A 57,671-nucleotide genomic window follows, 5' to 3' on the forward strand; every position below is an offset into this window, starting at 1 on the left:
TCAGAGGCTCCCTTCACCTGCCCCTTGAGATAGGTATCTACCACTTCGCGTTTGAAGGCCGCACTGTACTTGGCCATGAAAAACCCCCGGAGATTGGATGGGTGTCCAACTTCCGGGGGGCAGTTCACCCGGGCGCCGTTTTCATTTCCGTCATACACCTGCCAACAAGACGAGCAGTCGGCATAATCGCGGGATGGCGCATACTTCGACTCACAATCCGGCCTGGACACTGGTCGCCCCCGCGATCGGCACCCTCTCCCTGCTCCTGGCCCTGACCGTCCCCACGCTTCCCGGCATCGATCTGCTGCTGGTGGTCGGGCTGTTCGGCAGCGTGGTCGCCGCCGTGCATCATGCCGAGGTCATCGCGCACAAGGTCGGGGAACCCTTCGGCACGCTGGTGCTGGCGTTGGCGGTGACGGCGATCGAAGTGGCGTTGATCGTGACGATGATGCTGGCCGGCGGCGAATCCACCTCGGGGCTGGCGCGCGACACCGTGTTCGCCGCGGTGATGCTGATCCTGAACGGCATCATCGGCCTCAGCCTGCTGGCCGGCAGCCGCCGCCACATCATCCAACACTACCGGGTGGATGGCGTGACCGCGGCATTGACCACGCTGAGCGCCATCGTGGTGCTGACCCTGGTGCTGCCCAACTTCACCACCAGCGTGCGCGGCCCACGCTACGACGCTTCGCAACTGGTCTTCATTTCCGTGGTGACTTTGGTGCTGTTCAGCGCCTTCACACTGTTCCAGACCCGGGGACATCGCGACTACTTCCTGCCGGTGGACGATGGCAACCCGGCCACCGAGGACCAGGTGGAGAAACCGGACAACCTCACCGCCCTCATCAGCCTGGCCTTGCTGCTGCTGAGCCTGAGCGTGGTGGTGCTCTCGGCCAAGAAACTGGCGCCGGCCATGGAAACCGTCCTCGCCGCCATGGGCGCGCCGCATGCGGTGGTGGGTATCGTGATCGCCGCCATCGTCCTATTGCCCGAAGGCGTGGCGGCGGTGCGCGCGGCCATCAACAACCGCATACAGACCAGCCTCAATCTGGCCGTGGGCTCGGCCATCGCCAGCATCGGGCTTACCATTCCGACGGTCGCCATCGTCGCCCTCGTGATGGACTGGCCGCTGACGTTGGGGCTGGACGCGAAATCCAGCATCCTGCTATTCCTTACCCTCTTCATCACCTCGATCTCTCTGCGTACCGGCAAGACCAACACGCAGATCGCGATCGTCCATGTGGTGCTGCTCGGTACCTATCTTTTCCTGAGTTTCGTCCCCTGATGGCATTCGAAATCAAAACCGTCTGCGTCTATTGCGGCTCCAACACCGGCGCCCGGCCCGCATACGCCGAAGCCGCCCGCATACTCGGCACCCGCCTCGCCCGCGAGGGGAAGGCGCTGGTCTACGGGGGCGGCAACATCGGATTGATGGGCGTCGTGGCCGATGCCGCGCTCGCCGCCGGCGGCGAGGTCATCGGCATCATCCCCCGGCAATTGCTCGACATGGAGGTCGCACACCTTGGGCTCACCCGCCTCGACGTGGTCGATTCGATGCATACACGAAAAATGCGGATGTTCGAAGCCTCCGATGCCTTCATCGCCCTGCCTGGCGGTTTCGGCACACTCGACGAAATGTTCGAAATGCTGACCTGGCGGCAGCTCGGCCTGGGCCGCAAGCCCTGCGCATTCCTCGATGTCGAGGACTTCTGGCGCCCCTTGCTGGCGATGATGGACACGATGGTGGCCGAGCGTTTCCTGCATCCCGAACAACGCGACGATCTTTGGCACGGCGAGGAGATCGACACGCTGTTCGCCTGGCTGCGCGCCTACCAACCGGCCAATGCCCGGAAATGGCTCGACGAGAAGCGCCGCAGCCAACTTGCAACCCAGGAGGCAACATGACGATCCCCGCCCGCTTCGACACCTTCCGCATCCATAACGACGACGCCGGTTATCGCAGCGGCATCGAGCCGCTTGGCGTGGACGACCTCAGCCCCGGTGAAATCGTCATCAAGACCGCGTATTCATCGGTCAATTACAAGGACGCATTGGCCGGCACCGGCGAGGGCAGGATTCTGCGCCGCTTTCCGCTGGTCGGCGGCATCGACGTCGCCGGCCACGTGGTGCGCTCGCGCGATCCGGCATTCAAGGAAGGCGACGCGGTGCTCGTCACCGGCTGCGGCCAGTCCGAAACCCGTGACGGCGGCTATGGCGAATATGCACGGCTGGAATCGCGATGGGCAATCGCCCTTCCCCACGGACTGAGCCTGCGCGAATCGATGATCCTCGGCACCGCCGGCTTCACCGCCGCGCTGGCGCTGTTGCGCATGCGCGAGAACCGGCAAGTGCCGGAACTCGGCCCGATAGCGATCACCGGGGCCAGCGGCGGCGTGGGCTCGCTCGGCATCGCCATCTTCTCGCGCGCCGGTTTCGAAGTACACGCGATCAGCGGCAAAAGCGAGCAGCATGATTACCTTGAATCCCTCGGCGCGCGGGAAGTGCTGGGCCGCGATGCCCTGACCGCCGCCCGGCCGATGGAGTCGGTCCGCTTCGGCGGCGCGCTCGACAACGTGGGTGGACCGATGCTGGCCAGCCTGCTGGCGCAGACCGCCCCCTACGGCAACGTCGCCAGCGCCGGGCTGGCCGCCAGCGCCGAACTGCCGACCAGCGTCATGCCCTTCATCATCCGTGGCGTCTCGCTGCTCGGCGTAGCCTCGGCCGGTACCGCCCGCAACATCCGCGAGCAGGTCTGGACGCATCTGGCCAACGACTGGAAGCCGGCCTGCCTCGACGCCATCTGCACCGATGAAGTGACCCTCGACGGGCTGCCGGCGGTGTTCCGAAAGATGCTGGCCGGCCATTCACTGGGCCGGACGTTGGTATGCTTCTGAATACGCCGCCCCCTGTTCCCGGCGCGCCGCTCAACCGGTAAAATTCTCCCGAATCAAGGGGAGCAACACATGGCACGCATCCTGGTCGTCGACGACTCGCCATCACAATTGATGGGTATCCGCCGCATCGTGGAAAAACTCGGGCACGAATGCCTCACCGCCGAAGACGGCGCGCAAGGGCTGGAAATGGCCAGAGCCGAGCTCCCCGACCTGATCCTGATGGACGTGGTGATGCCGAACCTCAACGGTTTCCAGGCCACCCGCTCGATCGTCCGCGATGAGGCCATCAAGCACATTCCGGTGGTACTGGTGACGACCAAGGATCAGGAAACCGACAAGGTCTGGGGGATGCGTCAGGGCGCCAAGGCTTACTTGACCAAGCCCTTCACCGACGCCCAGTTGACCGAGGTGATCGCCGAAGTGATGACACCCCCCTGATTTCCCCGCCGAAGCGGGCGCGGGAATTGAAACAAGTCGCTGTTGGCGTAGACCCTGACCAGGATGGATCACGGCCTCGCAGGCATGGGAATTGAAACCCGGATGGGAAGGCGATGGACATTGGTACGATGCCGTCCCGCCTACATGGGCGTGGGAATTGAAACCGGCTGGCCCAGCAACACGATGCTCAGCAGCTTGTCGCGCCTACGCGGGCGCGGGAATCGAAACCGCGAAAAGATTCGCGAGTGGCTGAAAGTGCTGCGGGTCATGCCCTCACGAGCGTGGCAATTGAAACCGCCTACATAGGTTGCCGATAACGGCAACCCTCTACACACACTCTCGCGGCGAGACGAAAATGCCGGGCCTGGCCCGGCATTCGCATGTGCGCCCGGGTAGCTCAATCGCGGGCGAAGGCTTCGCGCAAATCCTCGTAGGCGGCCTTCTGGCGCTCGTTCTTCGGTACCGGCGCCAACACTTCCAGCTCGACGATCTGATCGCCCGCGGCCTCGCCCGGCAGGCCGCGGCCGCGCAGGCGAAGCTTGCGCCCGGCCTCGGAGCCAGCGGGAATTTTCAGATCGACCGGCCCGCCCAGGGTCGGCACGGTCACGACATCGCCAAGCGCCGCCTGCCACGGCGCGACCTCCAGAACGTGGATCAGGTTGCGGCCATCGACATCGAACTGCGGATGCGCGGCATATTCGATCTCCAGCAGCAAGTCGCCATGCGTCCCCTGCCCCTTGAGCCGGATCTTCTGCCCCGGCTTGATGCCCCTGGGGATCTTCACATCCAACGATTTGCCGTTCAGCCCGATCCGTACCGAATCCCCCTTGTACACGGCCTCCAGCGGCACCGAGAGCCTGGCCCGCGAATCACCGCGCGGCGGCGCCTGGGTGTGCGGGCCACCAAAACCGCCGCCGCGCCGGCCACGCCCGAGCACTTGTTCGAAAAAATCGCTGAAACCGCCGCCCGCGCCACCGCCGGCGAAGATTTCGTCGAAGTCGAAATCGCCCGCGCCGGATTGTCCGTAAGCGCCCTGGCCGCCGTAATGGCCGCCACCCGGCGGTATTTCGTCGCCGGGCCGAAATCCGCGCGCGCGCAATTGATCGTAGGCGGTGCGCTTCTCCGGGTCGCGCAGGGCCTCGTAGGCCTCGTTGACGGCCTTGAATTTTTCCTCGGCACCGGCTTCCTTGCTGACATCGGGGTGGTATTTGCGCGCCAGCCGCCGGTAAGCGGTCTTGATCTCGGCCTCGCCGGCGCCGGGTTCGACGCCCAGCGTGTCGTAGTAATCCTTGAACTCCATCGTCTGCCCCGCGGCTCGTTCGCATGCTCAATGCACCAACCTGGAAGATGGGCCTTCAGCACCGCGCGTTCAAGCTCGGACACGAAATATTGACACTACCTTCCAGGCCGCCACCTAGACTGGACGCTTCCCCCAGGAGTCAAGCACATGAGCATCCAACCCGGCCAACAAATACCCGAAGCCGTCCTGCAAACCCTGCGCGATGGCATGCAGAAGATCGACACCCGCCACCTGTTCGAAGGCAAGCGGGCGGTGCTCTTCGCCGTGCCCGGCGCCTTCACCCCGACTTGCTCGGAACGCCATCTGCCCGGTTACGTCGAACATGTCGATGAATTCACCCGCCGCGGTATCGAACTCATGTGTCTCTCGGTCAACGACCCGTTCGTGATGCAGGCCTGGGGCGAGGCGCAGAAGGTGCCGCCAAGCTTGTGGATGCTGGCCGACGGCAACGGCGACTTCACCCGTGCGCTCGGCCTGGAAATGGATGCCAGCGCCTATGGCATGGGCCTGCGCAGCAAGCGCTTCGCGTTGTATGTCGAGGACGGCGTGGTGCGCGACGTGCAGGTGGAGGCGCCAGGCGAATTCAAGGTCTCCGGCGCCGAACACATGCTTTCGCGGCTCCCCGACTGATCGCATTCCCTCCCCCCCCCCACGGAGTTCAAGCCATGAGCAAGAAAAGCCAGAAGTCCGCCAAGAAGCCCGCCAAGCCATCGGCCGATGCCGGCTTCACTTCCACCAAGGCGTTGCGCGAGCGCGCCCGAAAGAACATCGAACAGGGTGCGGTGACACCCAGTTACAGCGCCGAGCGCGAGGTGGTGATCGAGAAACTCAACGAATCGCTGGCCACCGAGTGGATCTGCGTGCTGCGCTACATGCGCCACTACTTCATGGCCCAGGGCATGCTGGCCGATGCGGTCAAAGCCGAGTTCCTGGAACACGCCAAGCAGGAACAGGCGCATGCCGACCTGATCGCCGAGCGCATCGTCCAACTGGGCGGCGAACCCGACCTCGACCCAGCCACCTTGGCCGGGCGCTCGCACGCCGAGTACGTGGAAGGCAAGAACCTGCGCGACATGGTGCGCGAGAATCTGATCGCCGAACGTATCGCCATCGATGCCTACCGCGAGCTGATTGATTTCGTCGGCGACAAGGACACCACCACCAAGCGGATGCTGATGCATATCCTGGCGCAGGAAGAGGAGCATGCCGACGAATTCGCCGACCTGCTGAACGGCTGGATTGGCGACTGAACTCGGCCACGCCTCAGCGCGCGGCCACCACGATCCGTTCGAACTCCAGGCGCGCCCAGGCGCCGTTCTCGGCCATCGCGGTCAGGCTGTGGCGTCCAGCCGGCATGTCCAGCGGCAGGCGGAATTCGCCGCCATCGCGGCTGCTGCCGACCCAGCGCCCATCGAGCAACCATTGCACTTGGCCGCGCGCCTCCGGTGCGCTGACCCCGATGTGACCGGGCTCGCCCGGCGGCGCGGCGAGCCGGCTGCCATCAACGATGCCGTCGATGCGCAGGCCCAGCGCGCGCTCGCGTCCGTCATCGACACAATCGGCGGCGAGCGGCGGCAGGCGCGCCGCCCGCCGTGTGGCCACGTCCAGCCAGGGCGCGGCGAGCGCCGGCCAGCGGGCGACATCGACGATGCGCGCTTCGTGCGGCAGGCGGCAATCGGCACTCAGGCGCTGGCCGCTGACCGCATCCACCCGCAGCCGTTCGCGCAGGGAATTCCAGCCGCGCGATTCGCGTTCGGGAAACGTGGGGGGAATGCCGCCGTTCAATATCCACGCTTGGCGGCGTTGCCGGCACAGTGCAGGCGCAGCCGGTTCCGGCGCGGTACCGAGCGGCCAGCAGATGGTGGCCGCTTCGACATCGATGGGCCGCACCGTGGACGGCGGGGACCGGCGCGGCCGCGGCAGGGTATCGATCACCTCGAACATCAAGGGCAGCGCGGTCACCGCGCCGTACTGGCCGGGCAGCGGCGTTCCGTCGGGCCGGCCGACCCAGAGGCCAACGCTGTAATCCGGCGTCGAGCCGAGCGCCCAGGCATCGCGGTAGCCGTAGCTGGTGCCGGTCTTCCACGCCACCGGATGGCGGCTGGCGGAAACGCCCATCACCGCGCCGGGACGCGGGTTGGCCTGCAACATCTCACGCACGATCCAGGCCGCGCCGGGCGAAAGCAGGCGGCGCTCCCGCCTCCGGTCGCCGGCGACATAGCGCACCCGGCCGGCGACGCCGCCGCGTTGCAGGGCGGCGTAGGCTCCGAGCAGGTCGTCCAGCCGCGTGCCGACACCGCCAAGGATCATCGCCAGGTTGGGCTTCGCCCCGGCCGGCAGGCGTAATGCCAGCCCTGCATTGTCCAGCCGCGCGGCGAAGCGTGCCGGCCCGACCTGCTCCAGCAGCGCCACCGCCGGCACGTTGAGCGACATCCGCAGGGCATCGGCGGCCGAGACCGGGCCGTGGAAGTCCTCGCCGAAATTGCCCGGCCGGTAGCCACCGAACGCCTGCGGCGCGTCGACGAACAGGCTTTCGGAATGGATCAGGCCATCGTCCAGCGCCAACCCGTACAGAAAAGGCTTGAGGGTGGAACCGGGCGAGCGCACCGCCCGCACCATGTCGATGTGGCCCAGCCGCGCCTTGTCGCCATAGGCCACCGAACCGACATAGGCGCGCGCCTCCATCGTACGGTTGTCGATGACCAACAACGCGGCCGAGGTGCGCGGCGGCAGGCGGGCGAAGTAGCCCCGCACGCGTGCCTCCAGCGCACGTTGCAGATCGATGTCGAGGGTGCTGACGATGCGCGCCTCGCCCGGATGCTCGCGGCGCAGACGCTCGGCCAGCAGCGCGGCCACGAGCGGCGGTTGCAGGCTGCGCGCTACGACCGGCTCGATTCGGGCGTCTTCGACCTCGGCCTCCGTCCACAGACCGAGCGCGGCCATTCGCGCCAGCAGCTTGTCGCGAGCACGACGCGCGGCCTCCGGCGCGCGGTCGGGCCTCAGGCGGCTGGGCGATTGTGGCAGCACCGCCAGCAGCGCGGCCTCGGCATGGCTGAGTTCGCTGGCCGGCTTGCCGAGATAGGCCCAACTGGCGGTGTCCACACCCTCGATCACCCCACCGTAGGGCGCACGCTCCAGATACAGGGTGAGAATCTCGCGCTTGGATAGGTGCGCCTCCAACTGCAACGCACGCAGCATCTGCTTAAACTTGCCGCCCAGGCTGCGCGAATGCGGGTCGATCAACCGCGCCACCTGCATGGTCAAGGTCGATCCCCCTGAGACGATTCGACCCGCGCGCAGCACTTGCCAGCCGGCACGTCCGAGCGCGAACGGATTGATACCGGGATGCCGCCAGAACCAACGATCCTCGTAACCCAGCAGCGCTTCCAGATACAGCGGCGATACCGTATCCGGCGTGGCCGGATGCCGCCACACTCCACCCGCATCGGCGAACGCGCGCAACGGCCGGCCATCGCGGGCAGTGACCAGCACGCTCATGTCGCCGCGTCGTGGCAGCGGCAATGGGAACAGGCGATCAAGTGTCAGAACGACAAGAACGAGCAGGCACAACGCGATGGCCAAGGCTCGCAGCACGCGGTGACGCGGCAGCACCACCCCTGCCGGCGAATCACTGTCGCCCTTCATATTGCCACCGTGCCCCGTGGCCCGCCTGTCGTCTCTCGCCCGTGCATGTACTCAGGACAGCCGAAAGAAAATACCTATGCCCGCCATCCCGCCCACCGCAAACCAGATGGCGATGCCGGTCACCGCGCAAAGAAAAGCCGAGCCGATACGGCGGCCCAGCAACCAATGCTTCCCGATGAGAAATGGAAGGATCACCAACACCACCAACAGGACGAAACCGGACAGCCCATAAGCTTCAATGCCTCTCCGACACGCGTTTATCGCCATCCACCCGCACGGCTACGCGCAGGCGACGGAAACAGAAAACGTACGCCCTTTGCAGGATGGTTCTAGTGTCCCGTTCATCATGCGCTAACCGAGCGACAGCGTCCTGGCCTGCGTCTGTTGCTGCGCCTGCTGCTGGTTCTGCGCCGCCAGTTGCTCCTCGCGTTGCTGGTTGGCTTGCAGTGTCTGTTGGATGCTCTCCCGCAGCGGCGGCGCTTCGGCGGTCACCTCCAGCCAGACGCGTTGGCCTGGCGTCGTGCCGATCACGTGTAATTGGTTGCCCAGCATCGTCACACCGGCCACTTGTTCCGTCTCGTGGATGCCATTGCGCTTGGCTTCCAGCAGCGCCTGCGCGACCACTGCGTCGCCAACGTGGGCGGGCGTTTGGCCGCGCAGTGCGCTGAACATCGCCCGATCGTCGGGGGGCAGCATCCGCAGGCTGTATTCATGGGCTTCGCTGCGTTCAGTTGCTGGTTGCGTCGAGACGTAGTGCGCCGACTTCGCCGCCAGCCAGCGCGCCCCCGAGGTTTCCACCGGGATCGATGTGGCCTCGGCCGCGGGCAGGCCAAAGCGCCTGCCTTCGTCCTCGGCGTAGTGGCGCTCGATGGCGTGAATCCAGCCATCCTTGTCCATCTCCACCCGGGTGATGCCCTGCTTGCGCTCGGCGGCTTCCGCGGCGAGGCGGGCGGCCAGCCATTCGGTATGCGGGCCGGGGGCGATGCCTTGTTCGGCCTCCATGCGTCGCACGGCTTTCAGGGTGTGGGTGTAGGCGTCGTGGCCGGGGTGGTCGGGTTGGCGGATGTCCGGGCCATGCTTCAGCGCCGGGGCGAAGCCGGGCGGCAGCGGTGAATGGGCGGGGGCGGATTCGGCTTGCTGGATAGCTTGCCGAGCATCCGGCGGCTGGGCGTCCGGTTGGGCATCCGGCGGCGGCTCGCCCTGCGCCAAGGTCTTGGGGCTGGGCAGCAACTGGCGGTGCGGGTCGTCGGCGTGGAACTGATTCGACTTCTGCTGGCGTTCAAGGCGGAGTTGGCGGGTGTCGTTCAACGCCTCCAATTGCTTGGCATCGCTGACCTCCTGGAACAGCGGCGCCGCACCCGCGCCATTGTTCGAAACCACCGACCAGGTGTCGTCCCGGGTGTCATAGCGATAGTAGAAATTATTCGCGCCGATGGTGTCGGGGTCGACGTCGTCGCGGGCATTGGCGGCCAACGCCGAGGCCAGGCCCAGATGGCCGAGATAGCGTGTGCCCTCGCCCCATGGCAGGTAGCGGCGGATGTCACTCAGCGTGCTATTGGCCCGGTGCAGGCCCAGGGCCGAGTTGTCCAGCATGTTCGACCAGATGCGCTCGGCGGCTCGCTCGCCGTCCTGGCGGCGGGCGGCTTCGAGTAGTTGGCGTGGGGTCCAGGCGTTGGGGTCGAGGCGGTGGTCGTCGAAGGTAATGTCGTGAGCGCGTTGTACGTCCCAAACCGGCAGGTTGAGTGCGCTTTGGGGATCACGGTTTTCTTGAAACTGTACCCGACGCCGTTCGTAATCCTCCTGGATCAGTTGCTGGCCGAAGGCTTCCCACTCGCGTTCGGTGAGCGCGCGGCCACCATGTTGTTGAGCATAGGTATTGGCCACCTTACCGGGCATGTTGTCGTTGCGCACCACGCCCAGCGCCAGCAGGCCGTAGCCGTCGTTGCCGGGCAAATGCGCAAGATAGTTCCAGTAAAGCTCGCGGTTTCTCTCCTTCGCATAGTGCTCGAGGATGTTCAGGTCTTGCCGGGTCAAGCCACTCATCACTGTTTCCCTTCTTCAATGCCGATGTGGAACTTTGCCATCAGTTCACGGTAGCGTGCTTCGATCCGCGCCCAATCGCGCATCAGCACCCGCGGGTAATTCGCGCCCACCTTGATCCCATACTCCGGTATCGCGAAGCTGTGCGAGCACTGGGCGACGCGCGGGTTGTCGTCCTCGATCACCGTGTCGCCCTGGATGATCAAGCCATCCGGCTTACTGGGCGGATCACAGCGGATGAAGGTCAGGTTATGTCCTTGCGCGTCCCGGCGCACGAACCAATCCTTGATATCCCAGGGATTCACTGGCCAGGCATAGCGATCGCGCTGCCCTTCGATCAGCTTGAGATAGCGCGCCTTGTCCGCTTCGCTCACGTACCAGCGCTCCAGGCCTCGCACGTCCTCGCCACGGGTGCGATGGGAAATATTGTCGGTTGGATCCTGCCGCTGGATCGGGTCATCCGAGAAAGTGCTGCCCATGCTGTCCATCGCCTCCTGCAACGGCCACTTGTCGATATAGGTGAAACCCGCGCGAATCTGCCGGTTGAACTCGTTCATACTCATCTCGCGCCGCCGGCCGGGAGGGAGTGGCTCCAGTTTCGGCCAGACGAGTTCCATACTCACGCTGCCCTGGAAATCCGGGCCGATCTGGTCGGTGAAGTAATTGGCCGGGATCATGAAACGATGCGGCCCGAGCCGGGCCAGTTTCGGGGCGTTGGTATAAGTGTAGTCACCCACCGTGGGGCCGATGACCAAGGGTTCCTTCAGCGTGGACATGTCGATCTTCCTCTCGGTTTTCTTGTCGGCCGGCGGGGTGGCGGGTTCGGCGGCGCAGGCGGCGCCGAGCAGGCCGGCCAGCGCCAAGGCGAGCAGGCCGGGTATGGCCCGGAGGCGGCCTGGCGATATCGGGCGGGCGGGAGGGCTTCTCGTCATGCGGGTACCCGGTGCGCGGATGGGGGGACATCGGGATCAGGCCACGGGTCTCGAACAAGGTCAAATCCGCCCCCGCCCGCCCCGGTGGTGTGGATCACGCGCGGGCCGTCGCGCGGCGGCCTGTCTTCAGCACGGCCGGCCTGCCCAACCGGGCCGAGGGTGGAAAACACGGCCAGTTCAAGGTGGTGGCATGGCGGCGAGTCGTTGGTGGCGATGGCCCGCTTGAGGAATCAACGAAACAACCGATGGTCCCGTTTCAAACGTGCCTGAAAACTCCACCGACGGGGGCTGCTGCGCAGCCCGTGGCAGTCCCTGGAACAATCCCCGTGCCGCATCCACCAGCGGACACCGGCATCGAAAACAAACACAACGCTGGCGAATGGCTTGAACGGCCCAGAACGTCGGGCAGGAAGCCCCACCCACGGCCATCCCGAACGCACATTACGTTGTGATCGCTCCATCGGCTTGTTGCTGATACGGCTTGCAAATTGATATCAATTTGATATCTTTCAATCCAACATCACGGAACCCTCGCCATGAAAGAGAAATCCATTCATTCCCTGCCCGGCGTACCGATGCTGCTGGGCCTGTCGCTGGCCATCCTGGCTTCCGGCGTCCTGCTTCTGCCGGGCTTCGGCGGCGGCGTCGTCGCGGTTGTGGCGGGTGTGCTTGGCCTGCTGCTGTCGATACTGCTGATGGCCGGTCTGTACATGGTCGAACCCAACCAGGCGGCGGTGCTGAATTTCTTCGGCAAGTACATCGGCACGGTCAAGGACAACGGCCTGCGCTGGAACAATCCCCTCTACGGCAAGCGCAAGGTATCGATGCGGGTGCGCAATTTCGAGAGCGGCAAGCTGAAGGTCAACGAGTTGGAAGGCTCACCGATCGAGATCGCCGCGGTGATCGTCTGGCAGGTGGTCGATGCCTCGGAGGCGGTCTACAACGTCGACGATTACGAGAGCTTCGTCCACATTCAGTCCGAAGCCGCACTGCGTTCGATGGCCACCAGCTACCCCTACGACCCGCACGAAGATGACCAGTTGTCGCTGCGCAGCCACGCCGCCGAGATTTCCGAACACCTGCGGAAAGAATTGGCCGAGCGCCTGGCAGATGCCGGCGTGCGGGTACGCGATGCGCGCATCAGCCACCTGGCCTACGCGCCCGAAATCGCCCAGGCGATGCTGCAACGCCAACAGGCCAGCGCAATCATCGCCGCGCGCACGCGGATCGTCGCCGGCGCGGTCGGCATGGTGCAGATGGCGTTGGAGGAATTGCACAAGACCGGCACGGTGACGCTGGACGAGGAACGCAAGGCGGCCATGGTCAGCAACCTGCTGGTGGTGCTGTGCGGCGAACGCGCCACCCAGCCGATCGTCAACGCCGGGACGCTGTACTGATGGCGGCACTGGTTCCTTTGCTGCTGGCGCTGGCGGGCCTGGGCGCGGTGGCGGTCGCGGCCTGGCTGTCGAAGGACGGCCGGCCCGCCTCGCCCGGCCTGGCGCTGCGGATGGCGCTGACCGGCATCGCCATCCTGCTCGGCGCCATCGCCCTCTACCTGACCGGCAACGACGCCAATGCCGCCACCTGGATCACCCTGTCCATGGCCCTGACCGTCAACCTGCTGGCGGTTTCGATGTGGCTGCACCTGCGCCGCCCGAACCCAGCGGAACCGCCCTGCCCGTGAGCGGGAAAAAAGCCTACCCGCTGCGCATCAATGCCGCCATCCTGCAAGAAATGCAGCGCTGGGCGGACGACGAACTACGCAGCGTCAACGCCCAGATCGAATACGTTCTGCGCGACGCCCTGCGCCGCGCCGGGCGATTACCGAAACCGAACCACGACACCCCCGAGGAAGACACGCCATGAACGAACGCTGGGAATACAAGGTGATCGACGTCTCCGCCAACCTCTCCGGCCGCCCCGGCGAGAAGGTCGAACGAACCCTCAACGAATTGGGCGAAGACGGCTGGGAACTGGTCTCCGCCCTGCGCGGCAGCCTGATGGAACCCACGCGGCTGTACCTGAAACGCCGCCTGGGCTGAACCGGCGTACCCGCCGATGCGCGGACCCCGCCCATACGAAACCGTCGGGATCAAGCCCGGCCCGCCGGGCGGCTCCGGCCATGGCCGGATACCGCAAGCATTCGACCGCATCGGCCGGCAAGACCGAGCACTGGCCGGTTCCGTCATCGGCCAGCGTGAAACATCCCTCCCGTCATCACCATGTTCTAGAAAAAGGAGACCTCAAGATGCGCCGCGCCCTGCTCGCCCTGCTGTTTGCCTCCACCGCCATGAGCGCCCCGGCCCAAGTCGCGCCCGACACCGCGCGCGCCACCACGACCCGGCTACTCGACCACCTCGACCGCGGCGAGTTTGCCGCCGCCGAGGCGATGTTCGATGACGCGATGCGCCAGGCCGTCCCGCAAGCGATGCTGGCGCAAATATGGAAAGCGTTGCCGAAGGCCAGTGCCCGCGGCGACGTGCGGCTCAAGACCGATGGCGCCACGCGGATCACCCTGACACCGTTGAAGCGGGGCGAAGCCCACTTCGATGCCACCATCAGCATTGCCGCCGACGGCCGTGTTTCCGGGCTGCTGGTGCGCCCGGCACAACCAGCCACACCGGCACCGCCCGTCCCCGCCGACGCCACCTACACGGAACGGGAAACCAAGGTTGGAAGCGGCGAGCGCGCCCTGCCCGCCACGCTCGCCATGCCCCAAGGCGCCGGCCCCTTCCCCGCCGTCGTACTGGTGCACGGTTCCGGCCCGCAGGACCGCGACGAAACCATCGGGCCGAACAAGCCCTTCCTCGACATCGCCCGTGGCCTTGCCGCGCAAGGCATCGCGGTACTGCGCTACGACAAACGCACCCTGGCCCGGCCGCGCGATTACGCCGATGGCCGCATCGACATCGATGGCGAAACCACCGATGACGCCCTGGCCGCCGTCGCCACGCTGCGCGCCACGCCCGGCATCGACCCCGGGCGCGTGTTCGTGCTCGGCCACAGCCAGGGCGGCATGATGGCGCCACGGATCGGCATACGCGAACCGCGAATCGCCGGGCTGATCCTCCTCGCCGCCCCGGCGCGCAACCTGCTCGACATCCTGCTCGAACAAAACGACCGCCTGCTGAAAATGCGGGGCGCGCGCGAAAGCGAAGCCGGCATCGCCCACATGCGCAGGCTGGAATCCCAGATCGCCGCGATTCGCGCCGGCGGCGCGGCCGAGGAAACCGGCACGCCCCTCGACCAGCCCGCCGGCTACTGGCGCAGCGTGGAGAAGGTCGATCCCGTCGCCGAAGCGCGCAAGGCCCGGCAACCGATGCTGCTCTTGCACGGCGGCCGCGACATCCAGGTGGTGGAAGCCGACTGGCGGCGCTGGCAAGCGGCCTTCGGCAAAGACGGCCGCGCCACGCTCAAGCATTACCCCACACTCAACCACCTGGGCATGGAAAGTACGGAGAACGCCGGGCTTGAGCGCTATCGACAGCCGGGCCACGTCGACCGGCGGCTGATCGATGACGTGGCGCAATGGATCAAGGCCCGCCGATGAACGCTCCCCGCCGATTCGAAGTAACCCCGCCGGATGCGCGCATGCCGACGCTCGTGATCGGCCTCACCCTACTGGCCTGCGCCGGCGCGCTGGCCCTGGCCTGGCGCGAGGCGCAGGGCGCGATGGCCTGGCTACTGCCGCCACTGGCCGCGCTCGTTCCGGCGCTCACCGCCCTCGCGCTGCGCCGCCGCCAGGTGGTGCTCGATGACGGCATCCTGACCATCGTCGCCGGGCTGAACCGGCGGCGGGTGACGGCATCGGCCTTGCGGCTGGAGGAAGCCCGGGTGATCGACATCGAGACGAATCCCGAATACCGCGTCGGCATCAAGACCTTCGGCACGGCCATACCCGGGTATTACGCCGGCCACTTCCGCCAAATCGGCGGCCGCCGGATATTCGCGCTCATTACCGACACCCGCCGCGTGCTGGCGATCCCCGAAAACGACGGCCGCCTGCTGATGCTGAGCCTGCAACGCCCGCAATCGCTGCTCGACGCCCTGCGGCGCGGCTGAGCCACATCACTTACCCTGTGCCGATGCGACCACGTCCCGAACTACTGCTCAACAGCCCGGAGATCGAAATCTGGCCGGCGTGGCTGCTGCGCGCACGCGGCAACGCCGACGCGCGAGAGCTGGCGCAGGCGCGCTGGGTGATGCGGCGCAAACGCGACGGCCGCCATCTCGCCGTGGTGGATGCCGAAGGCGGCTGGCGGCCGTTGCTGCCACAGCCCGAACACCAAGCCGGATTCACCGAAGCCGTGCGCTGGTTCACGCGGCGCACTTTCCGCCGCGCGCAAGCCACGCACCCGGCGCGCGCACTGCCGATGCACGCGCTGGAGCGGCATCTCGCGGCATTGGGCCTGGATGCCGAAGCCTATGCCGCGCATACCGGCCTGGCGCGGGTGGCGGAGCCGGATTGGCTAGCCTTCGCCGGCCTCGACCGCTACCGCCGCACGCTCTGGCTGACGGCTCCCGCCGCCCGCGCCTGGCGGCGCATGCAGGCGGCCGCGCTGACCGACGGCATCGTGCTGGAAGCGGTTTCCGGCTTTCGCAGCCATGCCTACCAATTGGGCATCTTCGAGCGCAAACGCGCGCGCGGCCTGGGCGTGGAGGCCATTCTCGCGGTCAACGCCGCGCCGGGCTTCTCCGAGCACCATTCCGGCCAAGCGCTGGATATCGCTACGCCCGGCGAGCCCCCGGCCGAGGAAACCTTCGAAGCCACGCCCGCCTTCGGCTGGCTCGCCCGGCATGCGGCGGATTCCGGCTTCCACCTGAGCTATCCGCGCGGCAATCCCCACGGCATCGTCTACGAACCGTGGCACTGGCGTCACACCGGCTGAGCCGCGCCATCGCCTAGAATGCGCGCTGGTTCACACGCCATCGCCATGCAGACGATCTTTCCCACCGAGCCAAGCGCCGCCGAGGCGCAGGCCACCATCGCCGAGGAGTTCGCGCTGTTTGGCGACTGGTCGGAACGCTACCAGTACCTGATCGATCTCGGCCGCAAGCTGCCCGAGCTGCCGGCGGAATGGAAGACCGAGCGACATCGCCTGCACGGCTGCCAGTCGAACGTCTGGATCGTCGCCGAGGGCGATGCCTCGAAACTGGATTTCCACGCCATCAGCGATTCGGCCATCGTCTCCGGGCTGATCTACCTGGCGCTGCGGACGTACTCGGGCCGACCGGCCGCCGAGATCCTGGCCACCACGCCGGACTATATCGCCGCGATCGGGCTGGCCAGACATCTCTCGCCCACCCGCAGTAACGGCCTGGCGGCACTGCTCGCCTTCATCCGCGAACGCGCCGCCAGCGCCGCCTGAGCGATGGGCGAAGCCCCGGACACCGCCACGCCGCCCTCGCCACTCGCGGTCGGCGGGTTCCGCTGGCTGCTGGCTTATCGCGTCGGCACGATGCTGTGCTACCAGATCGTCGCGGTGACGGTCGGCTGGCACGTCTACCAGCTCACCCGCGACCCGTGGGCGTTGGGCCTCATCGGGCTGGCCGAAGTGCTGCCGTTCTTCTGCGTGGCGCCGTTCGCCGGTTATCTGGTCGATACCTTGCCGCGACGCAAACTGGGCATGGCCGCCTGCGCCGGGCTCGTGATGACCGCACTGCTGCTGTCGTGGATCGTCAGCGGCCATTTCCCGATGGGCGGCACCTGGCCGATCTACGCCGCGGTGGCGCTGGGCGGCGCGGTGCGGGCGTTCCTCGGCCCGGTCTACAACGCATTGTTCGCGCGCGTACTGGAACGCGCGCAATACGTACGCGGGGCCAGTTTCGGCAGCGTGATCTTCCAGGCCGGGCTGGTGCTCGGGCCGGCGCTGGGCGGCGTGCTGGTCGGCTGGGGCGGCACCGGGCTGGCCTACGGCGTGGCGGCGACGGCCGGCGCGCTGGCGATCTTCGCCCTGGCAATGCTCGAAGTCGGCGAGCCGCCGGTCGCGCAGCGGCGCGGCCCGGTGTTCCGCAGCATCGGCGAGGGGCTCGGCTTCGTCTTCGGCCACCAGATCCTGCTCGGCGCGCTGGCGCTGGACATGTTCGCGGTGCTGCTGGGTGGGGCGATTTCACTGGCGCCGGCCTTCATCAAGGACGTGCTGCACACCGGCCCCGAGGCGTTGGGCGTGCTGCGCGGCGCGCCCGCGCTGGGGTCGATGACGGTGGCGCTGTGGCTGGCGCGGCGGCCGCTGAGCCGGCATGCCGGGCGCATCATGCTGGGGTCGGTGGCCGGGTTCGGGCTGTGCATGATCGGCTTCGGCCTCAGCACTTCGTTATGGCTGTCGGCGGCGATCCTGCTGCTATCCGGCGCGTTCGACGGCATATCGGTCGTATTGCGCTCCACCGTGCTGCAACTGGCGACGCCCGACGAGATGCGCGGCCGGGTGTCCTCGGTCAACAGCCTCTTCATCAGCTCTTCCAACGAACTGGGCGCGTTCTACGCCGGGTCGATGGCGCGCCTGCTGGGGCTGGTTCCGGCGGTGGTGCTGGGCGGCTTCATGACGCTGGGCGTGGTGGCGGTGACGGCCAAGCTCGCGCCCAGGCTGCGCCGGCTCGACCTGCGCGAGCTGCAATAGCCAGCCCGGCCATCACATGAAAACGCCGGGACGTGCCCGGCGCTTTCTCGCTGAACGATACGGGCGCATCACGCCGCCGTTTTCAATCGCCCTGCTGCTTCTGGCGGATTTCCCAACGCTCCTGCGCATCGATGGTGCGTTCGGCTTGCGGGCGCGCCTCCAGACGGTCGATACCGATCTCCTCGCCGGTATCGACGCAATAGCCGTAATCGCCCTCGTCGACGCGGCGGATCATGCTCTCGATCTTGCCGATCAGCTTGCGGTAACGGTCGCGGGTACGCAGCTCCAGGGCGTTCTCGGTCTCGCGGCTGGCGCGCTCGGCCTCGTCGCCGATGTCGCGCACTTCGTCCTTGAGGTTCTCGATGGTCTGCTTGGACTCCTCGATCAGCTCCTCGCGGCGGGTCAACAGTTTCTGGCGGAAATACTCCAGATGCAGTGGATTCATGTAGTCCTCGTCCGCCGAGGGCTTGTAGCCGGCGGGCAGAATCGGCCGGCCGCTGGCTTCATCGGTCTTGAACTTCAATGCCTTGGCCTTGGGCCTGGGCGCATCGGCCCTGGTCGTGGAAACGACCGCGCGCGCGACCTTGCCGATGGGCTTGACCGCCTTCGGCGCGGGCTTGGCCGGCGCTTTCACCACCGCCTTCTTGGCCGCCGCCGGCTTGGCATCGGACTTCTTCGCCTCGGTCTTGGCGCTGGCCACCGTCTTCTTGGGTGCCGGCGCTTTCTTGGCCGCCGCCGGCTTGGCCTTGGCAACCTGGGCCGTTGGCTTCTTCACGGCGGGCGAGGTGGCCTTGGCCTCGGGTTTGGCGGCCTTGGCCGGCGTCTTTGGGGCGGGTTTCTTGACTGCCACGTAACGGTTCCTTAGGAAGTTCCCTTGAGCCGGGGAAGCGGGCTGTTATAGCCTAGGCGTCCTCCTACGGCAAGCGCGCCATTGTCGCGCATTTGGGCATGCAAGTCCCGTGATTTCGCGCTTTCTCATCGCCTGCCTGCGCGGCTACAAGCGTTTTATCAGCCCACTGCTCGGCCAACGCTGTCGATTCACCCCCAGTTGCTCGGAGTATGCGATGACCGCGATCGAACGCTTCGGGCCGCTGCGGGGCGGCTGGATGGCGACGCGACGGATCGGTCGCTGCCAACCCTTTCACCCCGGCGGACACGACCCCGTGCCTTGCACCGACCACAAGGATCGATCATGACTTCCACCCTCATCGTCAACGCCCGGCTGATCAACGAAGGCCGGGAATACGAAGCCGACCTGCGCATCGAAGGGGAACGCATCGCCCTGATCGGCGACGCCCTGGCCGCCAGGCCCGACGAGACCGTGATCGATGCCGAAGGGCGCTGGCTGATGCCGGGGATGATCGACGACCAAGTGCATTTCCGCGAACCCGGCCTGACCCACAAGGGCGATATCGAAAGCGAATCGGCCGCGGCGGTGGCCGGCGGCATCACCAGCTTCATGGATATGCCCAATACCAACCCGCCCACGCTCGATAGCGCCGCGCTGGAAGCGAAGTACGCACTGGCCGCCGGGCGCGCCTGGGGCAACCACGGCTTCTACCTCGGCGCCAGCAACGACAATATCGACGCCATCCGCGCGCTCGACCCCAAGGCCGCACCGGGACTCAAGGTGTTCATGGGCGCTTCCACCGGCAACATGCTGGTCGATGATCCCGACATCCTCGACGCGATCTTCCGCGACGCCCCGGTGCCGATCATCACCCACTGCGAAGACACGCCGATGATCGACGCCAACCTCGCCGAACACCTAGCGAAACATGGCGATGCCTTGTCCGCCGGACATCATCCGGATATCCGCAGCCGCGAAGCCTGCCTGAAGTCCAGCGCCCTGGCGGTGGAACTGGCGCACCGCCACGGTGCCCGCCTGCACGTGTTGCACGTCTCCACCGCCGACGAACTGGCGCTGTTCGAGCCCGGCCCGCTGATCCGCGCCGACGGCCAGCGCAAGCGCATCACCGCCGAGACCTGCGTGCATTTCCTGCACTTCGCCCGCGCCGATTACGAGCACCTCGGCAACCGGATCAAATGCAACCCGGCGATCAAGGAGGAAAGCGACCGCGCCGCGCTGGTGGCCGCGCTGGCCGGCGACGTGATCGACGTGCTCGCCACCGACCACGCCCCGCACGCCTGGGAAGAAAAACAGCAGCCCTACGCCCGGGCGCCAAGCGGCCTGCCGCTGGTGCAATACGCCCTGTTGACCGCGCTGGAACATGTCCATGAAGCGCGCCTGAGCCGCGCCCAGGTGGTGCGGAAATTCGCCCACGCCCCGGCGCAGTTGTTCGACGTGGCCGGACGCGGCTTCCTGCGCGAGGGCTTCTTCGCCGACCTGGTGATGGTCGAGGACCGGCCGCTCACGGTGAAGCGCGAGGACGTGCTGTCGAAATGCGGCTGGTCGCCGTTCGAAGGCCACACGTTCAAATCGCGCATCGCCGGTACCTGGGTCAACGGCACGCAAGTATGGGACGGCACCCGACTGCTCGGACAAGCGGCCGGAAAACGCCTGGAATTCGCCCGGTGAACAAGCGCGCGGCCGCCCGCTGGAGCGCCATCGCCTCCCTGGCGGTCGCCGGCTGCGCATCGCCGGAACGGAGCGCCCCCCCGGAACCACCAGCGTATTCCCCGCCCCAGGCGGGCGCATCGCCTTCCGCCCCGGCGCTTTCCTCCCCCCTGCCGGGCACCTCCACGGCCACTGACGCCAGCGCCCATCCGATGCCCATCTCCAAACCGCCACCGCGCACGCCCGCCCCAGACGACCCGGCCATTCCGCCCGGAGAAAACATCCCCGGCAGCACGATTTCCATTCCCCGCGAAATACCCCCGGGCCAGACCCTGCGAGGCCGGGTGCCGGTCGGCAGTCTGGTGGAAATCGATGGCGGGCCCGTTCCCGTCGATGGCGGCGGCCACTTCGGCTATCCCGTGGCAAAGTCCGCCACCGGGCAGTTGACCGTGCGCATCAAGCGCCCCGCGCCGGATCAACGCCCGGCGATGACGCTCAAAGTCGACATCCGCCGCTGATCCGGCCTTCGATCAGACGATCCATTCGGGCCACGTCCAGCCCGCCACACTCCCACGCCCTCGCCTGCCCGCCGCCCCATGCCCGTCCGATCCCGCGGGCGGCGGATGGCCACCACGCCGGAATCGACCCGCCATCCGCTCGGCGACATGAACATTGGAATGTCATAAATTCGCGCATTCCCCCTATTCATAAACCCGTATTTCCACCGAATCCGGCCAGGCCACGATCGATCAGCGCCACCCAATTCCCTTGCCAATCAAGGGCCAGCGCCGATCCCCACCCCATCTATGACTTTAGTCATGTTCCTTTCCACGTACATGCTCGTGTTAAAAACAAATTATCGCGCCGTTTAGGGAAGATTAACGGACCAGGAGCCGTCAACGGATGCGATGCCCGCACGCCATTTACGAGGAACGATTCATGCCCCCCATCCCCCTATCTCGCTCGCGTCTTTTCCAGGCCATCGCCTACAGCATGCTGGCCGCCGCTCCCGCCATGGCCCAGTCGCCTCTGCCCTCTCTCGCACCAACGTCGGGAAATGAATGCAGCGGCCCAAGCGCCGCCGGACGGCTGGAATGCCAAAACCGCTTGATGAACCAGCTGCAATTCAAATCCGTCCCGGCACAGCCCTTTGCCGGCACCGCTTCGCCCGCCCTGAACGCCACTGCCAACATCAACGGCGAACTCGGCAACCCCGATAGCTGGCGTACCGATGAGTTCGAGCAGGACTGGGGCCTCGGGGCGATCAATGCGCAATATGCTTATGCGCGTGGTTTGACTGGCGAGGGTATTCGCGTCGGTCTATTCGATTCCGGCGTTGGATTGCAACACCCGGAATTCGCCGGCAAAGACAATCGCGGGCTCAAGATCGGCGATCTGCTTCCCGATGGCACTCGATGCGCGCCCGACAAATATCTTGGCGGGGACACCGCCTGCTTCGGTACCGATGGCGGCCGTCCCTCCATCGACGCACTGTACATCGATCCAAGCATCGCATCTGATCTACGCGAACCTTACGCTTCGAACGGCGGCAAGATCGTATTGGAATACGGCTCGCACGGCACGCACGTCGCCGGCACCATGGCCGCCAACCGCGATGGACAGGGCATGCACGGCGTAGCCTTCAACGCCACGTTCAATTCGGCGCGCCTGTTTGCCGACTCCCTGACCCAGGTCGATTTGCTCTGCCTCTATCTAGGCCTATGCAAAAGCACAGCGATCGGCCCGGACAACAGTGCCATCGTCGACATGTACCAGCAGATGAATGCCGACAACGTACGTGCTATTAACCATAGCTGGGGGCTCTCCCGCGAACCGACCAGCGCAGCCGGACAAGACGCGCTATACAAGAACCCCGCCAACGCCAGCCGCTGGGAAACCATCCGTGACGGCTCCCTGGCCAACGGCATGATCCAGGTCTGGGCCGCCGGCAACAGCAGGACCAACAAGACGCCGGAAAGCAGCCCGATCGCCGGTGCCTACGCCAGCCTGCCGCGCCACATGCCGGAACTGGAGCAGTACTGGGTCAGCGTGGTCAACGTGAACAAAACCGGCGACGACGCCAACCCATATGTCCTGAGCGACCGTTCGATGAAATGCGGCCTGAGCATGAATTGGTGCTTGGCCGCCCCGGGCACCACCATTACCTCCAGCGTCTATGGCGGCTATGCCGTAATCGACGACACCAAGGACCTCCCGGACGGCAATGTCGCCCTGCCCGGCATCGACAAACTGGTTCCAGAATTCGACTATGACGACTACAGCGGCACCTCGATGGCGGCCCCGCACGTCACCGGCGCCCTGGCCCTGCTGTTCCAGCGTTATCCCTACCTGACCAACCCGCAGGTGCGCGATGTCATGCTCACCACCGCCACCGACATGGGTGCGCCCGGCGTGGACGAGGTCTACGGCTGGGGCATGCTCAACCTGAAGAAAGCCATCGAGGGCTACGGCCAGTTCCGTGTCGATACCGACGTGGTCATGAACCAGAAGGCGGGCGGCACCCACATCTGGAACGATGCCCGCGTCTGGGACGACTGGAGCAACGACATCGGCGGCCCCGGGCGGTTGAGCTTCGACAGCCAGGCCGGCGGATGGCTGCGTCTGTCCGGCAGCAACGACTTCAACGGCCTCACCGTCAAGGGCGGCGTGCTGGAACTCACCGGCAACAACACCCTGGCCGGCGACGTGCAGGTCAACGGCGGGCTGCTGCTGGTCAACGGCGATGGTCAGTTGCACAACTCGGTCAACGTCAATGCCGGCGGCGCGCTCGGCGGCAGTGGCGTCATCAAGGGCGATGTCGACGTTGCCGGCACCATCGCCCCCGGCAACTCCATCGGCACCTTGACCATCGATGGCAACCATGTGCAGAAGGCCGATTCCTTCTTCAACGTCGAGATGCGTCCGCCGAGCGAGACCGACATGCTCAAGGTCACCGGCACCACCACCCTCGAAGGCGGTACCGTGCGCGCCATCCGCATGCCGGGCGTGTTCATGCTGGGTCAGACCTATCACTTCCTGAACGCACAGGGCGGCATCACCGGCACCTTCGCCGGCGTGGACGTCTCCGGGCTCAGTCCATTCCTTGGCATGAATCTGCGCTACTCCGCCAACGACGTCTTCGCCGACATGGTGCGTGCCGCGAGGCTTGCCTCGGTCGCCACCACCTGGAACCAGAAGCAGACCGCCGGCGCGCTCGACGCCCTGGCCGATGGCAATACCCTGTTCCAGGCCATGGTGCTGCTGCCCGATGCCGCTTCGGCCAACGCCGCCTTCGACCAGCTCTCCGGCGAGGCCCATCCCACCACCCGCGCCATCCTGGCCGATGACAGCCGCCACCTCCGTGGCGCCGCGCTTTCGCGCGCCCGTACCGGCCACGACGCCTTCACCGGCCAGTCGGCCGGCCCGGGCTTCTCGGTCTGGGCGAACATGCTCTCCAACGGCGGTTCGCTCGCCGGCGACGGCAACAGCGCCTACGCCCGCTACTCCGGCTACCAGATGCTGGTCGGCGGCGACTATCAGCTGGATGCCGGTTGGCGCTTCGGCGTGCTCGGCGGCATGGGCCGCACCAATGCCGGCATTGGCGCGCGCGACAGCAAGGTGGAGGTCAGAAGCCGCGTGATCGGCCTCTACGGCGGTCAGCGCTGGGGCGGGTTCGGCCTACAGGCCGGCTACACCCATAGCTGGCACGACCTCGACAGCCAGCGCAACGTCCGCTTCGCCAACTTCAGCGATAGCCTGAAGGGCAATTACGACGCCACCACCAGCCAGGCGTTCGTGGAAGCCGGTTATCTGTTCGGCAACGATGCCTGGCAGGCCGAGCCTTACCTGCAATACGCCAACGTGCGGGTCAAGAGCGATGGCTTCGCCGAGACGGGCGGCCTGGCCGCGTTGAGCGCGACCAATGCCACCAGCAAGCTGAACCTGACCACCGGCGGCGTGCGCTTCAGCGCCAACCTGAAGAGCGCGCAGCAAGCGCAGAGCTGGCTCAGTCTGCGCGCCGGGCTGGCCTACCGCCAGGCCAGCGGCGATCTGACGCCAGCCAGCGGGATGCGACTGGCCGGCGGCAACGGCTTCAGCGTGCATGGCACGCCGATCGCCAAGAAGGCGACCATCGGCGAGCTGGGAATCGGCGCCCGCCTTGGCGAACGCAGCTTGCTGGAGCTGGGCTACAGCGGCCAGTTTGCCGACGAGGGCAGCGACCACGGCGCCAATGCCCGCCTGACGATCAAGTTCTGATCCCCCGCCGTCGCAACACCACGGGGGCGGCCTGGAGCCGCCCCCGTGCCGTCCGGACGGAGCGGCTGCATCCCACCGCCCGCTCTGGCAAACTGACGGCCACGCTATATCCCGGGCGACGCCGCGAGGCGCCGCCTTTTCGTTTCTGGAGATGACGAATATGAATGCCGCCCGCCCGCCATTGACTCTTTCCCGCCTCGACGTGGAGCGGATCGAAACCCTGCTGGAGAAGGTCAAGCCCGGCCAACACGACGTTTCCAGCCTGCAAGCCGAGCTGGAACGGGCAAACATCGTCGAGCCGCGGCAGATGCCGGCCGACGTGGTGACGATGAATTCCACCGTCGTCCTACGCAACGAAACCAGCGGCGACGAGCGCGAGATCACCCTGGTCTATCCGCACGAAGCCGACGGCGGCGGACAGAAGGTCTCGATCCTCGCGCCGGTCGGCAGCGCGCTACTGGGGCTGCGCGTCGGCGACCGCATCGATTGGCCGATGCCCGGCGGGCAGAGCGCCAGCCTGCGCGTACTGTCGATCCGCTTCCAACCGGAAGCGGCCGGCCAGTTCCACCGCTGATTCCCGCATACCCCGCGCCCGATACCGATGACGAACGATCCCACCCGCCCCGCCTTCCACGGTTTCGAGCAGATTCCGCTGCGCGAATACGCCGAACGCGCCTATCTCGACTATTCGATGTACGTGGTGCTCGACCGCGCCCTGCCCTTCATCGGCGACGGCCTCAAGCCGGTGCAGCGGCGCATCGTCTACGCAATGAGCGAGCTTGGCCTCAACGCCGGCGCCAAGCCGAAGAAATCGGCGCGCACGGTGGGCGATGTCATCGGTAAATACCATCCGCATGGCGACAGCGCCTGCTACGAGGCGCTGGTGCTGATGGCGCAGCCGTTCTCGTACCGCTATCCACTGATCGACGGCCAGGGCAACTTCGGCTCCAGCGACGACCCCAAATCGTTCGCCGCGATGCGCTACACCGAATCCAAGCTCACCCCCATCGCCGAAGTGCTGCTGGGCGAAATCGGCCAGGGCACGGTGGACTGGGACGCGAATTTCGACGGCACGTTGGAAGAGCCGAGATGGCTGCCGGCGCGCCTGCCGCATCTACTGCTCAACGGCACCACCGGCATCGCCGTCGGCATGGCGACCGACGTGCCGCCGCACAACCTCAACGAGGTGGTGAGCGCCTGCATCCGCCTGCTCGACGACCCGGAGGCAAGCATCACCGACCTGTGCGAGCACATCCTCGGCCCCGATTACCCGACCACGGCCGAAATCATCACCCCACCCGGAGATTTGCGCGCCATCTACGAGACCGGCAACGGCGGCGTGCGCGCCCGCGCCACCTACACCCGGGAAAACGGCAACATCATCGTCACCGCGCTGCCCTACCAGGTCTCGCCCTCGAAGGTGATCGAGCAGATCGCGGCGCAGATGCGCGCCAAGAAACTGCCCTGGCTGGAAGACATCCGCGACGAATCCGACCACGCCACGCCGGTGCGCATCGCCCTCATCCCACGCAGCAACCGCGTCGATGTCGAACAGTTGATGGGCCACCTGTTCGCCACCACCGATCTGGAAAAGAGCTTCCGCGTCAACCTCAACGTGATCGGCCTCGACGGCCGCCCGCAGGTGAAGAACCTCAAGGCGCTGCTGTCGGAATGGCTGGCCTTCCGCCAGGACACGGTGACGCGCCGCCTGCGCCACCGGCTGGAGAAGGTCGAACGCCGCCTGCACCTCCTGGAAGGTCTGTTGATCGCCTTCCTCAATCTCGACGAAGTCATCCGCATCATCCGCGCCGAGGACGAACCCAAGCCGATATTGATGGCGCGCTTCCAGCTCAGCGAGGAACAGGCCGACTACATCCTCGACACCAAGTTGCGCCAACTGGCCCGGCTGGAGGAAATGAAGATCCGCGGTGAGCAGGACGCCCTGGCGAAAGAGCGCGAACAACTCATCGCCACCCTCGACAGCAAGGCCAGGCTGAAGAAACTGATCAAGGACGAACTGCTGGCCGACGCGAAGAAATTCGGCGACGCCCGCCGCTCGCCGCTGGTCGCGCGCGAAGCCGCGCAGGCGCTGGACGAAACCGACCTGGTCGCCAGCGAGCCGGTCACGATCGTCTTAAGCGAAAAAGGCTGGGTGCGCGCCGCCAAAGGGCACGATGTCGATGCGGCCGCACTCTCCTACCGCGAGGGCGACGGCCTGCTGGCGGCCGTGCGCGGCCGCAGCAACCAGCAGGTGGCCTTCCTCGATTCCAACGGCCGCAGCTACTCCACGACCGCCCACACCCTGCCCAGTGCGCGCGGCAACGGCGAGCCGCTGACCGGGCGCTTCTCGCCCGCCGCCGGCGCCAACTTCCGCGCGCTGGCCAGCGGCGAGAACGATGCCCGCTTCGTGCTAGCGTCGAGCGAGGGCTACGGCTTCGTCACCCGCTTCGAAAACCTGACCGGACGCCAGAAAGCCGGCAAGGCCATGCTGACGCTCGGTAACGCGGCAAACGTGCTGCAACCGGCCACCGTGACGAACGCACAGAGCGATCGCATCGTCATCGCCACCAGCGCCGGGCACGTACTGGCCTTCGCCCTCTCGGAGCTGCCGGAGCTGGACAAAGGCAAGGGCAACAAGCTGATCGAAATCCCCAAGGCCAAGCGCGGCACCGAAAAAGTCATCGCGGTGGCGGTGGTGCCCGAAGGCGGCAAACTGCTGGTGAAATCCGGCGCCCGCCAGATGACGCTGACATGGCGGGAACTGGAACCCTATCTCGGCGCGCGCGCCTCGCGCGGCAGCCTGTTGCCGCGCGGCTGGCAGAAAGTGGACAACCTGGTGGTGGAATGATGGAAGCCGATTACTGGCAAGGCCGCTGGCGGCGCGGTGAAACCGGCTGGCATCGCGATGAAGTGATGCCGCTGCTGCAAAAGCACTGGCCCGCATTACGCGCAGAAAAAGGCGCCAGCGTGCTGGTACCGCTCTGCGGCAAGACGCTCGACATGCCGTGGCTGGCATCGGCGGGCCACAAGGTGCTCGGCATCGAACTGGCGGCGCAAGCGGTCGGCGAATTCTTCGCCGCGCAAGGCATGCAGGCGACCCCCCGCGCCACGGCCGATGGACTGCTGCATACCGCCGGCGATATCGCCATCCTCGAAGCCGATGCGTTTGAAGTGGACGAAGCCACATACGCCCACTGCCGCCATGTCTACGACCGCGCCGCGCTGATTGCCCTGCCACCCGAACTGCGCCGGCGCTATGCCGAGACGCTTTACGCTCGCCTGCCCACCGGCTGCCAGGCATTGCTGATTACTTTGGAATATCCGCAGGCGCAAAAATCCGGGCCGCCGTTTTCAGTGACGGAGGGAGAAGTCCGCGCACTGTTCTCGCCGCACTGGGAGGTGGAATTGCTGGAGCGCCGCGACATCCTCGACCAGCAACCATCATTCGCCGCTCAGGGCGTCACCACGCTACATACCGCCGTGTACCGGATGCGCAAGCAGCGTTGATTTTCGGCGCGCAGGCCCAGCGCCCGGCGCGCAAGGAGGCCGCCAGCATGACGGCCCCCGGCCTGCCTTGCTGGCCAATCCGTACGACACGACGGCGCAGCGCGCGGCTACCACGCCGCGCCCTTGCTCAGGCGCATCCAGCACGGTGCCACAGGCGGAGATGGCGCGCGATGCAGCCTTCCAGCCCCCCACCGGCGTCACCGCGGCCGGTACGCCAGCGCGACATCCAGCGGCAACCGCCGCCAAACATGTTCGAAATGGTCGAAGCCGGCGGTGCTCATGGCGCGGCCACCGTCGAATGCCCTTCAGTAAGCGGAATACGGCCGCCACGCCCCGACCAGCGAAAGGAAGAGAGTGGATTCAGCATCGGATGCGAAGCGGCGCGAACAGCGGTAAGCGCGCCGACCCTTCCCTTCACGACGAACGCCCCCACACACACGCTCAGAGCGAGTGTGACGTCGGGCCTCGTATCTGCTGTTGGGCCTGCTGCTGAGCGCGTTGCTCGTCCAGTTGCCCGATCACTTCCGTCATCTGCGGCGACTGCGCGGGGTCCAGCCCCACGCGATAACCGGGCACCGTGCCGAACACCCATACGTTACCGTTGACGTAGCTGATGCGATTGGCATCGACCTTGGACGGGTCGGTCATGCCATCCGCCTTGGCCAGGTACATGGCATATGCCACGGCATTGTCCGGCACGCTGTCGGGCAGGCGTTCGCGCAACATTCGATAGTAGTCATGGTCGGGATGACCAGGACTGTCCGGCGCCCGCGTTCCCTGCCCCTGCACAACGGACGCCTGCTCCAACCTCGGCTTACTCGCATTGGTAAAACCGAGCGGCAACGGCAACGTATCGCTCACGCCCAATGCCTTCAGGTCGACGTGGATCTCCGGCGCGCCATGCAATGGGTCATTGGCGAGCGCCGCGGCCCGCGCCTGGCTCTCCACGTACGTGATTATGTCGATCGCGCCGCTGACCTCCTGCTCAGGGTAACCATTGGCGTCGTAGAAGAGCTGGCCGACCGCCTCGACGTTTTCCTCCCTCGACGAATCGATCTTCAGATCATCGCCGATGATCAAACCCGGCCTGGGCGTATAAACCACCGGCGATTTGCTCATGTCGACATTGATGTACATCGCCATGTCATATGGCGCGGCGTCGTAGAGATCCTTGAGCATGGCACCGGGATTGTCACGACGCACGCTGTCGGCCAGGGTGTTGATACCGGCGATTTCCGCCATGCTTTCCAACTCGCGCGACTTTACGTTGTAGTCTCGCAATATCGCCGTGTAATCATGTGGAGAGGGTCCTCTGGCGATCACGGCCGCCTCGTCGCGCAGCTTCATATCCTGGTCGATGATGTCCTGGCGGTTGACGCCATGCTGCAACTCGTGCCCAAGCGTCATGCGCAAGGTGTTGGCGGCCTGGACGTTCTTATCGGCGATCTTCAACTGTTCGAGGGAAACGGCCAACGCCCTGGCCGCCGCACTGTAGCTGCCCACCGCACCCGAATCATCAAGACTCTCGAACTGCTCCAGGTTGCCGCGCCTGATCGACTCCAGGATGTCGGCTTTCGCCTCCGGTGTCTTTTCGATCAGCTCGCGAAGGTTTCGGCCGGGATGCCCGGCAGACGAGTCGTAATTGCTCTCGAACTCCAAGAGCATCTCGTCAAGTTTTCTTTCTTCCGGATTAGGCATGTTCTTGGCTCCCGAATCAGGCGTAGGCGTTGATAATCAACATAGATACGCAGGTCTGCGCATCGCCCGGCGCGCGCTTGCCACGCGGGTATACCGTCACGCCGACATCACCGCGGGTGAATTCCCAGTAGTCCCGCGTATCGACGCGGTTGCGCAGCCGCGTGGCGGAGAAGCCCGCCGCCACCAGCGCCTGGTGGTATTCGTCGAAACTCACGCATACCGGCGTCATGTCGGCCCCGGCATGGGTCTGGTCGTTGAACTCGAACAACAGGCGGTTGGGCTTCTGCCCGGGCACGCTCGACATCGAACGCAGGCCGTAGTACCAGACATCGCTCAACTTGCCGGTGACGCCATACTCATTGGCATTGCCGGGACTGAGCCGCATGCGCAGGCCGGTGCGCTTTTCGACGTTCTCGGGGGCGAGGTCGTCGATGCCGCGGGCGCTCTCGATCAACGCAAGCACGCGCTTGCCAAGCGCTTTCGCATCCTGCAAGGCGGATTCGGTGGGAACGGTTGTCGTCATGGCGATGGGCTCCTTGGCCGTGTAAGGCATAACGGGCGCGAGAACGCAGGCCGATATGCAGAGCATGCAAAACAAGGCCGGTAAACGCGGCTTGAAGGCGGCAGTGGCTGGCAAGACATCCTCCCGTCAACCGGGGCATCGATGGCTCGATTTTTCAATCTACTCCAGGCCCGGGCACCGGACAACCGCCGGCCCCGCCGGGCCGGCGATACGGTGCGCCCTCACCCGGCGATGGCCGCCGCATGTACCCCGGCCACCGAGCGGCCGGAGGGGTCGGCGGTAGCGACGAACGCCGCGTCCCAGGCGATCGCCGCCGGCGAGGAGCAGGCGATCGACTTGCCACCCGGCACGGTGCGCGCGCAAGCCTCGTCCGGGAATGCCTGCTCGAACAGACGGCGGTAGAAATATGCCTCCTTGCTCTGCGGCGGGTTGTGCGGGAAGCGCTCGGCGGCGGCGGCGAATTCGGCATCGCCAACGTGCTTTTCCGCGTGCGCCTTCAGCCCGTCGATCCAGCCGTAACCGACGCCATCGGAAAACTGCTCCTTCTGCCGCCAGAGGATTTCATCCGGCAACGCGCCTTCGAAAGCTTCGCGCAATACGTGTTTCTCGATGCGCCCATCTTTCACCATCTTCGCCTCGGCATCCATCGCCATCGCCACCTCGATGAACTCGCGGTCGAGAAACGGCACTCGCGGCTCGACGCCCCAGGCCATCATCGATTTGTTGGCGCGCAGGCAATCGTAGTTGTGCAGGGCGTCCAGCTTGCGCACCAGTTCCTCGTGGAATTCACGCGCATTCGGCGCCTTGTGGAAGTACAGGTAGCCGCCGAAAAGCTCGTCGCTGCCCTCGCCCGAGAGCACCATCTTCACCCCCATCGCCTTGATCCGCCGCGCCAGCAGGAACATCGGCGTGGACGCGCGAATGGTGGTGACATCGTAAGTCTCGATGTGGCGAATCACGTCGGGCAACGCATCCAACCCTTCCTCGAAGGTGTAGGTGAAGCCGTGGTGGACGGTACCGAGCGCGTCGGCGGCGATCCGCGCGGCCTTGAGATCGGGCGAGCCTTCCAGACCGATGGCGAACGAATGCAGGCGCGGCCACCAGGCTTCCGAGGCGTCATCGTCCTCGACCCGCTGCCGCGCGAACTTGGCGGCGCAAGCGGCCACCAACGAGGAATCCAGCCCGCCCGAGAGCAAAACGCCATAGGGCACGTCGCTCATCAACTGCCGGTGCACGGCCGCCTCGAACGCCTCGCGCAGCGCCTGCTTCGAGACCGCCACACCCTCGGTCGCCGAGACTTCGCGCCAGGGGCGCTCGTAATACCTGCGCAAGGTCTGGGTACGGGTGTCGAACCAGTGGCCGGGGGGGAACTGCGCCACGTCCTCGCACAGGCGCGAGAGCGCCTTCATTTCCGATGCCACCCACAGCCGACCCTCGGCATCGTGGCCCCAGTACAGCGGCACGATGCCGATGTGATCGCGGGCGATGATCGCGCGCTCGCGCTCGGCATCCCACAACACGAAAGCGAACATACCGTTCAGCCGCATCAGCCACTCGCCGATGTCGCCCTCCGGGTCGGCGGCGTAGAGCGCGTTGATGACTTCGCAATCGGACCCGCTCTGGAAGGCGTAACCAGCCGAAAGCGCGTCGCGCAGCGAACGATGGTTGTAAATCTCACCGTTGACCGCCAGCGCCAGCCGGCCGTCGCCCGAGAGCAACGGTTGCGAGCCGCCGCTGGGATCGACGATCGCCAGCCGCTCGTGCACCAGCAACGCATGCGGGTGCTGGTGCACGCCGCTCCAGTCCGGCCCGCGATGGCGCAAGCGCGCGGAGAGCGAAAGCGCCAACGGACGCAACACGGACAGGTCACTGCCCGCTCGGAGATCGATGACGGAAAGGATGGAACACATGGCTGGACTCCTGGTTTTGGATGGACGAAAACGAAGAAGCCCGCCTTGGGAGGCGGGCTTCAGGAAGGTTTGGCGTGGAAATCGCGCGCTAACCGCTGGCCCGCTGGCGGCAGGAATTATTGTTGCGGTTATTGACGTTGACCGGGACGCACGCGCCGCCCGCCGGGAAAGCGGAAGCGCGACGGACAAGGGCGCATAACAGGGTCATGGGCCGAGTGTGCGCCGGGCGGGCGGCACTTGGCAAGCCCTTCGACCACCACATACGCGGATGCCGGTCTAGCCATCGCATCCACCAGACGGCCGCCTTGGAGATATTTTTCGCGGCACCGCGACAGCGCGCTCAACGAGACGAGTGTGGCGATCAAACCCACTTCGTTTCAGCAAGACTTTCGCGGCCATCGCCCGGGAAATGGCCGTGGTTCGCCGGTGACAAGATCGCCGCCTGGACCGACGACCACCGCATCTACCGCCAGGACGACCGGCAGGGCAACACCTGGACCTACGATCCGGACCAACCCGCCCTCGGCTGGCAGCGCGAGGCCCCGATCGACGCCAGCAACGATCACATCGACAACCCGACCCGCGGCAGGCTGCGCGCCTCACCCGCGCTGGCCAATGAACTGAACCACCAGGCGACCCGCACGTCGGTGGAACGGGTGCTCGGCAGCCCCCCCTCGCAGCGCGACCCCTTTACCCAGCCCGCCCTCGCCAACGACGCGCCCAGCATCACCCCCGCGAACTGGGTCCGCGATGCCGACGGCGACACCTGGCGGCGCGAGGTCGTGGTCGCATACCTGGAACACGGTCTGCGCCAGACGCGTATCGACGCGGCCGGCCCGGAACATGCGGCGGAACTGGATCGCGCAGCGGCGCAGACCGTACTCCCCAGCACCGGCTCACTCGGATTGGCGCTGGATAGCCAAAAAGAAACCCCATTGAGGCAGGTATGCAATGCATTCCATCGAATCACCGCGCCGGATCGCGGCGCGGGTTGGCCCGTACCATACGTTGGACGCCACTGCACCGACCTCGAACGACTTTAGCTGGCCCGTATCACTTAGCAGGCGACGTCTTCGCCAACAGCAGCCGCTCCAACAGCCGCCGATACAGCGCCGGTAGCGCCTCCAGATCGGCGATGCGGACATGTTCGTCCACTTGGTGGATGCTGGCGTTCACCGGCCCGATCTCGATGCACTCGGCCCCCAGCGGCGCGATGAAGCGCGCATCCGACGTGCCGCCGCCGGTGCTTTCCTCCGGGGCGAATCCGGCGGCTTCCGCCAGCACTTCGCGGGCGACGACGCGCAGCCGGCCTTCCGGGGTGTAGAACGGCTCGCCGCTGCGATGCCAGTCGATCGCGCATTCGACGCCGTGCCGGCGCAGGATCGCCTCGCACTCGGCCTCCAGCCGTGGCGCATCCCAGTGCGGGTTGTAGCGCAGGTTGAACAGTGCTTCGAGCTGACCGGGGATCACGTTGCCGGCGTGGTGGCCGGCATGGACATCGGTGATTTGCAGGCTGGTCGGCGGGAACGATTCGTAACCTTCGTCCCAGTGCCGCGTGGCGAGTTCGACCAAGGCCGGCAAAGCGGCGTGGATCGGGTTCTTCGCCTTCTCCGGGTAGGCCACATGCCCCTGCACGCCCCGCGCGACGAGCCGCGCCGACAGCGACCCTCGACGCCCCACGCGCAGCAGGTCGCCCAATACCGCCTTCGAGGACGGCTCGCCGGTGATGCACCAATCGATGCGCTGAGCGCGCGCGCGAAACAGCTCGGCCACCTTGCGCACGCCGTCGATCGCCGCCCCCTCCTCGTCGGAGGTGAGCAGGAGGGCGACGGTACCGGGGTGATCCGGGTGCGCGGCGACGAACCGCTCCAGCGCCACCACGAAGGCGGCCACGCTGCCTTTCATGTCCGCCGCACCGCGCCCGTACAGCGCGCCATCACGGATTTCCGGCGCGAACGGATCACTCCGCCACGCCTCCCGCGGCCCCGGCGGCACCACGTCGGTATGGCCGAGCAGCGCCAGCACCGGGCCGCCTTCGCCATGCGTGGCCCAGAGGTTGTCCACCGCGCCGAAGCGCAATTGTTCGATGCGAAACCCGATGCGCCGCAGACGCTCGGCGATGAGCCGCTGGCAACCGGCATCCTCCGGCGTCACCGAGGGTCGCGCGATCAACTCGCGGGCAAGATCGAGCACTTCGCTCATCACCCGCTCAATCGACGCCGAACAGCTTCTTGAAGCCGTTGTCGGAAAACCCCTGCGCGATACGGCCATCGTCCATCGCCACCAGCGGCCGCTTCACCAACGCCGGATGTTCGCGCAACAACAGCTTCCACTCGGCATCGCTTCCGGGCGATTTGCGGTTTTCCGGCAACTGCCGCCAAGTGGTGGAGGATTTGTTGATGAGCGCCGCCCAGCCGCCGACCGCCGCCTGCCAGGCCGCGAAGGTTTCCGGCGCGGGCAGCGCGTCGCGGACATCGACGAACGTGTACCCGATGCCGAAACGATCCAGCCATTTGCGCGCCTTGCGGCAGGTATCGCAGTTCTTCAATCCGTACAAGGTCGTCATGCAAGGCTCTCCGGTGTCGGGGGCCATTGTCGCCACTCGCCACGACCGGCGCCAGCCATGTGGCCGCCGCGCCGCCACTTCGTCGTTCGAGGCCACGGCAGCGCGATCGCGCCCATCGCCGCGCGGGCCGAGGTGATCGCTCAAGCCCCGGAGGGGCCGCCGTGCAACGCCAGGGTATTCCAGTGCGCGCGGAGGTCGAGCCTGGCGGCGCGGCCTGGCCATCGTGGCGCCACCGGCGGCCACGGCGCGCTTTTTCAGCCGGCGGGCAGCACGCCCACCTCGATCGCGCTCGGATGCCGCGCATCGTGATAGACGCGATGGGTGGCCTTGATGAAGTCGCCATCCTTCGCCTGGTAGATGTTGGGCACGTATTTCTGCGGGTTGCGGTCGATGAAGGGGAACCAGCTCGATTGCACCTGCACCATGATCCGGTGGCCCTTCTTGAAGGTGTGCAACACGTCGTTGAGGGTGTAGTCGACCTCGGTCGGCTTGCCGGGCACGAATGGTTCCGGCTTTTCGAAACTGTTGCGGAAGCGCCCGCGCATCGGCTCGCCGCGCACCATCTGCTGCAACCCGCCACGCGGATTCCCGCCGGCCACGCGCCCAGCCGGGGAAGACGGCGGCGGAGCATCGGGATGGACATCGATCAGTTTGACGATGAAGTCGGCATCGGTACCGGTGATCGACACCCACAGCCTGACCTTGATCGGCCCGGCGAGGGTCACGTCCTCCCGCAGCGGCGCGCTCCGGTAGACCAGCACGTCCGGGCGCCACGCGGCGAAACGCTGATCGGCGGCGATGTAGTCGCGGCTCCAGCCGGTCATGATCTCGGTGGTGTAGGGCACGGGCTTTGCCGGGTCGCTGACGTATTCGCCAAAGCCGCGAGCGGCCGTGGGCCTGACATCGAACGCCAGCCCGCCGTCCGGCTGAAAGTAGAGCGTGCGTGGTATCAGGTTCTTCGGCGGCCAGCTGGCGAAACGCTCCCATTGGTTGGCGCCGGTGCGGAACATCCACGCCTCCGGCAGACCGGCATCGCCCTCGCCTTTCAGGTGTTGCTTGAAGAAGGCGTATTCGACCGGTTGGTAATCGAGCGCGGTATCGCGGCCGAATTCGGCATCGCCCACCTTCTCGCCCTTGCCGCGCAGCCAGCCGCCGTGCGTCCACGGCCCCATCACCAGGGTGTTGCGGATACCGGGGTTGTTCCGTTCGATGGCCTGATAAATGTGCAGCGGACCGTACAGGTCTTCGGTGTCGTACCAGCCGCCGACCGTCAACACCGCCGCGCGCACGTTCTTCATTTTCGAAGGCAAATCGCGCGCTTTCCAGAAATCGTCGTAATTGGGATGCCTGACCAGGTCGTCCCAGAAGGCGATCGGCTCACGGAATCGCTTCGGCGCGTTCGAGAGCGCGCCCAGCCGCAGGTAGTAGTCGTAGCCGTCGGGTGTGCCGAAATCGTAGCGCTTGGGCGAATCGGCGCTTGGCGCGGGACGCGGATGGCCGAACCCCATCCCATGAAAGAAGCCGTAGGCCATGTTGAGGGTGAACGCGCCGTTGCGATGCATGTCGTCGCCCAGAAACCAGTTGGCGATCGGCGCCTGCGGCGAGACGGCCACCAGCGCCGGGTGGCCGTCGATCGCCGCGACCGCGCTGTAGTAACCGGGATAGGACACCCCGTGCTGCCCGACCTTGCCGTTGTTGCCGGGCAGATGCTTCAGCATCCACTCCACCGTGTCCCAGGTGTCGGTGTTGTCGTTGACCGCGCCTTCGACCGGGCGCATGTTCACGAACGTTCCTTCGGACAGGTATTTTCCGCGCACGTCCTGGCAGACGAAGATGAAACCGTCGCGTTCATAATCCTCGATGGGGTTGAGGGTTTCCTTGTATTTGTCGCCGCCGTAGGGGCCACAGGAATACGGCGTGCGCTGCATCAGGATCGGATAGCGACGCGCCGGGCCGGCATCCTTCGGCGTGTAGACCACGGTATGCAGCCTGATGCCGTCGCGCATCGGGATGGCGTGCTCGGTCTTGAGGTAGTTCGTCTTGACGTAAGCGCCGCGGCGGGGCGCCCGTTCCATCGATTCGGCCTGTTCAGCGGCCATGCCCGCCGATACGGCCGGCGACGGAATCTTGACCGGCTCTCGCGCGCAGGCGGCGATGACGAACATGCCCCCCAATAGCGGTAGAACACGATGGAGCGGCTGGGCGACGGGCATGGCGGGGCTTCCTTTCGGGCAACCCCGCATTGTTCACGGGCGGGGGAAGCGTCCTCCCCTGCCGGAAGTCATGCCCGGATCAGCCGGCCAGGCCGCGCAGTAGGTCGTTGACCGAGGTCTTGGCGCGGGTCTTTTCGTCCACCTGCTTGACGATCACCGCGCAATACAACGAATGCGAGCCATCGGCGGCCGGCAGCGAGCCGGACACCACCACGCTACCCGGCGGAATCACGCCATAGCTGATCTCCCCCGTCTCGCGGTGGTAGATGCGGGTGGACTGGCCGATGAACACGCCCATGCCGATCACGCTGTGATGGCCGACGACCACCCCCTCCACCACTTCCGAGCGCGCGCCGATGAAGCAGTGGTCCTCGATGATGGTGGGCGATGCCTGCAACGGCTCCAGCACGCCGCCAATGCCGGCGCCGCCCGAGATATGACAATGCTGGCCGACCTGCGCGCAACTGCCGACCGTGGCCCAGGTATCGACCATCGTGCCCTCGCCCACGTAGGCGCCGATATTGACGAAGCTGGGCATCAGCACCACGTCGCGGCCGAGGTGGCAGCCGCGCCGCGCCACGGTGCCCGGCACCACGCGCACGCCCTCGCGTCTGAAGGCGGCGGCATCGTAGCCATCGAAACGCAGCGGCACCTTGTCCCAGTACGGCGCCGGCGCGCCTTCCATCACCCGCATGTCGTGGGTGCGGAAATACAGCAGCACGGCTTTCTTCAGCCATTCGTTGACCCTCCAGCCGCCCTCGTTCGGCTCGGCCACGCGCATCGCGCCGGATTCCAGCCCAGCCATGCAGGCTTCGATATCGGGATGCAGGGCGGCGAGTTCATCCGCGCCCAGTTCGGCGCGGTGCTCGAAAGCCGCTTCGATGCGGCTACGCAGCGCGGGGTCGGAATCGGTCATCGGTTTTCTCCTGTATTGCTGGCGGCGAGCGCTTCGCGCAACGCCTGTTGGCGGGATTCGTCGAGCGGCTGGTCGCGCTCGTCGGTGAGCTGGAACACGTCCTCGGCACGCTCGCCGAAAGTGGCGATGCGCGCATCGTGCACGCGCAGCCGGTGCGCGCGCAAAGTCTGCGCCACTTCGGCCAGCAAGCCGGGGCGGTCGGTACAGACCAGGCTCATCACCGTGCGACGGCCATTGGCGCCGGCGCTGAACTCGATACGCGGCACGATGCGGAAATGCTGGAGGTGGCGCGGCGCGGCGCGGCGCGGCGGGCGGATGGTGGAGAGATTCTCGCGCGCAAGCACCTCTTGCAGTCGCTGCACTATCGCTTCGGCCGCGACCGGGCGGCGCGGGTCGATCGGCAACACCTGGAAAGTATCGAACACGCGGCCGTCCGGGCCGTTCAACAGCCGTGCCTGCTGGATGGCGAGACCGGCGCGATCGAACGTGGCAGCGGTCGCCGCGAACAGGCCATCGCGGTCGGGCGAATGCACGAACACTTCCAGCACACCGCTGCCGTCTTCGCCGATGGCGCGCGCGGCAACGCTCCGGGCGAGCCTCGCATTGCGCGCCAGCACGCCAGCCTGCCAGGCTACCTGGTCGGGGTGGCCCCGCAGGAAACTTTCTTCCGGCATGGTCTGGAACAGGGCGTCGGCGGCTTCCTCGCTGACGCCGTGGGCGCGCAGGATCTCGCGGGTCGCCGCGCGGGTTTCGGCGATGCGCTCGATCGCGGCCACCGGGTTTTCCAGCCCCCGCCGCAACGCCAATCGGGTAGTCATGTAAAGATCGGCCAGCAAGCGGTCCTTCCAGGCGTTCCACAGCTTGGGCGAGGTGGCGGCGATGTCGGCGCAGGTGAGCAGGTAGAGATAATCGAGCCGTTCGCGGTCGGCCACCCGCTCGGCGAAACGCTGCACGACCTCGGGGTCGGAAATATCCTGTTTCTGCGCGGTCATCGACATCAGCAGATGCTGCCGCACCAGCCAGGCGACCAGTTCGGTATCGGCGGTGGAAAGCCCCATCGCCGTGCAGAACTCGCGCGCATCGACCGCGCCCAGTTCGGAATGGTCGCCGCCACGGCCCTTGGCGATGTCGTGGAACAATCCGGCCAGGATCAGCAACCCGGGTTTGCGCAGGCGCGGCCAGACCTCGTGCGCAAGCGAGAAACGCTCGCGGCCGCCCTCGTGACGGAATAGGGCGAAATTGCCGAGCAAGGCCAGCGTGTGCTGGTCGACGGTATAGACGTGGAACAAGTCGAACTGCATGCGCCCGGTGACGCGGGCGAAAGCCGGAATCCAGCGCGAAAGCACGCCCATCTGCGACATCCGCCGGAGCGTCGTCACCACCGCGGGCTGTTGCAGCAGTTGCAGGAACTGTGCGCGCAACGCCGGCGTGGCGTGGGCATAGTCGGGCAGGCAGGGCAGGCTCTCGGCCAGCGCGCGGGCGGTTTCCGAGTGCAGGCCGGTGTCCTCCGGCAGGCCGGCCCAGACCGAGAACAGCGCCAGCACCTGGGCCGGGTCGCAATGCGGCCAATCCGGGTGGCGCGCGGCCAGCCAACGCCCGCGCAGTTCGAAGCCGGCATCCAGCGGCCTCGGGGGGGTCTCGCCTTCCAACCGTTCCTCGAAACGCTGCAACAGGCGTTCGCCGATCCGCAGCACCAGCGCGGCGCTGCGGTAGAAGCCTTGCATCATCCGCTCGACGTCGGCATTGCCGGCTTCCTCCAGCCCGTACAGACGGGCCGCCAAAAGGCGCTGGCAATCGAAACGCAGCCGCTCCTCGGGCTTGCCGGCGACCAGATGAAGGCCCCAGCGCAGCCGCTGCAACTGGCTGGCGGCGCGCAGCAGGGTTTCGCGTTCGTCCGGCCCGATCCGGCCCATCGCCTGCAAGGCTTCCAATCCACCGATGCCGTACACCCGCATCGCCATCCAGCGCAAGGTCTGCAAATCGCGCAGGCCGCCCGGCCCTTCCTTGATGTTGGGCTCCAGGTTGTCGGCGGTATCGCCGAAGCGGGCGTGGCGGCTGCGCAGTTCCTCGCGCTTGGCCAGGAAATATTCGCGCGGCGGCCAGACCACGTCGGTACCGATGGCGGCGGCCAAACGGCCTTCGTCGCCCTCGGCCCCGATCAGCGGACGCGCGTCCATCAAGGCGGTCTGGGTGCTGAGGTCGGCGGCCGCGGCTTCACCGGTGGCGGCCAGCGAACGCACCGCGTGCGAGACCGCCACGCCGGCATCCCACAATTCGGCGATGAAACTGGCGATGGCCTCGCGCGCCGCCTGTTGCGCGGCCTCTTCGCCGACGATCAGCAGATCGACGTCCGACTGCGGGTACAGACTACGCCGCCCATAGCCGCCGACGGCGAACAGTGACAAAGCGGCATTCGCGGGCAGGCAACGCGCCCAGGCTTCGCCAATCAGCGCATCCATACCATCGGCGCGGGAACGCGCCAGTCGATGCGCCGGCTCGCCGGCATCGAAGCGCACGGCGAGCCGCTCGTCCAGCGCGACCAAACGCGCCCGCGCGGCGTCGGCGTGCGGGCGGCTCACGCCGGCGGTGGCGAACCGGCGGAAAGAGTGAGCACGTCGAAGCCATCCTCGGTGACGGCGATCATGTGTTCCCACTGCGCCGAGAGCTTGCGATCCTTGGTGACGACGGTCCAGCCATCGGGCAGAAGCTTGGAGTGGCGACCGCCTTCGTTGATCATCGGCTCGATGGTGAAGGTCATGCCGGGCTTGAGCACGGTGCCCTCGCCGGGCCGACCGTAGTGCAGTACCTGCGGGTCTTCGTGGTACACGCGGCCAATGCCGTGTCCGCAGTATTCGCGCACCACGCTGAAACGCTCGCCTTCCGCGAAGCTCTGGATGGCATGGCCGATGTCGCCCAGGGTCGCGCCCGGACGCACCTGGCGGATGCCGCGCCACATCGCCTCGTAAGTCGCCTCGACCAGCCGCCGCGCCATCACCGAGGGCGTGCCGGCGTGGTACATGCGGCTGGTGTCGCCATGCCAGCCATCCTTGATGACGGTGACGTCGATGTTGACGATGTCGCCATCCTTCAGCACCTTCGCTTCGCTCGGGATGCCGTGGCAGATCACGTTGTTGACCGAGGTGCACAAGGTCTTCGGGAAACCGCGATAGCCGACGTTCGCCGGTGTCGCCTTCTGCACCTTGACGATGTGCTCATAGGCGATGCGGTCGAGCTCCTCGGTGCTGACGCCCGGGCGGACGTGCTCGCTCATCAGGTCCAGCACCTCGGCGGCCAATCGGCCGGCCTGGCGCATCTTCTCGATTTCTTCGGGCGTTTTGAAAGTGATACTCATCTCGTCATTATCCCCTACCCGCCCCGGGGATGCAGAATCAAGGATGGCCGGGCGCGCGCCCGGCCATCGGATCGGTGCGATGCGGCGGGGCGCTTACTGAATCGCGTAACCGGCCACACGCCAGGTGGCGTTTTCGTCGAGATGGAAACTGACCAGTTCCGCCACCGTCTTGCCGCCCGAGAAGCGGGTAGCGAAACGCACGCTGACGTACATGCCGGGCGGCGGCGCCTGCCTGCCACCGGCCGCATCGACCTGCTGGCGGATGACCGACAGCCACACCCGCGATTGCGGCTGACCCAGCGCGGCGCGCGAAGCCGCGACCTGGCGGATGAAGGCATCCTTGCCCATCGCCTTCTTGGCAACGCTGGAGCCGCCCTCCCACACGTCTCCGGCACGGTTGGCATCCACCAGTTGGGCGGCTTGCAAGGCCGCCATCACCATGCTGTTGGGATCGACCTCCCCAGGCGCCGGGCGCTGGACTTGCGGCCGCTGCTGCTGCGCCTGCGCGGCCGGCGGTGGCTGCCGCGCCATCGCCAGCGGGCCGAGCGAAAGCAGAAGCACGAGGGGGACAAGGATTCTTTTCATGGTTTCTCCCGGGAGTTAAGGGATGGGGTCAACCACCTTGATGCTGGCGCGCACTTCGACTCGCCGGTCCGGCGCAAGGCACTTGACCTTTGCCGGGCGCGGCAGATTATCGCTGCAACTGGCCACCGGATTACCCGCACCGATACCGATGGCGCGAATCCGCACCGACGGCACGCCTTCCGAAATCAACAGGCTTCGCACCGACTCCGCGCGCGCCTGGGCAAGCGCCAGGTTCGATGCCGAGCTGCCGATGCGATCGGCATAGGCCAGCACCTCCACGCTCTCGGTATCCGGCCCCGCCAGGCGGCGGGCCAGTTCCACCAGGCGACGACGCCCCTCCGGGTTGATGTCCTCCACCGCCGAACGACCGAAGCCGAATAAAGCGTCGTCCTCCAGCATCTTGCGTCCGCCTGCCGCCACGGCACCGGCCAGTGCGGGTGCGACCGCCAGCATTTCGGCGCAACCGGCGGGTTGCCAGTGGAAACTGCGCCCCCGGTACTGGCTGTCGAAGATCACTTTGTATTGGCAGGTGCGCACCTGCCCGCCATCGCGGAAGTTGAACAGATAGTCCCACTCGCGCACCTTGCCAAAGCCTTCGCGGAAATGCGGCCGCCCCAGCAGGTCGTAGAGCTGATCCTTGGTAACGCCGGATTCCACCAGCCGCAGGTTGTCCAGGTTGGGAAAGGTGCCGCCCGCCAGGGTGGCCCTGGCCGGATCGGGGAAACGCACCTCCCCGGCCACGCCTTCGGGTGAGATGTCGCGGCTGACGTGGGTCGTGCAACCGGCCATGACGGCTGCGGCGATGGCGGCCAACGGGATATTGATTTTCGTCTTCATGTCTCTGCTCCTGTTTCCACGGCTCACCACTGCACGCCCATGCCAGCGGAGAAGCCCCAATCTTTCGCGGTATTGCCGCTGGCCTGCGCCTTGTAGACCCAGGTGCCGTTCTCACTGATGCCGGAGAGGCCAACGGCGATACCGTACTGGCCCTGATAGCCGCCAACGCCCGCCGAAAGCATGCTCTTGCCCGGCAGATACGCCTGCGGAAGACCCGCCATCGCCATCGCCGAGGCGGTGGCGCCACGGAAATCGCGCCGCAATGTCCATACGTCGTTGCTCAGGTCGTTGAAGCGCTGGTCGGTATACGCATTGGCCTTGTTCAGGGTGTCGCTCAAGCCGGCTTTCAACTGGCCGACATTGACCGCATCGGTGGGGGCTACGCCGGCGGCGACATTGCGCACTAGGGTGGGCCCGGTACCGCCCGGGTTCAACGTCATGCTGTTGTAGTTCACGCTGCCATCGGGGTTCTTGTCGTACTGCACGCCACCGGCGGCATAACCCTTCAACTGGTTGAGGTTGACCGCATCGGTACCGTTGACGCCCGGCGCCACGTTGGTGATACGACGCTCCGCACCGATGCCGCCGACCGACACCACGTTGTCCTCGACCGCGGTGGAGCCGGCGCCGATCGCGATACTGCTGCTGCCGGTGGCCCGCGCGCCCTGGCCGATGGCCGTGCTGTTGGCGCCATCGGCCACCGACTGATTACCGACCGCGGTGCTGTTATTGCCGCTGGCCACCGCGTCGCTGCCGCCCGCCGCCGAGTTGGCGCCCGTCGGGGCCGGCGCCTTGCCGCCGGGCTGGTTCACTTGGAACATGCCGGCCGCGCCGTTCTGGATGGCCGCGATGTTGACCTCACTGGCATCCACGCGGTTGGCGAGATTGTTGATGTTGGACGTCACGCCATCCACGCGCCCGGAAAGATCGGTGACACGGCCGTCCACCGCTTCCACCGCCCGATGGGCGGCATGCAGCTGGCTGCCGTTGACCGCATCGGTGCTGTCGGCGCTGATGCGACCGGCCGCCACGTTGACCAGGACACGCTCCATCCCCACCGCGCCGATGCTGAGCACCGCATGTGGATTGGCGCCGGCATAGCGGTAGTCCACCCCGGCAATGGTGCCGCTCGGTGTGGCGACGGCATCGGTGGTGCGCGCGCCGTTGCCCAGCGCGATCGAGCCATCATGTGAAGCCAACGCATCCTTGCCGATGGCGATCGCATCGGTTCCGGTCGCGCCATCATTGTCATAATTGCCGCCGCCAATGGAGTTGACGCCGTAGTAATGCGTCTTGACCTCCATCGAGGCGGCGTTGAGCTGGGCCAGGTTCACCGCATCGGTCGGATTGATGCCCGTGCCGACATGGGTGATCGGCTGGCCGCCGGCATCGATCCCAGCCACGGTGAGGCTCGGGCCACCGGCGATGGTCAGGCCGTTGGCATTCAACAGCGTCCCGCCCGTGGTCAGGCTGTCGACGCTCAGATTGCGATTGAGCGCGACCTCCACCTTGCCCTCCTGATCCGCGCCCGTCTGGCGGATGGTCACGTTCTCGTCCCCGGTGAACGTGACCCGGCCATCCGGCGTGATGCGCGCTTGATTGCCGTTGGCATCCAGCACCGTCCAACCGGCATTGACCAGGTTGCCGACGGCGTTCAACTGGCTCATGTTGACCGCGTCGGTGGGGTTCACGCCGGCGCCGACATTGGCAATCGGCATGCCGCCGGCATCGATACCGGACACGGTGATGCTCGGCCCACCGGCCACGGCAAGGCCGTTGGCATCCAGCGTGGTGCTGTTGGCGCCATCGCTCATCTCCACGCGCGCCGCGCCATAGCGGGCCACTTTGCCAGCACCGTCATCAACGCTCAGGCCGTTGGTATCCATCACGGTGTTGCCAGTGGTGATGCTGGTCAGCGTCAGGTCGGAGTTGAGACCGAAGGTCACGTTGTTGTCAGCCGCCGACTTCGTCACCTTGAGATTGCCATCGGTGCTCGACAGATCCACCGTCGCACCCGGCGCCACGTTGCTGCCGTCGGCTCCCTGCGCCGTCAGGCGCCAGCCCGCGGAGGCCGTCGCGCTCACCGCGCCGATCGCTTCGCTCACGTTGTCGTAGGTCTTGCCGCCAACGTTCAATACCGCCGTCACCGTGCCGGTGGCCGGGTCGTAAGTGGAGCCGCCGCCCAGCGCCGTGGCCGTCGTGTCACCCAGCTTCTGTACGGTCTGGTTGGTTTGGTAAAGCTGGCTACCGTTGACCGCATCGGTACTCGCGCTCGACAGCGCGCCCGCCGTCACCCCGGTGATCTTGCCGCCGCCATCGACGTTGATGGTGACGCCGCCGAACTTCGGCGCATCCGCCATCTGGAGGTTGATCGCACCCGTCGTCGGATCGGTCACTGTCTTGAGGTTGCCGCCGCTGTAGCTCCCCGCCGTCGCCGCTTCTCCCTTGATCGCCAGCGTCTGTCCAAGGTCGCGATGCACTTCACCGGCACCGTTGTCGTTGCCGGTGAACTTCATGCCCTTGCTGGTCATGTCGCTCTTGGCCGTCTCCAACTGCGACAGGTTCACCGCGTCGTTGGCCGAGGTGCCGTTGGCCACGTTGTGGATTTGTGTCGCCGTGCCTCCTTTGTTCAGCGTGACGCTGTTGGAGTTGACCGTGCCATCCGCATTGAGGTCGTACTGCACCGCGCGATTGCCCAGCGCGCTCACCGCCTGGTTCGTCGCATGCAACTGGCTGCCGTTGACCGCCTGATTGCTGGTCGCGCTCACCTCGCCCGCCGCCACGTTGTGAATCGTCGTCGCCGCCGCCCCTGGATTCATCGTGACGCGGGCATAGTCCACCTCGCCCGGGTCCACCTCGCCATTGCCGTTGGTGTCGGTCCAGTCGTACTTCACCGCACGCTCGTTCGCCGCGCTGGCCGTAGCCGCCACGGTATTGAGCTGCGACAAGTTCACCGCATCGGTGGCGGAAACGCCGTTGGCCACGTTGCCGATGATTTTGTTGCCGGCGTCGATGCCGGCCGTGGTCACACTGGGGCCACCGGCAATGGTCAATCCATTGCTGTTGACGGTAGTGCCTCCATTGGTCAAGCCATTGGTATCGATCCGCGTGTTGCCGGCGGTCACACTGGTGATAGTCAGGTCGGGGTTCAGGCCGAAGGTCACGTTGTTGTCAGTCGCCGACTTCGTCACCTTGAGATTGCCATCGGTGCTCGACAGATCCACCGTCGCGCCCGGGGCCACGTTGCTGCCGTTGGCCCCCTGCGCGGTCAGGTTCCAGCCCGCGGAGGCCGTCGCGTTCACCGCGCCAATCGCGTCGTTCACGCTGTTGTAGGTCTTACCACCCACGTTCAGCACCGTGGTCACCGTGCCGTCGGCATTCGCGGTCGAGTTGCCGCCCATGCCACTGGCCAGACTGCTAGCTACGTTGTTCACCGATTGGTTGGTCGTATACAACTGACTGCCGTTGACCGCATCGGTGCTGGCAGCCGACAGCGTGCCCGCCGCCACGCCGGTGATGGTATTGCCGCCGTTGTCGAGACCCACGTTCGTCAAACTCACCGGGCCCTTCGGGCCACCACTGACCGTTACGCCGCCGTTGTTCAGCACCGTGTTGCCGGCGGTCACACTGGTGATAGTCAGGTCGGACGTGGTTGCGATCGTCAGTTTGTTCGGGTCGGTGCCGTCGCGCGTCACGGCAATGTTGTTGCCTTGCTGCACAGTCACCGTGCCACCCGAAGCGACATTGCTCGCCGCATCGCCGTTGGCACTGAGATTCCAGCCTGCGGAGGCCGTCGCGTTCACCGCATCGACCGCCTCGTTCACGCTGTTGTAAGTCTTGCCGCCAACGTTCAATATCGCCGTCACCGCGCCGGTGGCGGGATCATAAGTGGAACCGCCACCCAACGCCTTGACCGTTGTATTGCCCAGGTTTTGCACCGTTTGGTTGGTCTGGTACAACTGGCTGCCGTTGACCGCATCGGTACTCGCGCTCGACAGCGTGCCCGCCGTCACGCCGGTGATCTTGCCGCCGCCATCGACGTTGATGGTGACGCCGCCGAACTTCGGCGCATCCGCCATCTGGAGGTTGATCGCACCCGTCGTCGGATCGGTCACTGTCTTGAGGTTGCCGCCGCTGTAATTGCCGGCCGAGCTCGCCCCGCCCTGGATCGCCAGCGTCTCGCCCAGGTTGCGGTGCACGTCGCCGGCGGTCTTGTCGTTGCCGGTGAACTTCATACCCTTGCTGGTCATGTCGCTCTTGGCCGTCTCCAACTGCGACAGATTCACCGCGTCGTTGGCCGAGGTGCCGTTGGCCACGTTGCCTATCCGCGTACCCGTTCCTGCCGAACCAAGCGTGATGCTGCCGCGGTTGACCGTTCCGTCCGTATTGACGTCGTACTGCACCGCGCGATTGCCCAGCGCGCTCACCGCCTGGTTCGTCGCAAACAGCTGGCTGCCGTTCACCGCATCCGTGCTGCTGGCGCTCACCTGCCCCGCCGCCACGTTGACGATCTGTCGCTCCTTGCCCGCCGCGCCCACGCTCACCACGCCATTGGCCGCCGAACCGACGCCGGCGTAGTTGTAGGTCACGCCATTGATGCTGGTGCTACTCACCGCCGTGGCCGCGCGGTCGGCGCTAGCATTACCCAATACCACGCTGTTGGCCTGCGTGGCGGTTACGCCATTGCCCACCACGAAGGTGTTGTCCTGCGCGATGGTGTTGTTGTTGCCAAGTGCATAACTTCCGCTGCCCTTGACGGTATTCGGGTCACCAATAGCGCCGGAGTTAGCGCCACTAACCTGATTGCCAGTACCGATAGCGATAGTGTTCCCGGCAATGGCTTGCGCACCCTTACCGATGGCAATAGCGTTGGCCCCGGTGGTTACGCTGGAATCACCAATGGCCACACCGCTGGTAGCTCCCGCATTGACCCGAGAAGACACACCCAACGCAACGGAATTATTGGCTGCCGCATAAGCACCCCGATTCGCCGAGGTGGATGTCCCCGCCTGCGGGGTATTCGCCGCCCCTCCCATGGCAATGGCATTGATAACGTTGGGCGCAACGACAGCGCGGGCACCTACCGCGGTACTGTAATTACCCCCCTGCAACACCTGCGCATTGGCGCCGATGGCGGTACCAGAATCCACGGAACCATAACTTATCGCACCCAATGCCGTTCGGCCGACAGCGCTACTAAAACCAACGGCCGATGAATTTTTCGACCCGACACCAATCACTATACCGGCCCCCACCCCCATGCTTTGCGTACCTTGAACATTTGCCAGATCACCAATCGCGATCGTCCTGAAATCAGCCTCACTCGGCACTACGACACCTGATTTTCCTGACACAGATCCCGACCCAATGGCTATGCCATTGATAGCATATACGCGAGCCCCTGAGTTCATATCATTCAGCAATTCATCCCCACCTTCATTATTTACATGACGACGCGAGCCAATGGCAATACCGCCAGCCGCACTCGCACTTGCGTTTGCGCCCGAACCCAGCGCAATACTATTTCCAGCCTCCGCCTTAGCATTAATACCCGAATTGTCTCGCGCACCAATCGCAATGGATTTTTCGCCTCCTGCACTGGCCCCGTAACCCATCGAAATAGATCGAGCACCGGAACTCCCTGCGCTCGAACCAACCGCAATGGCATCAACACCAGACGCACCATCGTTATCGTAGTTGCTACCCACTCCGGTTACGGAAGAGCGAACACTGTAGTAGTGCATCTGCCCAGACCCAAGTGTGTTGGCAACGGCATATAGTTGAGAACCATTGACGGCATCGGTACTGGCGGCGGTGAGCGCGCCGGCGGCCACGTTCTTCACCTGACGCTCGTAACCGGCAGCGCCCACCGAAACCTGCATGCCGGAATCACCCACGGTACCCGCGAAACCAGTGAAAGTACGCCCACCAATGACCGCGGTATCGATATCGGCGGCATCGGTACCGGTGGTGGCGCCGGTACCCAGCGCCACCGAACCGGTCTTGCTGGCAATGGCCGAGCCGCCCAACGCCAGCGCCCCGGTACCGGTGGCGAAGGAATTGAACCCGAGCACGGTGGAAAAATCCCCCTGCGCCTGGGATTGCGCGCCAACCGCGAGCGATGCCTGGCCGGTGGCGCTGGTGCCGTAATAAATACCGTTCTTATCCGCCGCCATGAGGTTGCGGTAGGTGTCGTTGGCCCGAGCACCGGTCAAGCCGAAATAAGGCTCCAGTGTGCTATTGGTGATCTCCGCGATCTTGCGCGCATCGACCGTATCGTCGCTACCGATGGCAATACCGGAGTTGCCGGTGACAACGACATTGTTGCCCACGGCCACCGATTGGGAAACGGTAACGTAGTTTACCGAACCGATCACGGTGACTTGTTCAAGCGGGTCACCGGTCGTACCAACGTACGAACCCTGATAGCAGACGCCACTCCTGCGAACCGTGGAAGTGGCCAGCGGGGTGGATCCATGCCAGTTGCAGTCGTCGCCCACATCGCTGCTTTTCTCTTTCAGCAACGGGATACTGGACACTGGCGTGACCGTCTGCGCCCAAGCGACACCGCCACCGGCCAGCCCACAGAAAAGAAGTAGGGCGGGCACCATCGCCCGGCAGAGAGGCGTCATCAGTGTCAGACATTGACGCTTCTCAACCACTGCGCCAGAGCCTCCCATATGCCCCGTCGCCAGTTCGGAGGCGACGACCATCGCGCCTAATTCACGGCTCCATACGAGACGATATATCTTGTTCACGGCAAATCTCCAGGTAATGAAGTTAACGAATACGAGGGGAAGAGCGTCAAAGTAAAAATATGACGCAATTTTTATTCAAGAAAAATTGAAGCAACCATCATGCCAACACCGTGACGGATGCCACAATTGATATGCCAACCCTCTCAGTTGCTGAACAAAATTTGAACATGTCGGCGCTCAATCCGTCCGCTGCCCACCGACCGCCATCGCCGTGTTAAATTGCCCGCCCCTGCCACGGCAGGCCGTCCACACCGCACGTCAGCGGTGAATACACACCTGCTGTTGCAACCCATGCCGGGGTGTCCTGTCACCATCCATCGATGGCCGCCGGGATCTGTCATGGAGGCCGCAGGGAGGCCCAACCCCGGAACCACGCCCCTACCCGGGCGTCCGCCGTCCATTTCTTCCCGGCGGAGGTTCCATCACCTCTAAGGAAACCTAGCAATGCCCCAGATCACCATGCGCCAGATGCTGGAAGCCGGCGTGCACTTCGGCCACCAGACCCGCTACTGGAACCCCAAGATGGGTCCGTACATCTTCGGCGCCCGCGGCAAGATCCACATCATCAACCTGGAAAGCACCGTCCCGCTGTTCAACGACGCGATGAATTTCCTCTCGAAGATCGCGCAGAAGCGCGGCGTGGTGCTGTTCGTCGGCACCAAGCGCAGCGCCCGCGACGCCATCAAGGAAGAAGCCGAACGCTGCGGCATGCCCTTCATGACCCAGCGCTGGCTGGGCGGCACCCTGACCAACTTCGCCACCATCAAGAAGTCGGTCGCCCGCCTGAAGGAACTGGAAGCCGCCGAAACCGACGGCACCTTCCAGAAACTGGTCAAGCACGAAGTGCTGGGCCTGCGCCGCGAGCGCGACAAGCTGGAAGCCAGCCTCGGCGGCATCAAGGACATGAACCGGCTGCCGGATGCCCTGTTCGTGATCGACATCGGCCATGAAGACATCGCCATCAAGGAAGCCAAGACTCTGGGTATCCCGGTGATCGCCGTGGTCGACACCAACTACGATCCGAACCTGGTGGATTACGCCATCCCGGGCAACGACGACGCCATCCGCGCCGTGCAGCTCTACGCGCGCGCCGCCGCCGACGCCGTACTGGAAGGCAAGGCCGCCGCGCCGAACGCCGCCTCGGTGAGCGAAGAGGAATTCGCCCAGGCCGACGCCGACAAGCCGGCCCGCAAGCCCGCCGCCAAGAAGGCGGCCGCGAAGAAGGCCGATGACGGCGAAGCCGCCCCCGCCGCCCAAGAAGCCGCCGAGTAATCACCGCGTCATCCGGCCATGCCAACGTGCATGGCTGGCCTTATCCCCGCAGCGCAGCCCTGCCCGGCGTTATCGCCGGCATGCCGCCCAGCGCTGCCGAGCAAACATATAAAGGAATCGCAATGGCTGAAATCACCGCATCCCTGGTCAAGGAACTGCGCGAGCGCACCGGCGCCGGCATGATGGAATGCAAGAAGGCGCTCACCGAGAACAACGGCGACATCGAAGCCGCCGCCGACTGGCTGCGCAAGACCGGCCTGGCCAAGGCCGACAAGAAAGCCGACCGCGTCGCCGCCGAAGGCCGCATCGGCATGGCCCAGGCGCCGGGCAAGGCCGCGCTGGTGGAAGTGAACTCGGAAACCGATTTCGTGGCGAAGGACGGCAACTTCACCGGCTTCGTCGACGCCGTCGCCCAGGCCGCGCTGGACGCCGCCGACATCGAAGCGCTCAAGGCCGCCCGGATCGGCGATGCCACAGTCGAGGAAACCCGCGCCGCCGTCGTCGCCAAGGTGGGCGAGAACGTGCAGTTGCGCCGCATGGTTCACATCGACAGCGAAGGCGTGATCGGCGCCTACGTCCATGGCGGGCGCATCGGTGTGCTGGTGGAGCTGAAAGGCGGCAACGAAGAGCTGGCCCGCGGCATCGCCATGCACGTGGCGGCGATGAACCCGCCCTACATCTCGCCCGCCCACGTGCCGGCCGAGTTCGTCGAGCGCGAGAAAGCCATCGCCCTGGAACAAGTCAAGGATTCGGGCAAGCCCGCCGACATCCTGGAGAAGATGATCTCCGGCAAGATCACCAAGATCGTCAACGAAGTCACCCTGACCGGCCAGCCCTACGTGCTGAACACCGACCAGACCGTCGAAGCCACCCTGAAAGCCGCCGGCGCGGAAGTGCTGCGTTTCGAGCGCCTGGCCGTCGGCGAAGGCATCGAAAAGGTCAAGGAAGACTACGCCGCCGAAGTGATGAAGCAGGCCGGCCTGGCCTGACCGGGAACCCCGGCGCCACGATGATCGCGGCGCTCATCATCCCTCAAACTTCCGCAGTTGCGAAGAACCCGCCGAATGGCGGGTTCTTCGTTTCCGGCATTGGCCCGGCTCAACCGCCTCCGCTCTGGAAAGTCCGCTCTTCGTAGGGCTGCACCACCACCCACCCCTCGCCCGCGAACTTCAACTGAATACTCTCGCCGGAAGTGCGTCCGACCAGCGTGCCCAGCGAGATGTCGGTGACGATCTCCGGCTCCAGATTGCCCGACCACGCCACGGTGGCATTGGGATCGGTGAACACCGGGCCGCCAGCCGCGCTCACCCCCAGGGTCAGCGGCTGGTAATGCGACGTAATGGCCACGATCCCGTTGCCCGAAAGCCGCACGTTGAACAGGCCGCCGGCCATCATCCCGGCGACCCGCCGCATCATGGTGATCCGGTTGTCGATGCCGGCCTCGAACGCGAGCACGTCGTTGCCGTTGACGAAGATCGACTCCCCGCCTAGCCGCAGCAGGCCGATCTTCTTGCCGGCATCGGCGAGATAGGCGCGGCCCCGCCCTTCCATCTTCATCAGCTGCATGCCCTCGCCGCTGACCGCCTTCTTCAGCAGATTGCCGAGCCCCTGCTCCAGCAGGCCCTGGCGGGTGAACTTGACGTTGCCGGTGCGCGCCACCATCGAACCGGCCTTGGCCCAGACCAGCCCATCCAGACGCACCTCCAGCATGCGGTCACTCTCCAGCTCGAAGATTTCACCGGCGCCGATTTCGTCGCGCTCGCGCGAATCCGAAAGAAATTCCTGCAAAGTCTTGACCGCCATACGCCTGCTCCACACCAAGGGATTCGGCAATCCTAACCCACGCCAGTGGACCGCCCCGGATCGCTGCACGGTCGCATGCGCGGAGTAGAATGGCGCATTTCCCGAAGCCCTCCGGAGCCGCCATGTCCCAGCTCGCCCATCGCCGTGTCCTTTTGAAACTGTCCGGCGAGGCGCTGATGGGCGGCGAAGACTACGGCATCGACCCGAAAGTGCTGAACCGGATCGCCCGCGAGGTGATCGAAGCCCGTGAAGCGGGCGCGGAAATCGCCCTGGTGATCGGCGGCGGCAACATCTTCCGCGGCGCCGGCCTGGCCGCCGGCGGCATGGACCGGGTCACTGGCGACCAAATGGGCATGCTGGCCACCGTCATCAACGCGCTGGCGATGCAGGATGCGCTGGAGAAGCTCGGCGGCAAGGCCCGCGTCATGAGCGCGCTCAAGATCAACGATGTCTGCGAAGACTACATCCGCCGGCGCGCCATCCGGCATATGGAAAAGGGCCGGATCACCATTTTCGCCGCCGGCACCGGCAATCCGTTCTTCACCACCGATTCGGGCGCCGCCCTGCGCGCCATCGAGATCGGCGCCGACCTGCTGCTCAAAGCCACCAAGGTCGATGGCGTGTACGACAAGGACCCGAAGAAGCACGCCGACGCGGTGCGCTTCGACAAACTCGATTACAGCGAGGTCATCGCCCGCAACCTAGAGGTGATGGACACCGCCGCCTTCGCCCTGGCCCGAGACGCCGAACTGCCGATGCGCATCTTCGACATGGAGCAGCCGGGCGTACTGCTGAAGATTCTCCGCGGCGAGAACATCGGCACCCTGGTCCACGGCCGCCGCCGCGTCTGACTCCGCAGTCGCCTGGCCCGGCCCGATATCCGAATGGGGAATCCCACCGTTCGGCCGATCGACGCGTGCGACATCGACATCGGGAGCGCATCGGCGCGGAACGGCGATGACGCCGCGCTTCCCGATATCGGCCCGCCGGTGATGCACGACACCCCGCCACGCACGCATCGAAAACCACCCCACGGACATCCGGCGGCCCGCCCAGGCATCACCTATAATCCCCCGCTTACGTTTCCGTGAGACCGGGCCATGATCAAGGACATCCACAAGGACGCGCAGACGCGCATGCAAAAGAGCATCGAGGCGTTGCGCCACGACTTGGCCAAGGTCCGCACCGGCCGCGCCACCACCGCGCTTGTCGACCACGTCAAGGTCAACAGCTACGGCTCGGACATGCCGCTCTCGCAAGTCGCCAGCGTGACCGTGAGCGACGCCCGCTCGCTCACCATCACCCCCTGGGACAAGCAGATGGTCGCGGCGGTCGAGAAAGCGATCATCAACTCCGACCTCGGCCTGACCCCGAACACCGCGGGCATGACCATCCGCATCAACATCCCGCCGCTGACCGAGGAGCGTCGCAAGGAGCTGACCAAGGTGGTTCACGGCGAGGGCGAGAACGCCAAGGTCGCCATCCGCAACATCCGCCGCGACGCCAACCAGAAGGTCAAGGATCTGCTGAAGGACAAATCGGTGTCCGAGGACGACGTGCGCAAGAGTGAGGACGACGTGCAGAAGATGACCGACAAGGCGATCAAGGACGTGGACGACGTGCTCAAGGCGAAGGAGCAGGAGCTGATGGCGGTCTGAGTGGCGCCGTCACGCTCGCCCGCCCGATGCCCGCAGCGGCGCCCGGCACCGGCCACCCCCTTCCCCCTCGATACGCCGGCCCCGCTTCAGCCGGCGCTTTCTTCGTGGCCTTCACTCACGGCGGCCCTTGAGTCCCACAGATGAGTGAAACCAGCCCCCGTAGCACACCGCGCCACCTTGCCGTCATCATGGATGGCAACGGGCGCTGGGCCGAGCAACGTCGCCGGCCGCGCCTCATCGGCCATCGCGCCGGCGCGCGCGCGGTGCAGACCTGCGTGGAGTTCTGCCTGGAACAGGACGTGGAAGCGTTGACGCTGTTCGCTTTCTCCAGCGAGAACTGGGGCCGGCCGCCGGAGGAAGTCAGCGGCCTGATGAAGCTGTTCACCGGTACCCTCGACCGCGAAGTGGACGAGCTGCACCAGCGCGGCGTCCGCCTGCGATTCATCGGCGAACCGGCGCGCTTCTCCGATGCCATCCGCCGTCGCATGCGGGCCGCCGAGGCGTTGACCGCCGGCAATGCGCGGATGACGCTCGCCATCGCCGCCAGCTATGGCGGCCGCCAGGACATCGTGGCCGCCGCGCGCGCGCTGGCGGCCGAGGCCGCCGCCGGCCGCCTGGCCGCCGGCGACATCGACGAGGCGCTGTTCGGCCGCCACGTCGCATTGGCCGACCTGCCGCCGCCCGACCTGATGATCCGCACCGGCGGCGACCAGCGCATCAGCAACTTCTTGCTCTGGCAGCTGGCCTACGCGGAACTGTGGTTCACCGAAAGGTTGTGGCCGGAGCTGGATGCCGCCACACTGCGGCGCGCTTTCGACGATTACGCCAACCGCCAACGCCGCTTCGGACTCACCGGCGCGCAAGTGGACGGCGCGGCCAAGGACCCTGTTTCGCAATGACCAAGACCCGTGTTCTCGCCGCCCTCGTCATGGGGCCCGCGGCCATCGCCGCCGTATTGCTTCTGCCCACCCCCTGGATGATGCTGCTGGCCGCGCTGGTCTTCCTCGGCGGGTTGTGGGAATGGTTCCGTCTGGCCGGGGTCGAAGACACCCTGCCGCGCACCTTCCTGATCGCCGCCAACCTGCTGCTGATGGTGACCATCGCCTGGGCCTCGCGCGGCGCGCAAGGCGGCTCGATGGCGCTGTTCCATGTCGGCATGCTGGTCGGCGTGGCGTTCTGGTGGCTAGCGGTGCTCTGGCTCCGCTACCCATCCTTCAGTCTGGAAGACAACGCCCGCAACCGCGCGACCAAGCTCGTCGCCGGCACGCTCGCGGTGGTACCGGCCTGGTGCGCGCTGGTGGTGATCCACGGCGACCCCAACGGCGCCGACCCAACTCGCCTGATTCCGCGCAATCACCTGTGGCTGCTGGCCGCGCTGATGATCGTGTGGATGGCCGACACCGGCGCCTACTTCGCCGGCCGCAAGTTCGGCCGCCGCAAACTGGCGCCCGACACCAGCCCGAACAAGACGGTCGAGGGACTGCTCGGCGGGCTACTGGCGGCGGTGCTGGTCGGCCTCGCCTTCGGCGCGCTGGCCGGCGCCGGCCTCGGGCAACTGCCCTGGGTGGCGCTCGCGGCGCTCAGCACCGCCATCGCCTCGGTCATCGGCGACCTGTTCGAAAGCCTGCTGAAGCGCCAAGCCGGCGTGAAGGATTCCAGCGACCTGATTCCCGGCCACGGCGGCATCCTCGACCGCGTCGACAGCGTCCTGGCGGCGCTGCCGGTGTTCGCGCTGTGCAAGGCCAGCTTCGGATTCTGAGCATGAACGCGCCACAGCGCATCACCCTGTTAGGCGCCACCGGCTCGGTCGGCGCCTCGGCGCTGGACGTGATCGCCCGCCATCCCGATCGCTACCGGGTGGCGGCACTGGCCGCCGGCCACCGGGTCGCCGAGTTGGTGGCGCTGTGCATCGCCCACCGCCCGGACCACGCGGTGATCGCCGACGAAAGCCGCCATGCCGAATTGCGCGCCGCCCTGGCCGCGGCCGGCCTGGCCACCGAGGCTCACGCAGGAATGGCCGCCATCGCCCAATTGGCCGCCTCCGATGCCTGCGACACGGTGATCGCCGCGATCGTCGGCGCCGCCGGCCTGCCCTCCACCCTGGCCGCCGCCCGGGCCGGCAAGCGCCTGCTGCTGGCCAACAAGGAATCGCTGGTGCTGGCCGGCGAACTTCTGATGCGCGAAGTGGCCGCCTCCGGCAGCGTGCTGGTACCGATCGACAGCGAGCACAACGCGATCTTCCAGTGCCTGCCCGAAGGCCGCGCCAGCGACACGGTGGCGAAGCTCGTCCTGACCGCCTCCGGTGGGCCGTTCCGCGGCCGCACGCGGGACGAACTGGCCTCGGTCACGCCCGCGCAGGCCATCGCCCACCCCAAATGGTCGATGGGCCCGAAAATCTCGGTCGACTCCGCCACCCTGATGAACAAGGGGCTGGAAGTCATCGAGGCGCACCATCTGTTCGCCCAGCCCGGCGAGCGCATCGAAGTGCTGGTGCATCCGCAATCGCTGGTGCATTCGCTGGTCGAATTCGTCGATGGCTCCACGCTGGCCCAGCTCGGCCTGCCGGACATGCGCACCACGCTGGCGGTCGGACTGGCGTGGCCGGCGCGGGTGGCCTCCGGCGTCGCGGGGCTGGATCTGGTCGCCCAGGGCGGCCGGCTGGATTTCGAGCCACCCGATCTCGCCACCTTCCCCTGCCTGCGACTCGCGTTCGCCGCGCTGGCCGCCGGCGGCACCGCGCCGGCCATGCTCAATGCGCTCAATGAAGAAGCCGTTTCAGCCTTTCTTCAGGGCAGGATTGGTTTTCTGGACATCCCCGCGCTGGTCGAAGATGGTCTGGCCGCGCTCCCTTCCGCTCCCGCGGAATCGCTCGCCGTGCTCGCCGAGGCCGACCGTGCCGCGCGCGCCCATGCGCAGGCGGCGATCTCGCGGCAGGATGCCTGATGTATTGCATACCGTTCGTCCATTCCCCGCTGCCGGCCACTGTACGCTCCACGCCTGCCAGTCATCCTGACGCCCTCCCCCTGCGCGCGCAGGCACACCGCAGGATCGTCGCCGTGCCGCCCCCGATCGCCGCCGCCCTCCGCGCACCTGCGCCCGCGTCCCACTGGAGCGCGCGCGCATGAGCGCCGTGCTGGGCCCGCTGTTCTGGCTGATCGTCAGCCTGGGCATCCTCGTCACCATCCACGAATTCGGCCATTTCTGGGTGGCGCGTCGTTGCGGGGTGAAGGTGCTGCGCTTCTCGATCGGCTTCGGCAAGCCGCTGTGGAGACGGCTCGGCAAGGACGGCACCGAATACGTTATCGCGGCGATCCCGCTCGGCGGCTACGTCAAGATGCTCGACGAGCGCGAAGGCAACGTGCCGGCGGTACAGCTCGAGCATGCCTTCAACCGCCAATCGGTCTGGCGGCGGATCGCGATCGTCGCGGCCGG

General features: G+C 66.0%; 49 protein-coding genes and 1 pseudogene (1 of these 50 running past the window's edge). 31 read left to right on the forward strand and 19 right to left on the reverse strand.

What is annotated here, in order from left to right:
- Window positions 1-193 precede the first annotated feature (193 nt).
- The 4 genes from EBB59_RS08065 (at window position 194) to pilH (ending at window position 3,332) form a co-directional block, all read left to right on the forward strand.
- The gene (locus EBB59_RS08065) at window positions 194-1,285 is read left to right on the forward strand and encodes a calcium:cation antiporter (RefSeq protein ID WP_122101647.1); all 1,092 of its coding nucleotides are present in this window, start codon (window positions 194-196) and stop codon (window positions 1,283-1,285) included.
- Between the two features lie 11 nt (window positions 1,286-1,296).
- Window positions 1,297-1,905, forward strand: a complete 609-nt coding sequence (locus EBB59_RS08070) for an LOG family protein (RefSeq protein WP_122101728.1) — start codon at window positions 1,297-1,299, stop codon at window positions 1,903-1,905.
- Window positions 1,902-2,894, forward strand: a complete 993-nt coding sequence (locus EBB59_RS08075) for a YhdH/YhfP family quinone oxidoreductase (RefSeq protein ID WP_122101648.1) — start codon at window positions 1,902-1,904, stop codon at window positions 2,892-2,894. Before EBB59_RS08070 ends, EBB59_RS08075 begins: the two co-directional genes overlap by 4 nt.
- 69 nt (window positions 2,895-2,963) lie before the next feature.
- Window positions 2,964-3,332 carry a twitching motility response regulator PilH gene (gene pilH, locus EBB59_RS08080; protein ID WP_122101649.1) on the forward strand — a complete coding sequence of 123 codons (369 nt, stop codon included), beginning with the start codon at window positions 2,964-2,966 and terminating at the stop codon, window positions 3,330-3,332.
- Window positions 3,333-3,729: 397 nt separating this feature from the next.
- On the opposite strand, the gene EBB59_RS08085 is transcribed toward pilH, so the two are convergent.
- A complete protein-coding gene (locus EBB59_RS08085; protein WP_122101650.1) occupies window positions 3,730-4,632 on the reverse strand; it encodes a DnaJ C-terminal domain-containing protein in 903 nt (300 codons plus the stop codon).
- Window positions 4,633-4,779: 147 nt separating this feature from the next.
- Between EBB59_RS08085 and EBB59_RS08090 the strand changes: the two genes are divergently transcribed.
- Complete coding sequence (locus tag EBB59_RS08090; RefSeq protein WP_122101651.1) at window positions 4,780-5,262, forward strand: peroxiredoxin; 483 nt, start codon at window positions 4,780-4,782, stop codon at window positions 5,260-5,262.
- Window positions 5,263-5,297: 35 nt separating this feature from the next.
- Entirely contained in the window at window positions 5,298-5,882 is a 585-nt protein-coding gene (locus EBB59_RS08095; RefSeq protein ID WP_122101652.1) for a ferritin-like domain-containing protein, read from the forward strand.
- Between the two features lie 13 nt (window positions 5,883-5,895).
- Here the strand turns inward: EBB59_RS08095 and pbpC are convergent, their stop codons facing one another.
- The 4 genes from pbpC to EBB59_RS08115 all read right to left on the reverse strand — a co-directional run bounded on the left by pbpC (window position 5,896) and on the right by EBB59_RS08115 (window position 11,249).
- Entirely contained in the window at window positions 5,896-8,277 is a 2,382-nt protein-coding gene (gene pbpC / locus EBB59_RS08100) for a penicillin-binding protein 1C (RefSeq protein ID WP_122101653.1), read from the reverse strand.
- A gap of 51 nt (window positions 8,278-8,328) precedes the next feature.
- Window positions 8,329-8,544: a hypothetical protein gene (locus EBB59_RS08105; protein ID WP_122101654.1), complete on the reverse strand. Its 216-nt coding sequence runs from the start codon at window positions 8,542-8,544 to the stop codon at window positions 8,329-8,331.
- A gap of 84 nt (window positions 8,545-8,628) precedes the next feature.
- Window positions 8,629-10,320: an XVIPCD domain-containing protein gene (locus EBB59_RS08110; RefSeq protein WP_122101655.1), complete on the reverse strand. Its 1,692-nt coding sequence runs from the start codon at window positions 10,318-10,320 to the stop codon at window positions 8,629-8,631.
- Window positions 10,320-11,249, reverse strand: a complete 930-nt coding sequence (locus EBB59_RS08115; protein WP_147455537.1) for a hypothetical protein — start codon at window positions 11,247-11,249, stop codon at window positions 10,320-10,322. Before EBB59_RS08115 ends, EBB59_RS08110 begins: the two co-directional genes overlap by 1 nt.
- Window positions 11,250-11,785: 536 nt before the next feature.
- Here EBB59_RS08115 and EBB59_RS08120 point away from each other — a divergent pair.
- From EBB59_RS08120 to EBB59_RS08160, 9 genes are all read left to right on the forward strand, one after another.
- Window positions 11,786-12,646, forward strand: coding sequence for an SPFH domain-containing protein (locus tag EBB59_RS08120; RefSeq protein WP_122101657.1), 861 nt, complete (start codon window positions 11,786-11,788; stop codon window positions 12,644-12,646).
- Window positions 12,646-12,933: a hypothetical protein gene (locus EBB59_RS08125; RefSeq protein ID WP_245979181.1), complete on the forward strand. Its 288-nt coding sequence runs from the start codon at window positions 12,646-12,648 to the stop codon at window positions 12,931-12,933. Before EBB59_RS08120 ends, EBB59_RS08125 begins: the two co-directional genes overlap by 1 nt.
- Window positions 12,930-13,115 carry a type II toxin-antitoxin system antitoxin gene (locus tag EBB59_RS08130; RefSeq protein WP_122101658.1) on the forward strand — a complete coding sequence of 62 codons (186 nt, stop codon included), beginning with the start codon at window positions 12,930-12,932 and terminating at the stop codon, window positions 13,113-13,115. The genes EBB59_RS08125 and EBB59_RS08130 overlap by 4 nt, the downstream gene beginning before the upstream one ends.
- Window positions 13,112-13,291, forward strand: a complete 180-nt coding sequence (locus EBB59_RS08135; RefSeq protein ID WP_122101659.1) for a DUF4177 domain-containing protein — start codon at window positions 13,112-13,114, stop codon at window positions 13,289-13,291. Before EBB59_RS08130 ends, EBB59_RS08135 begins: the two co-directional genes overlap by 4 nt.
- 206 nt (window positions 13,292-13,497) lie before the next feature.
- Window positions 13,498-14,799 carry an alpha/beta hydrolase gene (locus tag EBB59_RS08140; RefSeq protein ID WP_122101660.1) on the forward strand — a complete coding sequence of 434 codons (1,302 nt, stop codon included), beginning with the start codon at window positions 13,498-13,500 and terminating at the stop codon, window positions 14,797-14,799.
- A 41-nt stretch (window positions 14,800-14,840) separates the two neighbouring features.
- Window positions 14,841-15,311, forward strand: a complete 471-nt coding sequence (locus EBB59_RS08145; protein ID WP_211327713.1) for a PH domain-containing protein — start codon at window positions 14,841-14,843, stop codon at window positions 15,309-15,311.
- A 23-nt stretch (window positions 15,312-15,334) separates the two neighbouring features.
- The gene (locus EBB59_RS08150; protein ID WP_122101662.1) at window positions 15,335-16,138 is read left to right on the forward strand and encodes a M15 family metallopeptidase; all 804 of its coding nucleotides are present in this window, start codon (window positions 15,335-15,337) and stop codon (window positions 16,136-16,138) included.
- Between the two features lie 45 nt (window positions 16,139-16,183).
- Window positions 16,184-16,618 (forward strand): SufE family protein, encoded by a 435-nt coding sequence (locus tag EBB59_RS08155; protein WP_170156552.1) that lies wholly within the window; start codon window positions 16,184-16,186, stop codon window positions 16,616-16,618.
- 3 nt (window positions 16,619-16,621) lie between these two features.
- Window positions 16,622-17,866, forward strand: a complete 1,245-nt coding sequence (locus tag EBB59_RS08160; RefSeq protein WP_122101663.1) for an MFS transporter — start codon at window positions 16,622-16,624, stop codon at window positions 17,864-17,866.
- A gap of 82 nt (window positions 17,867-17,948) precedes the next feature.
- On the opposite strand, the pseudogene dksA reads toward EBB59_RS08160, so the two are convergent.
- Window positions 17,949-18,713: pseudogene (gene dksA, locus EBB59_RS08165) on the reverse strand (RNA polymerase-binding protein DksA); the annotation flags it as partial.
- A 112-nt stretch (window positions 18,714-18,825) separates the two neighbouring features.
- On the opposite strand from dksA, the gene yidD reads away from it, so the two are divergent.
- The 7 genes from yidD (at window position 18,826) to EBB59_RS08200 (ending at window position 28,148) form a co-directional block, all read left to right on the forward strand.
- On the forward strand, window positions 18,826-19,062 hold the full coding sequence (gene yidD / locus EBB59_RS08170) for a membrane protein insertion efficiency factor YidD (protein ID WP_122101665.1): 237 nt from the start codon (window positions 18,826-18,828) through the stop codon (window positions 19,060-19,062).
- A complete protein-coding gene (locus EBB59_RS08175) occupies window positions 19,059-20,405 on the forward strand; it encodes a dihydroorotase (RefSeq protein WP_122101666.1) in 1,347 nt (448 codons plus the stop codon). Before yidD ends, EBB59_RS08175 begins: the two co-directional genes overlap by 4 nt.
- Window positions 20,402-20,902, forward strand: coding sequence for a hypothetical protein (locus EBB59_RS08180; protein WP_122101667.1), 501 nt, complete (start codon window positions 20,402-20,404; stop codon window positions 20,900-20,902). The genes EBB59_RS08175 and EBB59_RS08180 overlap by 4 nt, the downstream gene beginning before the upstream one ends.
- Before the next feature lie 592 nt (window positions 20,903-21,494).
- On the forward strand, window positions 21,495-24,641 hold the full coding sequence (locus EBB59_RS14385; RefSeq protein WP_211327714.1) for an autotransporter domain-containing protein: 3,147 nt from the start codon (window positions 21,495-21,497) through the stop codon (window positions 24,639-24,641).
- A 160-nt stretch (window positions 24,642-24,801) separates the two neighbouring features.
- Window positions 24,802-25,215 carry a nucleoside diphosphate kinase regulator gene (gene rnk / locus EBB59_RS08190; RefSeq protein WP_122101669.1) on the forward strand — a complete coding sequence of 138 codons (414 nt, stop codon included), beginning with the start codon at window positions 24,802-24,804 and terminating at the stop codon, window positions 25,213-25,215.
- A gap of 27 nt (window positions 25,216-25,242) precedes the next feature.
- Window positions 25,243-27,489, forward strand: a complete 2,247-nt coding sequence (gene parC / locus EBB59_RS08195) for a DNA topoisomerase IV subunit A (protein ID WP_122101670.1) — start codon at window positions 25,243-25,245, stop codon at window positions 27,487-27,489.
- Window positions 27,489-28,148 carry a thiopurine S-methyltransferase gene (locus EBB59_RS08200; RefSeq protein WP_122101671.1) on the forward strand — a complete coding sequence of 220 codons (660 nt, stop codon included), beginning with the start codon at window positions 27,489-27,491 and terminating at the stop codon, window positions 28,146-28,148. The genes parC and EBB59_RS08200 overlap by 1 nt, the downstream gene beginning before the upstream one ends.
- A 441-nt stretch (window positions 28,149-28,589) precedes the next feature.
- Here the strand turns inward: EBB59_RS08200 and EBB59_RS08205 are convergent, their stop codons facing one another.
- The 3 genes from EBB59_RS08205 to asnB form a co-directional block, all read right to left on the reverse strand.
- Window positions 28,590-29,846: a periplasmic substrate-binding domain-containing protein gene (locus tag EBB59_RS08205; protein ID WP_147455538.1), complete on the reverse strand. Its 1,257-nt coding sequence runs from the start codon at window positions 29,844-29,846 to the stop codon at window positions 28,590-28,592.
- A gap of 16 nt (window positions 29,847-29,862) precedes the next feature.
- Window positions 29,863-30,369, reverse strand: coding sequence for a hypothetical protein (locus EBB59_RS08210; protein ID WP_147455539.1), 507 nt, complete (start codon window positions 30,367-30,369; stop codon window positions 29,863-29,865).
- A gap of 221 nt (window positions 30,370-30,590) precedes the next feature.
- The gene (gene asnB, locus EBB59_RS08215) at window positions 30,591-32,279 is read right to left on the reverse strand and encodes an asparagine synthase B (RefSeq protein ID WP_122101674.1); all 1,689 of its coding nucleotides are present in this window, start codon (window positions 32,277-32,279) and stop codon (window positions 30,591-30,593) included.
- A 305-nt stretch (window positions 32,280-32,584) separates the two neighbouring features.
- On the opposite strand from asnB, the gene EBB59_RS08220 reads away from it, so the two are divergent.
- The gene (locus EBB59_RS08220) at window positions 32,585-33,322 is read left to right on the forward strand and encodes a hypothetical protein (RefSeq protein WP_122101675.1); all 738 of its coding nucleotides are present in this window, start codon (window positions 32,585-32,587) and stop codon (window positions 33,320-33,322) included.
- A gap of 10 nt (window positions 33,323-33,332) precedes the next feature.
- On the opposite strand, the gene dapE is transcribed toward EBB59_RS08220, so the two are convergent.
- The 9 genes from dapE to EBB59_RS08265 all read right to left on the reverse strand — a co-directional run bounded on the left by dapE (window position 33,333) and on the right by EBB59_RS08265 (window position 49,506).
- Window positions 33,333-34,481, reverse strand: coding sequence for a succinyl-diaminopimelate desuccinylase (gene dapE, locus EBB59_RS08225; RefSeq protein WP_122101676.1), 1,149 nt, complete (start codon window positions 34,479-34,481; stop codon window positions 33,333-33,335).
- A gap of 7 nt (window positions 34,482-34,488) precedes the next feature.
- Window positions 34,489-34,845 (reverse strand): Spx/MgsR family RNA polymerase-binding regulatory protein, encoded by a 357-nt coding sequence (locus EBB59_RS08230; RefSeq protein WP_122101677.1) that lies wholly within the window; start codon window positions 34,843-34,845, stop codon window positions 34,489-34,491.
- 254 nt (window positions 34,846-35,099) lie between these two features.
- Window positions 35,100-37,058 carry a CocE/NonD family hydrolase gene (locus EBB59_RS08235; protein ID WP_211327715.1) on the reverse strand — a complete coding sequence of 653 codons (1,959 nt, stop codon included), beginning with the start codon at window positions 37,056-37,058 and terminating at the stop codon, window positions 35,100-35,102.
- A gap of 79 nt (window positions 37,059-37,137) precedes the next feature.
- The gene (gene dapD / locus EBB59_RS08240; protein WP_122101679.1) at window positions 37,138-37,974 is read right to left on the reverse strand and encodes a 2,3,4,5-tetrahydropyridine-2,6-dicarboxylate N-succinyltransferase; all 837 of its coding nucleotides are present in this window, start codon (window positions 37,972-37,974) and stop codon (window positions 37,138-37,140) included.
- Complete coding sequence (glnD, locus tag EBB59_RS08245; RefSeq protein ID WP_122101680.1) at window positions 37,971-40,553, reverse strand: [protein-PII] uridylyltransferase; 2,583 nt, start codon at window positions 40,551-40,553, stop codon at window positions 37,971-37,973. The genes dapD and glnD overlap by 4 nt, the downstream gene beginning before the upstream one ends.
- Window positions 40,550-41,326 (reverse strand): type I methionyl aminopeptidase, encoded by a 777-nt coding sequence (map, locus tag EBB59_RS08250; protein ID WP_122101681.1) that lies wholly within the window; start codon window positions 41,324-41,326, stop codon window positions 40,550-40,552. The genes glnD and map overlap by 4 nt, the downstream gene beginning before the upstream one ends.
- Window positions 41,327-41,419: 93 nt before the next feature.
- The gene (locus EBB59_RS08255; protein ID WP_245979183.1) at window positions 41,420-41,911 is read right to left on the reverse strand and encodes a DUF4019 domain-containing protein; all 492 of its coding nucleotides are present in this window, start codon (window positions 41,909-41,911) and stop codon (window positions 41,420-41,422) included.
- A gap of 15 nt (window positions 41,912-41,926) precedes the next feature.
- Window positions 41,927-42,748: an OmpA family protein gene (locus EBB59_RS08260; RefSeq protein WP_122101682.1), complete on the reverse strand. Its 822-nt coding sequence runs from the start codon at window positions 42,746-42,748 to the stop codon at window positions 41,927-41,929.
- Between the two features lie 23 nt (window positions 42,749-42,771).
- A complete protein-coding gene (locus EBB59_RS08265; RefSeq protein WP_122101683.1) occupies window positions 42,772-49,506 on the reverse strand; it encodes a YadA-like family protein in 6,735 nt (2,244 codons plus the stop codon).
- A gap of 444 nt (window positions 49,507-49,950) precedes the next feature.
- On the opposite strand from EBB59_RS08265, the gene rpsB reads away from it, so the two are divergent.
- Complete coding sequence (gene rpsB, locus EBB59_RS08270; RefSeq protein WP_122101684.1) at window positions 49,951-50,778, forward strand: 30S ribosomal protein S2; 828 nt, start codon at window positions 49,951-49,953, stop codon at window positions 50,776-50,778.
- Window positions 50,779-50,900: 122 nt separating this feature from the next.
- On the forward strand, window positions 50,901-51,767 hold the full coding sequence (gene tsf, locus EBB59_RS08275) for a translation elongation factor Ts (RefSeq protein WP_122101685.1): 867 nt from the start codon (window positions 50,901-50,903) through the stop codon (window positions 51,765-51,767).
- A gap of 109 nt (window positions 51,768-51,876) precedes the next feature.
- Here tsf and EBB59_RS08280 read toward each other — a convergent pair whose 3' ends face one another.
- Window positions 51,877-52,581: an AIM24 family protein gene (locus EBB59_RS08280; protein ID WP_122101686.1), complete on the reverse strand. Its 705-nt coding sequence runs from the start codon at window positions 52,579-52,581 to the stop codon at window positions 51,877-51,879.
- A gap of 122 nt (window positions 52,582-52,703) precedes the next feature.
- Here EBB59_RS08280 and pyrH point away from each other — a divergent pair, with 122 nt between their 5' ends.
- The 6 genes from pyrH to rseP all read left to right on the forward strand — a co-directional run.
- Entirely contained in the window at window positions 52,704-53,432 is a 729-nt protein-coding gene (gene pyrH / locus EBB59_RS08285) for a UMP kinase (RefSeq protein WP_122101687.1), read from the forward strand.
- Window positions 53,433-53,681: 249 nt separating this feature from the next.
- Entirely contained in the window at window positions 53,682-54,239 is a 558-nt protein-coding gene (frr, locus tag EBB59_RS08290; protein WP_122101688.1) for a ribosome recycling factor, read from the forward strand.
- Window positions 54,240-54,379: 140 nt separating this feature from the next.
- Entirely contained in the window at window positions 54,380-55,138 is a 759-nt protein-coding gene (uppS, locus tag EBB59_RS08295; protein WP_122101689.1) for a polyprenyl diphosphate synthase, read from the forward strand.
- Window positions 55,135-55,998 (forward strand): phosphatidate cytidylyltransferase, encoded by an 864-nt coding sequence (locus EBB59_RS08300; protein ID WP_122101690.1) that lies wholly within the window; start codon window positions 55,135-55,137, stop codon window positions 55,996-55,998. Before uppS ends, EBB59_RS08300 begins: the two co-directional genes overlap by 4 nt.
- 2 nt (window positions 55,999-56,000) lie before the next feature.
- A complete protein-coding gene (locus EBB59_RS08305; protein ID WP_122101691.1) occupies window positions 56,001-57,182 on the forward strand; it encodes a 1-deoxy-D-xylulose-5-phosphate reductoisomerase in 1,182 nt (393 codons plus the stop codon).
- A 178-nt stretch (window positions 57,183-57,360) separates the two neighbouring features.
- A protein-coding gene (rseP, locus tag EBB59_RS08310) for an RIP metalloprotease RseP (RefSeq protein WP_122101692.1) crosses the window boundary here: on the forward strand, window positions 57,361-57,671 show its 5' end (the start). Its footprint extends 1,042 nt past the window's final position; only the first 311 of its 1,353 coding nucleotides appear in the window; the start codon lies at window positions 57,361-57,363; the stop codon falls past the right edge of the window.

It is taken from the genome of Solilutibacter pythonis (genome assembly GCF_003697345.1).
Classification (GTDB): domain Bacteria; phylum Pseudomonadota; class Gammaproteobacteria; order Xanthomonadales; family Xanthomonadaceae; genus Solilutibacter; species Solilutibacter pythonis.

Excerpts from the sequence above, each read along its gene's own strand:
- EBB59_RS08125 (WP_245979181.1), top strand. The coding sequence starts at position 12,646 with ATGGCGGCACTGGTTCCTTTGCTGCTGGCGCTGGCGGGCCTGGGCGCG.
- EBB59_RS08120 (WP_122101657.1), top strand. The coding sequence starts at position 11,786 with ATGAAAGAGAAATCCATTCATTCCCTGCCCGGCGTACCGATGCTGCTG.
- EBB59_RS08200 (WP_122101671.1), top strand. The coding sequence starts at position 27,489 with ATGGAAGCCGATTACTGGCAAGGCCGCTGGCGGCGCGGTGAAACCGGC.
- frr (WP_122101688.1), top strand. The coding sequence starts at position 53,682 with ATGATCAAGGACATCCACAAGGACGCGCAGACGCGCATGCAAAAGAGC.
- EBB59_RS14385 (WP_211327714.1), top strand. The coding sequence starts at position 21,495 with ATGAACCAGCTGCAATTCAAATCCGTCCCGGCACAGCCCTTTGCCGGC.
- asnB (WP_122101674.1), bottom strand. The coding sequence starts at position 32,279 with ATGTGTTCCATCCTTTCCGTCATCGATCTCCGAGCGGGCAGTGACCTG.
- EBB59_RS08065 (WP_122101647.1), top strand. The coding sequence starts at position 194 with ATGGCGCATACTTCGACTCACAATCCGGCCTGGACACTGGTCGCCCCC.
- EBB59_RS08090 (WP_122101651.1), top strand. The coding sequence starts at position 4,780 with ATGAGCATCCAACCCGGCCAACAAATACCCGAAGCCGTCCTGCAAACC.
- dapE (WP_122101676.1), bottom strand. The coding sequence starts at position 34,481 with ATGAGCGAAGTGCTCGATCTTGCCCGCGAGTTGATCGCGCGACCCTCG.
- pyrH (WP_122101687.1), top strand. The coding sequence starts at position 52,704 with ATGTCCCAGCTCGCCCATCGCCGTGTCCTTTTGAAACTGTCCGGCGAG.
- tsf (WP_122101685.1), top strand. The coding sequence starts at position 50,901 with ATGGCTGAAATCACCGCATCCCTGGTCAAGGAACTGCGCGAGCGCACC.
- rnk (WP_122101669.1), top strand. The coding sequence starts at position 24,802 with ATGAATGCCGCCCGCCCGCCATTGACTCTTTCCCGCCTCGACGTGGAG.
- EBB59_RS08230 (WP_122101677.1), bottom strand. The coding sequence starts at position 34,845 with ATGACGACCTTGTACGGATTGAAGAACTGCGATACCTGCCGCAAGGCG.
- EBB59_RS08150 (WP_122101662.1), top strand. The coding sequence starts at position 15,335 with ATGCGACCACGTCCCGAACTACTGCTCAACAGCCCGGAGATCGAAATC.
- EBB59_RS08075 (WP_122101648.1), top strand. The coding sequence starts at position 1,902 with ATGACGATCCCCGCCCGCTTCGACACCTTCCGCATCCATAACGACGAC.
- EBB59_RS08255 (WP_245979183.1), bottom strand. The coding sequence starts at position 41,911 with ATGAAAAGAATCCTTGTCCCCCTCGTGCTTCTGCTTTCGCTCGGCCCG.
- EBB59_RS08085 (WP_122101650.1), bottom strand. The coding sequence starts at position 4,632 with ATGGAGTTCAAGGATTACTACGACACGCTGGGCGTCGAACCCGGCGCC.
- EBB59_RS08300 (WP_122101690.1), top strand. The coding sequence starts at position 55,135 with ATGACCAAGACCCGTGTTCTCGCCGCCCTCGTCATGGGGCCCGCGGCC.
- pilH (WP_122101649.1), top strand. The coding sequence starts at position 2,964 with ATGGCACGCATCCTGGTCGTCGACGACTCGCCATCACAATTGATGGGT.
- EBB59_RS08210 (WP_147455539.1), bottom strand. The coding sequence starts at position 30,369 with ATGACGACAACCGTTCCCACCGAATCCGCCTTGCAGGATGCGAAAGCG.
- EBB59_RS08095 (WP_122101652.1), top strand. The coding sequence starts at position 5,298 with ATGAGCAAGAAAAGCCAGAAGTCCGCCAAGAAGCCCGCCAAGCCATCG.
- rpsB (WP_122101684.1), top strand. The coding sequence starts at position 49,951 with ATGCCCCAGATCACCATGCGCCAGATGCTGGAAGCCGGCGTGCACTTC.
- EBB59_RS08160 (WP_122101663.1), top strand. The coding sequence starts at position 16,622 with ATGGGCGAAGCCCCGGACACCGCCACGCCGCCCTCGCCACTCGCGGTC.
- EBB59_RS08175 (WP_122101666.1), top strand. The coding sequence starts at position 19,059 with ATGACTTCCACCCTCATCGTCAACGCCCGGCTGATCAACGAAGGCCGG.
- EBB59_RS08280 (WP_122101686.1), bottom strand. The coding sequence starts at position 52,581 with ATGGCGGTCAAGACTTTGCAGGAATTTCTTTCGGATTCGCGCGAGCGC.
- parC (WP_122101670.1), top strand. The coding sequence starts at position 25,243 with ATGACGAACGATCCCACCCGCCCCGCCTTCCACGGTTTCGAGCAGATT.
- pbpC (WP_122101653.1), bottom strand. The coding sequence starts at position 8,277 with ATGAAGGGCGACAGTGATTCGCCGGCAGGGGTGGTGCTGCCGCGTCAC.
- EBB59_RS08145 (WP_211327713.1), top strand. The coding sequence starts at position 14,841 with ATGCCGACGCTCGTGATCGGCCTCACCCTACTGGCCTGCGCCGGCGCG.
- EBB59_RS08115 (WP_147455537.1), bottom strand. The coding sequence starts at position 11,249 with ATGACGAGAAGCCCTCCCGCCCGCCCGATATCGCCAGGCCGCCTCCGG.
- EBB59_RS08205 (WP_147455538.1), bottom strand. The coding sequence starts at position 29,846 with ATGCCTAATCCGGAAGAAAGAAAACTTGACGAGATGCTCTTGGAGTTC.
- EBB59_RS08110 (WP_122101655.1), bottom strand. The coding sequence starts at position 10,320 with ATGAGTGGCTTGACCCGGCAAGACCTGAACATCCTCGAGCACTATGCG.
- map (WP_122101681.1), bottom strand. The coding sequence starts at position 41,326 with ATGAGTATCACTTTCAAAACGCCCGAAGAAATCGAGAAGATGCGCCAG.
- dapD (WP_122101679.1), bottom strand. The coding sequence starts at position 37,974 with ATGACCGATTCCGACCCCGCGCTGCGTAGCCGCATCGAAGCGGCTTTC.
- EBB59_RS08235 (WP_211327715.1), bottom strand. The coding sequence starts at position 37,058 with ATGCCCGTCGCCCAGCCGCTCCATCGTGTTCTACCGCTATTGGGGGGC.
- EBB59_RS08155 (WP_170156552.1), top strand. The coding sequence starts at position 16,184 with ATGCAGACGATCTTTCCCACCGAGCCAAGCGCCGCCGAGGCGCAGGCC.
- EBB59_RS08135 (WP_122101659.1), top strand. The coding sequence starts at position 13,112 with ATGAACGAACGCTGGGAATACAAGGTGATCGACGTCTCCGCCAACCTC.
- uppS (WP_122101689.1), top strand. The coding sequence starts at position 54,380 with ATGAGTGAAACCAGCCCCCGTAGCACACCGCGCCACCTTGCCGTCATC.
- EBB59_RS08140 (WP_122101660.1), top strand. The coding sequence starts at position 13,498 with ATGCGCCGCGCCCTGCTCGCCCTGCTGTTTGCCTCCACCGCCATGAGC.
- EBB59_RS08105 (WP_122101654.1), bottom strand. The coding sequence starts at position 8,544 with ATGGCGATAAACGCGTGTCGGAGAGGCATTGAAGCTTATGGGCTGTCC.
- EBB59_RS08260 (WP_122101682.1), bottom strand. The coding sequence starts at position 42,748 with ATGAAGACGAAAATCAATATCCCGTTGGCCGCCATCGCCGCAGCCGTC.
- EBB59_RS08305 (WP_122101691.1), top strand. The coding sequence starts at position 56,001 with ATGAACGCGCCACAGCGCATCACCCTGTTAGGCGCCACCGGCTCGGTC.